Annotated in this window: 57 protein-coding genes and 1 tRNA gene (2 of these 58 cut by a window edge); 30 read left to right on the top strand and 28 right to left on the bottom strand. The window is 64.7% G+C overall.

Annotated features, from left to right (window positions below):
• The 8 genes from K408_RS0111735 to K408_RS0111700 all read left to right on the top strand — a co-directional run.
• Window positions 1-238 carry the 3' portion of an organic hydroperoxide resistance protein gene (locus K408_RS0111735; RefSeq protein WP_024338606.1) on the top strand. Its footprint begins 188 nt before the window's first position, so the window shows 238 of its 426 coding nt (coding positions 189-426); its start codon lies off the left edge, out of view; it ends in the stop codon at window positions 236-238.
• A gap of 170 nt (window positions 239-408) precedes the next feature.
• On the top strand, window positions 409-1629 hold the full coding sequence (locus K408_RS0111730; RefSeq protein WP_035698016.1) for a CaiB/BaiF CoA transferase family protein: 1221 nt from the start codon (window positions 409-411) through the stop codon (window positions 1627-1629).
• A 371-nt stretch (window positions 1630-2000) separates the two neighbouring features.
• Window positions 2001-3317, top strand: a complete 1317-nt coding sequence (gene ugpB / locus K408_RS0111725) for a sn-glycerol-3-phosphate ABC transporter substrate-binding protein UgpB (RefSeq protein WP_024338608.1) — start codon at window positions 2001-2003, stop codon at window positions 3315-3317.
• 49 nt (window positions 3318-3366) lie between these two features.
• Complete coding sequence (gene ugpA / locus K408_RS0111720; RefSeq protein WP_024338609.1) at window positions 3367-4248, top strand: sn-glycerol-3-phosphate ABC transporter permease UgpA; 882 nt, start codon at window positions 3367-3369, stop codon at window positions 4246-4248.
• Window positions 4248-5096, top strand: a complete 849-nt coding sequence (gene ugpE, locus K408_RS0111715) for a sn-glycerol-3-phosphate ABC transporter permease UgpE (protein WP_024338610.1) — start codon at window positions 4248-4250, stop codon at window positions 5094-5096. Before ugpA ends, ugpE begins: the two co-directional genes overlap by 1 nt.
• Before the next feature lie 121 nt (window positions 5097-5217).
• On the top strand, window positions 5218-6306 hold the full coding sequence (locus K408_RS0111710) for a sn-glycerol-3-phosphate import ATP-binding protein UgpC (RefSeq protein WP_024338611.1): 1089 nt from the start codon (window positions 5218-5220) through the stop codon (window positions 6304-6306).
• A 269-nt stretch (window positions 6307-6575) separates the two neighbouring features.
• Window positions 6576-7001: an Hsp20 family protein gene (locus tag K408_RS0111705; protein WP_024338612.1), complete on the top strand. Its 426-nt coding sequence runs from the start codon at window positions 6576-6578 to the stop codon at window positions 6999-7001.
• A 50-nt stretch (window positions 7002-7051) separates the two neighbouring features.
• Window positions 7052-7324: a BQ00720 family protein gene (locus tag K408_RS0111700; RefSeq protein ID WP_011083553.1), complete on the top strand. Its 273-nt coding sequence runs from the start codon at window positions 7052-7054 to the stop codon at window positions 7322-7324.
• 264 nt (window positions 7325-7588) lie between these two features.
• Here K408_RS0111700 and ptsN read toward each other — a convergent pair whose 3' ends face one another.
• The 8 genes from ptsN to K408_RS0111660 all read right to left on the bottom strand — a co-directional run bounded on the left by ptsN (window position 7589) and on the right by K408_RS0111660 (window position 15589).
• Window positions 7589-8050 carry a PTS IIA-like nitrogen regulatory protein PtsN gene (ptsN, locus tag K408_RS0111695; protein WP_008141251.1) on the bottom strand — a complete coding sequence of 154 codons (462 nt, stop codon included), beginning with the start codon at window positions 8048-8050 and terminating at the stop codon, window positions 7589-7591.
• A 229-nt stretch (window positions 8051-8279) separates the two neighbouring features.
• On the bottom strand, window positions 8280-8885 hold the full coding sequence (gene hpf, locus K408_RS0111690) for a ribosome hibernation-promoting factor, HPF/YfiA family (RefSeq protein WP_024338613.1): 606 nt from the start codon (window positions 8883-8885) through the stop codon (window positions 8280-8282).
• A gap of 83 nt (window positions 8886-8968) precedes the next feature.
• Window positions 8969-10606, bottom strand: a complete 1638-nt coding sequence (rpoN, locus tag K408_RS0111685; protein ID WP_024338614.1) for an RNA polymerase factor sigma-54 — start codon at window positions 10604-10606, stop codon at window positions 8969-8971.
• Between the two features lie 89 nt (window positions 10607-10695).
• On the bottom strand, window positions 10696-11691 hold the full coding sequence (lptB, locus tag K408_RS0111680; RefSeq protein ID WP_024338615.1) for an LPS export ABC transporter ATP-binding protein: 996 nt from the start codon (window positions 11689-11691) through the stop codon (window positions 10696-10698).
• 222 nt (window positions 11692-11913) lie between these two features.
• On the bottom strand, window positions 11914-12642 hold the full coding sequence (locus K408_RS0111675) for an LptA/OstA family protein (RefSeq protein WP_028145874.1): 729 nt from the start codon (window positions 12640-12642) through the stop codon (window positions 11914-11916).
• Window positions 12639-13373, bottom strand: coding sequence for an LPS export ABC transporter periplasmic protein LptC (gene lptC, locus K408_RS0111670; RefSeq protein WP_024338617.1), 735 nt, complete (start codon window positions 13371-13373; stop codon window positions 12639-12641). Before lptC ends, K408_RS0111675 begins: the two co-directional genes overlap by 4 nt.
• A gap of 164 nt (window positions 13374-13537) precedes the next feature.
• Window positions 13538-14152, bottom strand: a complete 615-nt coding sequence (locus K408_RS0111665; RefSeq protein ID WP_024338618.1) for a ribonuclease D — start codon at window positions 14150-14152, stop codon at window positions 13538-13540.
• 114 nt (window positions 14153-14266) lie between these two features.
• Window positions 14267-15589: a UbiA family prenyltransferase gene (locus K408_RS0111660; protein WP_024338619.1), complete on the bottom strand. Its 1323-nt coding sequence runs from the start codon at window positions 15587-15589 to the stop codon at window positions 14267-14269.
• Between the two features lie 278 nt (window positions 15590-15867).
• Here K408_RS0111660 and K408_RS0111655 point away from each other — a divergent pair, with 278 nt between their 5' ends.
• The gene (locus tag K408_RS0111655) at window positions 15868-17139 is read left to right on the top strand and encodes an MFS transporter (RefSeq protein ID WP_024338620.1); all 1272 of its coding nucleotides are present in this window, start codon (window positions 15868-15870) and stop codon (window positions 17137-17139) included.
• Between the two features lie 494 nt (window positions 17140-17633).
• Here K408_RS0111655 and K408_RS0111645 read toward each other — a convergent pair.
• Window positions 17634-17720: transfer RNA gene (locus K408_RS0111645), tRNA-Leu, on the bottom strand.
• A gap of 152 nt (window positions 17721-17872) precedes the next feature.
• Between K408_RS0111645 and K408_RS0111640 the strand changes: the two genes are divergently transcribed.
• Window positions 17873-18838 carry a complex I NDUFA9 subunit family protein gene (locus tag K408_RS0111640; RefSeq protein WP_024338622.1) on the top strand — a complete coding sequence of 322 codons (966 nt, stop codon included), beginning with the start codon at window positions 17873-17875 and terminating at the stop codon, window positions 18836-18838.
• A 51-nt stretch (window positions 18839-18889) separates the two neighbouring features.
• Here K408_RS0111640 and K408_RS0111635 read toward each other — a convergent pair whose 3' ends face one another.
• The 3 genes from K408_RS0111635 to K408_RS0111625 form a co-directional block, all read right to left on the bottom strand.
• Window positions 18890-19630: an SDR family oxidoreductase gene (locus tag K408_RS0111635; RefSeq protein WP_024338623.1), complete on the bottom strand. Its 741-nt coding sequence runs from the start codon at window positions 19628-19630 to the stop codon at window positions 18890-18892.
• A 3-nt stretch (window positions 19631-19633) separates the two neighbouring features.
• Window positions 19634-20959: an FAD-binding oxidoreductase gene (locus K408_RS0111630; RefSeq protein ID WP_024338624.1), complete on the bottom strand. Its 1326-nt coding sequence runs from the start codon at window positions 20957-20959 to the stop codon at window positions 19634-19636.
• 185 nt (window positions 20960-21144) lie between these two features.
• Window positions 21145-21951, bottom strand: coding sequence for an undecaprenyl-diphosphate phosphatase (locus K408_RS0111625; protein ID WP_024338625.1), 807 nt, complete (start codon window positions 21949-21951; stop codon window positions 21145-21147).
• 169 nt (window positions 21952-22120) lie between these two features.
• Between K408_RS0111625 and K408_RS0111620 the strand changes: the two genes are divergently transcribed.
• Genes K408_RS0111620 through K408_RS0111610 form a run of 3 tightly spaced genes read left to right on the top strand, consistent with a single transcriptional unit; the run spans window position 22121 to window position 24800 of the window.
• On the top strand, window positions 22121-22813 hold the full coding sequence (locus K408_RS0111620) for a glutathione S-transferase family protein (RefSeq protein ID WP_024338626.1): 693 nt from the start codon (window positions 22121-22123) through the stop codon (window positions 22811-22813).
• Window positions 22762-23955 carry a tRNA epoxyqueuosine(34) reductase QueG gene (gene queG, locus K408_RS0111615; RefSeq protein WP_024338627.1) on the top strand — a complete coding sequence of 398 codons (1194 nt, stop codon included), beginning with the start codon at window positions 22762-22764 and terminating at the stop codon, window positions 23953-23955. Before K408_RS0111620 ends, queG begins: the two co-directional genes overlap by 52 nt.
• Window positions 23956-24002: 47 nt before the next feature.
• Window positions 24003-24800, top strand: coding sequence for an acyl-CoA thioesterase domain-containing protein (locus tag K408_RS0111610; RefSeq protein WP_024338628.1), 798 nt, complete (start codon window positions 24003-24005; stop codon window positions 24798-24800).
• 61 nt (window positions 24801-24861) lie between these two features.
• Here K408_RS0111610 and K408_RS0111605 read toward each other — a convergent pair whose 3' ends face one another.
• Both K408_RS0111605 and K408_RS0111600 read right to left on the bottom strand, forming a co-directional pair.
• Complete coding sequence (locus K408_RS0111605; protein ID WP_024338629.1) at window positions 24862-25329, bottom strand: nuclear transport factor 2 family protein; 468 nt, start codon at window positions 25327-25329, stop codon at window positions 24862-24864.
• Between the two features lie 101 nt (window positions 25330-25430).
• The gene (locus K408_RS0111600; protein WP_024338630.1) at window positions 25431-26219 is read right to left on the bottom strand and encodes an alpha/beta hydrolase; all 789 of its coding nucleotides are present in this window, start codon (window positions 26217-26219) and stop codon (window positions 25431-25433) included.
• Window positions 26220-26469: 250 nt separating this feature from the next.
• Between K408_RS0111600 and infC the strand changes: the two genes are divergently transcribed.
• Window positions 26470-27009, top strand: a complete 540-nt coding sequence (gene infC, locus K408_RS0111595; protein ID WP_080654865.1) for a translation initiation factor IF-3 — start codon at window positions 26470-26472, stop codon at window positions 27007-27009.
• A 202-nt stretch (window positions 27010-27211) separates the two neighbouring features.
• On the opposite strand, the gene K408_RS0111590 is transcribed toward infC, so the two are convergent.
• Window positions 27212-27616 carry a hypothetical protein gene (locus K408_RS0111590; protein WP_024338632.1) on the bottom strand — a complete coding sequence of 135 codons (405 nt, stop codon included), beginning with the start codon at window positions 27614-27616 and terminating at the stop codon, window positions 27212-27214.
• 271 nt (window positions 27617-27887) lie between these two features.
• On the opposite strand from K408_RS0111590, the gene rpmI reads away from it, so the two are divergent.
• From rpmI to K408_RS0111560, 6 genes are all read left to right on the top strand, one after another.
• Window positions 27888-28088, top strand: a complete 201-nt coding sequence (gene rpmI, locus K408_RS0111585) for a 50S ribosomal protein L35 (protein ID WP_008539890.1) — start codon at window positions 27888-27890, stop codon at window positions 28086-28088.
• A gap of 79 nt (window positions 28089-28167) precedes the next feature.
• Window positions 28168-28527 (top strand): 50S ribosomal protein L20, encoded by a 360-nt coding sequence (gene rplT, locus K408_RS0111580; protein ID WP_024338633.1) that lies wholly within the window; start codon window positions 28168-28170, stop codon window positions 28525-28527.
• Window positions 28528-28743: 216 nt separating this feature from the next.
• Window positions 28744-29826: a phenylalanine--tRNA ligase subunit alpha gene (gene pheS / locus K408_RS0111575; protein WP_024338634.1), complete on the top strand. Its 1083-nt coding sequence runs from the start codon at window positions 28744-28746 to the stop codon at window positions 29824-29826.
• 86 nt (window positions 29827-29912) lie between these two features.
• On the top strand, window positions 29913-30383 hold the full coding sequence (locus K408_RS0111570; RefSeq protein ID WP_024338635.1) for an endonuclease domain-containing protein: 471 nt from the start codon (window positions 29913-29915) through the stop codon (window positions 30381-30383).
• Window positions 30380-32788 carry a phenylalanine--tRNA ligase subunit beta gene (pheT, locus tag K408_RS0111565; protein ID WP_024338636.1) on the top strand — a complete coding sequence of 803 codons (2409 nt, stop codon included), beginning with the start codon at window positions 30380-30382 and terminating at the stop codon, window positions 32786-32788. The genes K408_RS0111570 and pheT overlap by 4 nt, the downstream gene beginning before the upstream one ends.
• 55 nt (window positions 32789-32843) lie before the next feature.
• A complete protein-coding gene (locus K408_RS0111560; protein WP_024338637.1) occupies window positions 32844-33614 on the top strand; it encodes a sulfite exporter TauE/SafE family protein in 771 nt (256 codons plus the stop codon).
• Window positions 33615-33623: 9 nt separating this feature from the next.
• On the opposite strand, the gene K408_RS0111555 is transcribed toward K408_RS0111560, so the two are convergent.
• Window positions 33624-35012 carry a flavin monoamine oxidase family protein gene (locus tag K408_RS0111555; RefSeq protein ID WP_024338638.1) on the bottom strand — a complete coding sequence of 463 codons (1389 nt, stop codon included), beginning with the start codon at window positions 35010-35012 and terminating at the stop codon, window positions 33624-33626.
• 192 nt (window positions 35013-35204) lie between these two features.
• On the opposite strand from K408_RS0111555, the gene K408_RS0111550 reads away from it, so the two are divergent.
• The gene (locus K408_RS0111550) at window positions 35205-36182 is read left to right on the top strand and encodes a YiiX/YebB-like N1pC/P60 family cysteine hydrolase (protein ID WP_024338639.1); all 978 of its coding nucleotides are present in this window, start codon (window positions 35205-35207) and stop codon (window positions 36180-36182) included.
• Window positions 36183-36352: 170 nt separating this feature from the next.
• Here the strand turns inward: K408_RS0111550 and K408_RS0111545 are convergent, their stop codons facing one another.
• Complete coding sequence (locus K408_RS0111545) at window positions 36353-36628, bottom strand: metal-sensitive transcriptional regulator (RefSeq protein ID WP_024338640.1); 276 nt, start codon at window positions 36626-36628, stop codon at window positions 36353-36355.
• 62 nt (window positions 36629-36690) lie between these two features.
• Between K408_RS0111545 and K408_RS0111540 the strand changes: the two genes are divergently transcribed.
• The 3 genes from K408_RS0111540 to K408_RS0111530 all read left to right on the top strand — a co-directional run bounded on the left by K408_RS0111540 (window position 36691) and on the right by K408_RS0111530 (window position 40606).
• On the top strand, window positions 36691-39150 hold the full coding sequence (locus K408_RS0111540) for a heavy metal translocating P-type ATPase (protein WP_024338641.1): 2460 nt from the start codon (window positions 36691-36693) through the stop codon (window positions 39148-39150).
• A gap of 128 nt (window positions 39151-39278) precedes the next feature.
• A complete protein-coding gene (gene nikR, locus K408_RS0111535) occupies window positions 39279-39731 on the top strand; it encodes a nickel-responsive transcriptional regulator NikR (protein WP_024338642.1) in 453 nt (150 codons plus the stop codon).
• Window positions 39732-39865: 134 nt separating this feature from the next.
• Window positions 39866-40606 carry a sulfate transporter family protein gene (locus K408_RS0111530; protein ID WP_024338643.1) on the top strand — a complete coding sequence of 247 codons (741 nt, stop codon included), beginning with the start codon at window positions 39866-39868 and terminating at the stop codon, window positions 40604-40606.
• Between the two features lie 22 nt (window positions 40607-40628).
• Here the strand turns inward: K408_RS0111530 and nth are convergent, their stop codons facing one another.
• On the bottom strand, window positions 40629-41381 hold the full coding sequence (nth, locus tag K408_RS0111525; protein ID WP_024338644.1) for an endonuclease III: 753 nt from the start codon (window positions 41379-41381) through the stop codon (window positions 40629-40631).
• Between the two features lie 22 nt (window positions 41382-41403).
• Between nth and K408_RS0111520 the strand changes: the two genes are divergently transcribed.
• Together K408_RS0111520 and K408_RS0111515 are read left to right on the top strand one after the other, a co-directional pair.
• Window positions 41404-41937, top strand: a complete 534-nt coding sequence (locus K408_RS0111520) for a DUF2244 domain-containing protein (RefSeq protein WP_024338645.1) — start codon at window positions 41404-41406, stop codon at window positions 41935-41937.
• 55 nt (window positions 41938-41992) lie between these two features.
• Window positions 41993-42889, top strand: a complete 897-nt coding sequence (locus K408_RS0111515; protein ID WP_024338646.1) for a methylated-DNA--[protein]-cysteine S-methyltransferase — start codon at window positions 41993-41995, stop codon at window positions 42887-42889.
• A gap of 60 nt (window positions 42890-42949) precedes the next feature.
• On the opposite strand, the gene K408_RS0111510 is transcribed toward K408_RS0111515, so the two are convergent.
• The 8 genes from K408_RS0111510 to dnaK form a co-directional block, all read right to left on the bottom strand.
• On the bottom strand, window positions 42950-43573 hold the full coding sequence (locus K408_RS0111510; RefSeq protein WP_024338647.1) for a 2,3-bisphosphoglycerate-dependent phosphoglycerate mutase: 624 nt from the start codon (window positions 43571-43573) through the stop codon (window positions 42950-42952).
• A gap of 82 nt (window positions 43574-43655) precedes the next feature.
• A complete protein-coding gene (gene dapB / locus K408_RS0111505; protein WP_024338648.1) occupies window positions 43656-44471 on the bottom strand; it encodes a 4-hydroxy-tetrahydrodipicolinate reductase in 816 nt (271 codons plus the stop codon).
• 182 nt (window positions 44472-44653) lie between these two features.
• Window positions 44654-44965, bottom strand: a complete 312-nt coding sequence (locus tag K408_RS0111500) for a DUF1330 domain-containing protein (RefSeq protein WP_024338649.1) — start codon at window positions 44963-44965, stop codon at window positions 44654-44656.
• 26 nt (window positions 44966-44991) lie between these two features.
• The gene (pyrF, locus tag K408_RS0111495) at window positions 44992-45702 is read right to left on the bottom strand and encodes an orotidine-5'-phosphate decarboxylase (protein ID WP_024338650.1); all 711 of its coding nucleotides are present in this window, start codon (window positions 45700-45702) and stop codon (window positions 44992-44994) included.
• A 6-nt stretch (window positions 45703-45708) separates the two neighbouring features.
• Window positions 45709-46287 carry an NADPH-dependent FMN reductase gene (locus tag K408_RS0111490; RefSeq protein WP_024338651.1) on the bottom strand — a complete coding sequence of 193 codons (579 nt, stop codon included), beginning with the start codon at window positions 46285-46287 and terminating at the stop codon, window positions 45709-45711.
• Between the two features lie 57 nt (window positions 46288-46344).
• Window positions 46345-46944, bottom strand: coding sequence for a class I SAM-dependent methyltransferase (locus K408_RS0111485; RefSeq protein ID WP_024338652.1), 600 nt, complete (start codon window positions 46942-46944; stop codon window positions 46345-46347).
• Between the two features lie 88 nt (window positions 46945-47032).
• Window positions 47033-48169 (bottom strand): molecular chaperone DnaJ, encoded by a 1137-nt coding sequence (gene dnaJ, locus K408_RS0111480; protein ID WP_024338653.1) that lies wholly within the window; start codon window positions 48167-48169, stop codon window positions 47033-47035.
• A gap of 243 nt (window positions 48170-48412) precedes the next feature.
• Complete coding sequence (gene dnaK, locus K408_RS0111475; RefSeq protein WP_024338654.1) at window positions 48413-50314, bottom strand: molecular chaperone DnaK; 1902 nt, start codon at window positions 50312-50314, stop codon at window positions 48413-48415.
• 393 nt (window positions 50315-50707) lie between these two features.
• Between dnaK and K408_RS0111470 the strand changes: the two genes are divergently transcribed.
• Entirely contained in the window at window positions 50708-51649 is a 942-nt protein-coding gene (locus K408_RS0111470; RefSeq protein ID WP_024338655.1) for a hypothetical protein, read from the top strand.
• Between the two features lie 56 nt (window positions 51650-51705).
• Here the strand turns inward: K408_RS0111470 and grpE are convergent, their stop codons facing one another.
• Both grpE and hrcA read right to left on the bottom strand, forming a co-directional pair.
• The gene (gene grpE / locus K408_RS0111465) at window positions 51706-52323 is read right to left on the bottom strand and encodes a nucleotide exchange factor GrpE (RefSeq protein ID WP_024338656.1); all 618 of its coding nucleotides are present in this window, start codon (window positions 52321-52323) and stop codon (window positions 51706-51708) included.
• A 93-nt stretch (window positions 52324-52416) separates the two neighbouring features.
• Window positions 52417-53505, bottom strand: coding sequence for a heat-inducible transcriptional repressor HrcA (gene hrcA / locus K408_RS0111460; protein WP_024338657.1), 1089 nt, complete (start codon window positions 53503-53505; stop codon window positions 52417-52419).
• A gap of 160 nt (window positions 53506-53665) precedes the next feature.
• Between hrcA and rph the strand changes: the two genes are divergently transcribed.
• The 3 genes in view from rph to hemW are tightly spaced (at most 16 nt apart) and all read left to right on the top strand, a layout consistent with a single transcriptional unit that may run on beyond the window.
• Window positions 53666-54379, top strand: a complete 714-nt coding sequence (rph, locus tag K408_RS0111455; RefSeq protein WP_024338658.1) for a ribonuclease PH — start codon at window positions 53666-53668, stop codon at window positions 54377-54379.
• A gap of 10 nt (window positions 54380-54389) precedes the next feature.
• Window positions 54390-55025, top strand: coding sequence for an RdgB/HAM1 family non-canonical purine NTP pyrophosphatase (rdgB, locus tag K408_RS0111450; RefSeq protein ID WP_024338659.1), 636 nt, complete (start codon window positions 54390-54392; stop codon window positions 55023-55025).
• A 16-nt stretch (window positions 55026-55041) separates the two neighbouring features.
• Window positions 55042-55143, top strand: the 5' end (the start) of a protein-coding gene (hemW, locus tag K408_RS0111445; protein ID WP_051160660.1) for a radical SAM family heme chaperone HemW. It continues 1083 nt past the right edge of the window; only the first 102 of its 1185 coding nucleotides appear in the window; its start codon is at window positions 55042-55044; its stop codon lies off the right edge, out of view.

Here is a 55143-nt window from a genome sequence, read left to right as displayed (position 1 = left end):
AATGAAGTTCGTGGCTTCGCAGGGCGGCCCCAAGGTTCCGGCCGATGCCTCGGTCACCTCTACGGTCGGCATCGGCCCGCGCTCGGAAGGCGGTTTCGGCCTCGACATCGACCTCGCCGTCTCGCTGCCGGGTCTTGCCCGCGCCGAGGCCGAGGCACTGGTTCAGAAGGCGCACCAGGTGTGCCCTTACTCCAATGCCACGCGCGGCAACGTCGACGTTCGCCTGACGGTCGTCTGATCACGAGCGGATCGGCTGGCCCGGGATCCCCCTCGGGCTGGCCGCTTCCGTGATTTGCCACGTCACGGGATGACGCGGCGGCGCATACGGCCCCACGCGCGGCGCCATTGCTGGCGCAAAAAAACCTCGCTAGGCCTGTGATCGAACGCCGACACAGGAGAAGCGAAGGCATGAGTTCTGAAGCCGCGGGTTCTGAAGCCGCCCCAGGTGCCATGAGCGGACTGCGCGTCATCGATCTCACGCGCGTGCTCGGCGGACCGTACTGTACCCAGATCCTCGCTGACCACGGCGCCGACGTGATCAAGGTCGAGCCGCCCGCAGGCGACGAGGTGCGCGACTGGGGCCCTCCCTTCCACGAGGAGGACGCGGCCTATTTCATCGGCATCAACCGCAACAAGCGCTCGATCGGCCTCGACCTCGCCTCCGAGGGCGGCCGTGCCGTGCTGCTGAAGATGCTGGAGACCGCCGACGTCCTGATCGAAAATTTCAAGCCGGGCACGCTGGAGAAGTGGGGCATCGGCAACGAGACCTTGCGCGACAAATTCCCGCGCCTCGTGCATTGCCGGATCTGCGGCTTCGGCGCCGACGGCCCGCGCGGCGGCAATCCGGGCTATGACGCCATCATCCAGGCCATGACCGGCATGATCGCCGCGACCGGCTCGCCCGAGAGCGGTCCGATGCGGATTGGCGTGCCCTTGGTCGACATCGGCACCGGGCTCTATGCGGCGATCGGCATCCTGATGGCGCTGTCGGAACGTCAGCGCTCGGGCAAGGGCCAGTTCCTGGAGACGACGCTGTACGAGACCGGCCTTGCCATCATGCATCCGCACACCGCGAACTATTTCATGCATGGGAAGCCGCCGAGCCTCACCGGCAACGAGCACCCGAACCTTGTGCCTTACGCGATCTTCCCGACCAAGACCGACAACATCTTCATCGGCGTCGGCAATGACGGCACCTTCCGCAAGCTCTGCAAGGAGATCGGCAAGCCGGAGCTGGGCACCGATCCGCGCTTTGCGCGCAACAAGGACCGCATCGCCAACCGGGAGGCGCTGCGTGCCGAGCTTGCCGCGGTGTTCAGCCAGCACGAGGCCGAGCCGCTGTGCGATCGCCTGCTCGCTGCGGGCCTGCCCGCAGGTCCCGTCCAGAAGATCGACCAGGCGTTGACCAATCCGCACACGATCTACCGCGGCGATATTATCGAGAAGGACTGGTACAAGGGCGTTGCCTCGCCGATCCGGCTCGACCGCTCAAAGCCGAGCCTGCGCCGCCTGCCGCCCAAGTTCAGCCAGCACTCCCGGGAGGTGCTGGGCGAGTTCGGCTACTCCAAGGCCGAGATCGACGCGATGGTGGCCAAGGGCACGGTCTGCGGCCCCGAGCGCAAGCGTTGAGATAAGACGAGCTTCAATTGCAATGCACGCCCTCTTCCGCTTGCGGGGGAGGGGTTGGGAGAGGTGTCTCCGCAACGGGATAATCTCCCAGAGGACAGAGCCCTCACCCGCGCCTTCGGCGCGACCGCTCCCGCAAGCGGGAGAGGTTTTCGGGCCCGCGACCTGTTCTTTCGGTGCTCATGATCTGATGCCGCGCTGCGGCGCGGGCACGATAGTGCAGCGCGAACGGGAAAAGCTGCCCGATCCGTCTTCGCCTATTTGACGAGCAGCGCTTGCCGCTTTCGTTTCGGCCGCTTACACAGTCATGTGAACGTCATATGGCGCTGCTAGCGCAAGCGCTTCTTCATTGACGGGCAAGGGAGGTTTTCTTGATGGCTCTTCGACATTTTGGTGCGGCTGCTGCTGTTGCACTCACGGTTGGTTTCGGCGCCTCGCCGGCACTCGCCGTGACCGAAATCCAGTGGTGGCACGCGATGACCGGCGCCAACAACGACGTCATCGTCAAGCTCGCCAACGACTTCAACGCCTCGCAGGGCGATTTCAAGGTGATCCCGACCTACAAGGGCAACTACGCCGACACGATGAACGCCGGCATCGCCGCGTTCCGTGCCGGCAATGCGCCGCACATCATGCAGGTGTTCGAGGTCGGCACCGCCACCATGATGGCCGCGACCGGCGCCGTGAAGCCGGTCTACAAGCTGATGGCCGAGACCGGCGAGAAGTTCGATCCCAAGGCCTATCTGCCCGCGATCACCGGCTATTATTCGACCTCGAAGGGCGAGATGCTGTCCTTTCCCTTCAACTCGTCGTCGACGGTGATGTGGGTCAATCTCGACGCACTGAAGAAGGCCAATGTCGAGATCCCGAAGACCTGGCCCGAAGTGTTCGACGCGGCCAAGAAGCTGAAGGCGGCCGGCCACGCGACGTGCGGCTTCTCCAACTCCTGGGTCACCTGGGTCAATCTCGAGCAGCTCTCCGCCTGGCACAACGTGCCGCTGTCGACCAAAGCCAACGGCCTCGACGGCTTCGATACCGTGCTCTCGTTCAACGGACCGCTCCAGGTCAAGCATCTGGAGAACCTCGTCGAGCTCCAGAAGGACAAGACCTACGACTATGCCGGCCGGACCAACACCGGCGAAGGCCGCTTCACGTCGGGCGAATGCCCCCTCTACCTGACCTCGTCGGCGTTCTTCGGCAACGTCAAGGCGCAGGCCAAGTTCGCCTTCACCGCGGTGCCGATGCCCTACTATCCCGACGTGAAGGGCGCACCGCAGAATTCGATCATCGGCGGCGCCTCGCTCTGGATCATGGGTGGCAAGTCGGCCGAGGAGTACAAGGGTGTAGCGAAGTTCCTGACCTTCCTGTCCGATACGGATCGCCAGGTCTATATCCACAAATCGTCGGGCTATCTGCCGATCACCAAGGCGGCCTATGAGAAGGCCAAGGCGGAAGGCTTCTACAAGGATCAGCCTTATCTCGAGACCCCGCTGCTCGAGCTGACCAACAAGGAGCCGACCGAGAACTCGCGCGGCCTGCGCCTCGGCAACATGGTGCAGCTCCGCGACGTCTGGTCGGAAGAGATCGAGCAGGCCCTGGCCGGCAAGAAGACCGCCAAGCAGGCGCTGGATTCGGCCGTGGAGCGCGGCAACACCATGCTGCGCCAGTTCGAAAAGACCGCCGTCAAGTAAGGCGACAAGCGGCAGGCCGGTCAGCCGGCCTGCCGCTCCCGCGGGCATCATGCAAAAGCAAGCCATTTTCCAGTCGAAGCTATTGCCCTACGCGCTGGTTGCACCGCAGCTCGCGATCGTCCTGGTTTTCTTCTACTGGCCGGCCTTGCAGGCGATGATCCAGTCGTTCCTGCTCCAAGATGCCTTCGGCCTTTCGACCAGCTTCGTCTGGTTCGAAAATTACATCGATCTGTTCAAGGAGCCCGCCTATTTCGAGGCGATCCTGCGCACCTTCTTCTTCTCGTTTGCGATCGCGGTGTCGTCGCTGTCTTTTGCGCTGCTGCTCGCGGTGATGGCGGACAAGCCGCTGCGCGGCTCGATGCTCTACCGCACGCTCCTGATCTGGCCCTATGCGGTGGCTCCGCCGGTCGTCGGCGTGCTCTGGATCTTCATGCTGCATCCCTCGCTCGGCGTGCTCTCGCGCTATCTGCGCGCGCTCGGCGTCGACTGGAATCCGCTGCTCGACGGCGACCAGGCCGCAGCGCTGATCATCCTCGCCGCCGCCTGGAAGCAGATCTCCTACAATTTCCTGTTCTTCCTCGCCGGCCTGCAGAGCATCCCCAAAAGCGTGCTCGAAGCCGCCGCGATCGACGGCGCCCGGCCGATGCGGCGGTTCTGGACCGTGACGTTCCCGCTGCTGTCGCCGACCATCTTCTTCCTCCTGGTCGTGAACATCGTCTACGCCTTCTTCGACACGTTCGGCATCATCGACACCATGACCCGCGGCGGTCCCGGCAAGTCGACGGAGACGCTGGTCTACAAGGTCTATACCGACGGCCTGCTCGGCGGAAACCTCGGCAGCTCGGCTGCGCAATCGGTGATCCTGATGATCATGGTCATCGTGCTGACCGGAATCCAGTTCCGCTTCGTCGAACGCAAGGTGACCTACTGATGGTCGAGGAAGAAGGCTTCCGGCGCTACATCGCCCACATCATCCTCTGGATCGGGATCGCGATCGTCGCCTTCCCGGTCTATCTCGCAATCATCGCGTCGTCCCAGGACAACGCGGTGATCGCGAACGGCCAGATGTCGCTGCTGCCCGGCGGTCATTTCTTCGAGACCTACTACCAGACGATCTTCGTCGGCACGAGCGGCTCGACCCGCGAGCCGGTCGGCAACATGATGCTGAACTCGCTGGTGATGGCGCTCCTGATCGCGATCGGCAAGATCGCGATCTCGATCATCTCGGCCTATGCGATCGTGTATTTCCGCTTTCCGTTCCGGATGGCGATCTTCTGGCTGATCTTCATCACGCTGATGCTGCCGGTCGAGGTGCGCATCTATCCGACCTACAAGATCGTCGCCGATCTGCACATGCTCGACAGCTATGCCGGCCTGTCGCTGCCGCTGATCGCATCCGCCACCGCGACGCTGCTGTTCCGCCAGTTCTTCATGACCGTGCCGGACGAATTGCTGGAGGCCTCGCGCATCGACGGCGCAGGCCCCTTCCGCTTCTTCTGGGATACGCTGCTGCCGCTGTCGCGCACCAACATGGCGGCGCTGTTCGTGATCCTGTTCATCCTCGGCTGGAATCAATATCTCTGGCCGCTGCTGATCACGACGCGCGACGACATGCAGACGATCCAGATCGGCATCCGCAAGATGATCACCACCACCGACGCGCTGACCGAATGGCCGATCGTGATGGCAACCGCCGTGCTGGCCATGCTGCCGCCGGTGTTCGTCGTCGTCGTCATGCAGAAGCTGTTCGTGCGCGGCCTGGTCGAGACTGAAAAGTGAGAGGGGCGAATAGTGAGTAGCGAATGGCGAATCGTACGCCGACGATCGAACGGGCGTTGCATTCCAAGCAGATCAACTACTCGCCACTCACGATCCGCCACTCGCCCGAGCGGAGCTCGCAATGGCTAACGTCACCCTGCGCAACGTCCGCAAGACCTATCCCGGCGGCTTCGAGGCCATCAAGGGCGTCGACGTCGATGTCGGCGACGGACAATTCTGCGTGCTGGTCGGTCCCTCCGGCTGCGGCAAGTCCACGCTCCTGCGCATGGTCGCGGGCCTCGAGACCGTCACCGGCGGCGAGATCGACATCGGCGGCCGTGTCGTCAACGGAATCGAACCCGCCGATCGCGATATCGCGATGGTGTTCCAGAACTACGCGCTCTATCCGCATATGAGCGTCTACAACAACATGGCCTATGGCCTGCGCAACCGCGGCATGGCCGAAGCCGAGATCAAGACCCGCGTCGAGGAAGCCGCGCGCGTGCTCGAGCTCTCCGCGATGCTGGACCGCAAGCCGCGCCAGCTCTCCGGCGGTCAGCGCCAGCGCGTCGCCATGGGTCGCGCCATCGTGCGCCAGCCGAAGGTATTCCTGTTCGACGAGCCGCTCTCCAACCTCGACGCCAAGCTGCGCATCGCGATGCGCGTCGAGATCCGCAGACTGCAGCGCCGACTCAACACCACGTCGATCTACGTCACCCATGACCAGCTCGAGGCGATGACGCTCGCCGACATTCTCGTCGTGATGAACGGGGGGCAGGTCGAGCAGGTCGGTAATCCCCTGGCGATCTACGAAAAGCCGGCGACCACCTTCGTCGCCTCCTTCATCGGCGCACCGCCGATGAACTTGATGTCGACGCGTCCCGAGGAGATCCGGTCGCAGCTGGCGGGCAGCGCGGCGGCCGACGCCGGCGTCCTCGGCATCCGCCCGGAGGATTTCGTCATCACCGACCAGACCCCGGACGGCGGCGTCGCGCTGCCGCTCACCGTGGAAGCGATCGAGCGCGTCGGCGCGGAAACCTTCGTCTACGGCTCCCGTGAGCAGGAGGAGAAGCACGTCGCCGCCACCCCCGGCGAGCTGCCGCCCGGCGAGATCATCGTCCGCATTCCCGGAACCGAAGCCCCCGCGATCGGCGCGAGGATCCGCGTCGCCGCACGACCGGCGAAGCTGCATCTGTTCAGCGGCGACGGGCGCAAGCGGCTCGAGGCCTGAGGGGTTCCGGCCCCCGACAACCCGAGCGCAAAAACAACCCCATGCACAGTAGAAGACGCCATGTTTTCGCTGGGGTATTCGCCCGCAACTTCGTCGTGCCCGGGCTTGTCCCGGGCATGACGTCCGGCAGCACCTGACGGCCGGGCGACCATCCACAGCCCCCCGCTACGTGCTTGAACCCACAGCAGAACGTGCCCATATTGCTGGGCAAGGGGTGCCACTACGGGCCCCGACACACCAAAGTCGCTTCCGCGAGGACTTTGTAAACTATGTCTCGTGTTCCAACGCTCTCCAGTCCCTTCCTGCTGGGCTTCGACGAGATCGAGCGCGTGCTCGACCGCGTCGTCAAAGGCGCCGACGGCTACCCTCCCTACAATATCGAGAGGTGTGACCGCACGGACGGCCAGCCCGAGCGTTTGCGCATCACGCTGGCGGTTGCCGGATTCACCCGCGACCAACTCGATGTAACCATTGAGGAAAACCAGCTCGTGATCCGCGGGCGGCAGCAGGACGACAAGACCCGGCAATACATCCATCGCGGCATCGCCGCGCGCCACTTCCAGCGCACCTTCGTGCTGGCGGAAGGGATGCTGGTGCTGGGTGCGGATCTGAAGAACGGGTTGTTGTCGATCGATCTGGCCCGGCCTGAGCCGGAGAGGATCGTTAAGACAATCGCTATCAATGAGCACGAATAATGGAACGAGTAGCGGACTCGACCGCTTAGTGTTCCAGAGGAGTCGAGACCATGAGTGAAGGTCACGTTGCGTTCGAATACGAAGCCAAGAACGTCTCTCCGGAGACGCTGGCAACTCTGGGCGAAGGCCATATCGCCTATGTGAAGCAGATCCGCTCCGAAGACGTGCCGGGCCTGTTTCCGGAGGCGCCGAAAATCGCGCCGGGCCTCAAGCTGTTCGCGCTTCATGCCGCCGACGGCACGCCGATCATGCTGACCGACAGCCGCGAAGCCGCGGTCGCCAACGCCTGGAGCAACGAGCTGCAAGCCGTCAGCGTGCACTGAGCACGCGCGTCGTACGAAGAGAGTTTTGAGCGGGCATGCCTTCGAGCGAAGGCGTGCCCGTTTTCATTTTGAGTGATGATATGCGCATCATCATTCGGAGCCGACGGGTTCGCGCAAAGCGCGGCCGATGAGGCTTCGAGACGCAATCCAGATCCTCGCGCGGAGGGACTCTGGATTGCTTCGTCGCAAGGCTCCTCGCAATGACGGTGTCGAGAGCTAGGCACGAAAGGCGGATGTTGCCGCAGTTGCGCCTCGCGATGAGGCTCAGGCCGCCGTCGCCGGCGGCAGAGCCAGCACCGAATAGATCGCCTGGGCATCGCGCGAGGCGCGGAGCTTCTTGGCGATGTCCTGGTCGCGCAAGAGGCGGGCGATGCGGGCGAGCGCCTTCAAATGATCGGCGCCGGCGCCTTCGGGCGCGAGCAGCAGGAAGACGAGATCGACCGGCTGGCCGTCCATCGCCTCGAAATCGATCGGGCGATCGAGGCGCGCGAACAGGCCGAAGATCTTTTCCAGCTTGGGCAGCTTGCCGTGCGGAATGGCGACGCCATAGCCGACCGCGGTGGTGCCGAGCTTCTCCCGTTGCAGCAGCACCTCGAACACGGAGCGCTCGTTCTGCCCGGTCAGCTCGGCGGCCTTGGCGGCGAGCTCCTGCAGGGCCTGCTTCTTGCTGTTGACCTTCAATGCCGGGAGAATCGCCTCGGGTGCGACCAGATCGGTAATCGGCATGGAGGGTTTCCGAGGTGAATGAAGCCGTCAGGTTCCGAATTGGCCCGCTTGATAGACCAAGCTGAGCCGGCGTCAATAACATGAAGCAGGAGGCGGACTTAGCCCAAGTCCCGTTAGGTCCTGATGTGGGGGGCTTCTACTCCAACGCAATCCCGGTGCCAACTCCCGCGTGCGGCTTTGCCACGGCCATTGTTAAGGGCCGGAATGGTACGGGTGCCGGTCCCCCGGCCTAACCGTCCGACTTGCCGTCGACCTTGGCTTCCGGCGGATCAATCCAGCCGACATTGCCGTCCGCGCGGCGGTAAATGATGTTCACCCGGCCGGACGAACCATGCTGGAATACCAGGCACGGAGCTCCGCTGAGGTCGAGTTCCATCACTGCCTCGCTGACCGAGAGCCGCTTCAGCGAGGTGGTTTGCTCGGCGATGATGACGGGGCTGTAGCCGGTGACTTCCTCCTCGTCCTCTCCGGGCGCTTCCAGCACATAGCTGGTGGCGTCGAGTGCAGCCATCGCCTCGGAGGCGGCATGGGCCTTGCGGGCGGAGCGGTCCTTGAGGCGGTTCTTGTAGCGACGCAGCCGCCTCTCGATCATCACCAGCGCCTGGTCGGCACTGGCATAGGCATCCGGCGCGTTCGAATCAGCTTCCAGCGTGATTCCGGAATCGAGATGCAGCGCGCAATCGGTGCGAAAGCCGAAGCCGTCCTTGCTGAGCGTGATGTGGCCGGAATAATTGCCGTCGAAATATTTGCGCAGCACCTCTTCGGTGCGCTCGGCAACGCGGCCGCGCAGGGCCTCGCCGACGCTGATGCTCTTTCCCGAAACCCGGAGAGTCATTTGATGCCTCGCTTGGTTTGATTGCCCAGCTTGGATCGATCGCGAAAGGGAGATGAGAGTAGCGCGATTTCGCGCCAGCGCAATCAGGCCGGCTCGGTGTTGCGGGAGCGATCAGACAATGCGGTGGAGAGGACGTTACCAAGAGCGCTCTGCTTGTCGCGGCGGCGTTGCACCGAGGAGGGTATGCGCATGGCTTCGCGGTACTTCGCGACCGTGCGGCGGGCAATATCAATGCCCGAGGCGCGCAAGCGTTCCACGATGGTGTCATCCGACAAGATCGCCGAGGGCTCCTCGGAATCGATCAGCTGCTTGATATGGTGACGCACGGCTTCGGCCGAATGCGCCTCGCCGCCATCGGCCGAGGCGATCGAGGCCGTGAAGAAATATTTCAGCTCGAACGTGCCGCGGTTGGTCGCCATGTACTTGTTGGCGGTCACGCGCGACACCGTGGATTCATGCATCTGGATGGCGTCGGCGACGGCCTTCAGATTGAGCGGCCGCAAGTGAGCCACGCCATGGGTGAAGAAGCCGTCCTGCTGCCGCACGATCTCGGTTGCGACTTTCAGGATGGTGCGGGCGCGTTGGTCGAGCGCGCGCACGAGCCAGGTCGCGTTCTGGAGCGCGTCGGTGAAATAGGACTTGTCGCCATCCTTGCCGATCTTCTTCGACAGCTCGGAATAGTAGGTCTGGTTGACCAGCACACGCGGCAACGTGTCGCTGTTGAGCTCGACATGCCAGCCGCCGTCGGGGCCCGGACGGACATAGACGTCGGGCACCATGGTCTGCAGGCGCGCCGAGCCGAACTTCATGCCGGGCTTGGGATTGAGACGGCGGATTTCGCCGATCATGTCGGCGATGTCCTCGTCGTCGACGCCGCACAGCTTGCGCAAGGACGCAATGTCGCGCTTGGCGAGGAGATCGAGATGCTCGACGAGAGCCTGCATCGCCGGGTCGTAGCGGTCGAGCTCGCGGAGCTGGATCGCCAGGCATTCACTCAAAGAACGCGCGCAGACGCCGGGCGGATCGAATTTCTGCAGCACCGCGAGGACGGCTTCGACGTCCTGTTGCGACGCGCCGAGCCGCTCGGCGGCCTGGCCGAGATCGGGCGGCAGGTAGCCGGCCTCGTCGACGAGGTCGATCAGGTATTGGCCGATCATGCGCTGGGCGGGTGCGGCGAAGGCGACCGACAGCTGCTCGGCGAGATGATCCGACAAGGTTGTCTCGGCCGCGACAAAGGCTTCGAGATTGTAATCTTCGTCACCAGAGGCGCCGCCACCCCATTCGGTATAGGTGGTCGGCGCGGCGTCCTGGGCGGTGCGGGCCGCAGCCTCGGCAGGCTCCTCGGAGAAGACGTTGTCCAGACCGGTATCCAGGGTCTGCTCGATCTCGGCGCGGGTGCCGAGATCCTTGCTCATCCATTCTTCCTGGCCGGGCTCGAAACCGTCGCCGCTGCCGCCGAATCCGTCCTCGCCCGGACCGTCGCCGTGGCCATCCCCCTGGCCACCCTCGGAATCGCCGTAACTTCCGACCTCGGCCGGGGACTCGCCCGCCGGGCCCTCGTCACTGGCCCGTTCCAGCAGCGGATTGCGCTCAAGCTCCTCTTCCACAAAGGTCGTGAGATCGAGATTGGACAATTGCAGCAGCTTGATCGCCTGCATCAGCTGCGGCGTCATGACCAGCGACTGCGACTGCCGGAACTCTAATCTCTGCGTGAGGGCCATGAAGCAAGAACCGATCCCTAAATTGGTCCGATTTTTGCTTATCCTAGTCTGAGCCCGATGTACACGTCTTGACGAAACGCAAAAACGGGCTAGAGGCGGAATTCCTCGCCAAGGTAAAGACGACGAACGTCCGGATCCGCGACGATCTCATCCGGGGTTCCCTCGGTCAAGATTTCCCCGGCATAGACGATATAGGCGCGATCGGTGAGACCGAGCGTCTCGCGGACGTTGTGGTCGGTGATGAGCACGCCGATGCCGCGATTGGTGAGGTGGCGGACCAGATCCTGGATGTCACCGACCGCGATCGGGTCGATGCCGGCGAAGGGCTCGTCGAGCAGCATGTAGTTCGGCCGCGTCGCCAGCGCGCGTGCGATCTCGACGCGGCGCCGCTCACCGCCTGACAGCGCGATCGAAGGCGATTTGCGCAGGCGGGTGATGTTGAACTCGTCGAGCAGCGAATCGAGCTGCTGCTCGCGCTTCTTGCGCGAGGGCTCCACCACTTCGAGCACGGCGCGGATATTCTGCTCGACGGTGAGGCCGCGGAAGATCGAGGCTTCCTGCGGCAGATACCCGATGCCGAGCCGCGCACGCTGATACATCGGCAGCTTGGTGACGTCGTGGCCGTCGAGCTCGATCGCGCCGTGGTCGGCCTTGATCAGCCCGGTGATCATGTAGAACACGGTGGTCTTGCCGGCGCCGTTCGGCCCGAGCAGGCCGACCGCTTCGCCGCGCCGCACATAAATACTGACGCCGCGCACGACCTGACGGCTGCCGAAGGACTTTTTCACGCCATGCACGGCCAGGAAGCCCGGCCGCTTCAGCAGCTGAGGACCGCCGCCATTGGACGCGGCGGCGCTTCTCAGGGGGTGAACAGCCTGCGGGCGCGGCGGCTCGACCTGATAGTCACCCTGGAACGGATCGGGCGCGCGCATCGGCTGATCCCGGGCGATCGGCGGTGCGTCGCGGACAGGACTGGGCACGAGGCCACCGACGCTGTCACCGAGCGCGGTGATGTCCTGGCGCGCAAATCCTGGCCGGCCGCGCTTGGCGGGGCGCCGACGGAACATGCTGAAGAGATCGACCATCCCCGCCTTCTAGCGTTGCGCGTGCTCTTTGCGCGACTTTTGCGCGATCTGCCGCGCCAGCCTGACCAATCCGCTGACGCAACTGGGTGAAGGGATGTCTCATGCCCAGTGAAACACGCCCGAAAAGCGGCGGCCCCGCTTCGAAAGCCCTGCGCGCTAGATACAGTCTCGCCAGCCAAGCTTCAACCTTGGATCGGGCGCACCCGAAGCAAGTGGTTGGACTTACTTTTGTTTACTTGCACCGGGCAATTGCAGAGGCGGCGCCGCGCCGGGTTTGGCACCCTGCCCCGCTGGGCCGCAATCGCTGCCGCCGCCCTGCGGCAGCAGCGCCTGAACCCGGCCGCTGTCGGATTCCACACGCGAGACGCCGGTCGTCATGTCGACCATCAGGCGGTCACCGCGCAGGACGTTCTTGCATTGCGTCAAGACCACGCCTCCGAGCATGGTGATGAGGTTGGTCCTGGTGTCGAACACGGCGGTCTCGCCCGTCACCACCTGATCCTTCTGGGTGACCACGACATTGCCGCGTGCCTCCAGCCGCTTGATCGAGGAGCTGCCTCCGGGTCCCGGCGTCGCCGATTGCATCGGAGCCGATTTCGCGCCCTTCGCCGCGGGCTGCGGCGCGGCCGGCTTTTCGCCACCGCCGGAATCGTAGAACACCACGAGCGTCTTCGAGGTCATCGTGGTGTCCCCCTGCACCACCTTCACATTGCCGGCGAAGGTCGCCTCCTTCTTCTTGTCGCGCATCTCGAGCGAGGCCGCCTCGATCTGGATCGGCTGATCGCGGTTCTGCGAAAAGCCCTGCATCGCATTGGGCACGCCCTGCATCGTGCTCTGCGCGACGGCCGCACCGGTGACGAGCAGCGCGAGGCCGGCGGCGAGCGCGGCTGCGCCAGAGATGCCGCACCGCTTGCCGGCGCCACGCGAAAGAATCCTGGTCATCAAAATCATCTTGAACTGGCGGCCTTGTTCTGAGGCGTACGTGGCTTTGCCGGCGGGGCAGGGTCTGCAGGCGCAGGCTGTGCGGCGGCAGGATCATCCAGCTTTTCCAGATGCATCACCACATTGCCCTCGAAGCGGATGAGTTCGCCGCCTTCGGTGATGCGCAGCCTGTCTGCGGTCAGCGTGCCGTTGGTGAGCTTGACGTCGACACGCTCGTCCGAGGAGACCGTGCCCTTGCCCATGTCGACAAAGGCGGAGTTCAGCCGCGCCTCATAGCCGGCCGAGGTGCGCAGGAAGATGTCCTTGCGCAGCTCGAGCTGCTGCTGCTTGTTGTCGAAGCGGCCGGTGCGGGCATCGAGCAACAGGGTGGATTGGTCCTCCATCAGCACCTTTGCGCGCACATCGGAGAGATCGACATGATCCGGGTCGGTGATGTCCTGGGTCGCGGTCTTGGCCCAGAGCTCGTAGGGCCGCTGGTCCGGCGTGAAGCCGGCCAGATGCGGCGATTCCATCGTGATCTTGGTGCCCGAGACCACCAGGTTCCCGGAATCGAGCGGCAGCTTCGGCATCAGCATGCGGAACGGGTTGAAGATCGACACGCCGACAATGACCGCCATGGACAGCAGCACCGCCCCCGGCACGGCCACGCGCAGGATCCGCACCAGGCGGCTGTGGCGCGCCGCGCTGGCAAACTTCGCCGCGAGCGCGGCGTCGTAGGTCGGATTCTGGGCCGAATTCACCTGGGCTCCTGAGTCAACCTGGGCTCCTGAGATATGCCTCGCCTTGTCCGGTTGAAGGACGTTCCACTCTATCCCGGGCCGGCCAAATATGCAGCCGGCGACAGGCGGTTACGAAAGTGTCCGAAACGGGGCGGCAAGCTCGGGCCAACTGCCGCGCAGGGCCTTCAGGAATGCGCGAAGATGTCCTCTTCCGACCAGCCCTGGAGGTCGAGCAATGCCCGGGTCGGCAGGAAGTCGAAACAGGCCTGGGCGAGCTTGCTGCGGCCTTCCCGGACCAGCATGGTGTCGAGCCGCTCGCGCAAGCCATGCAGATGCAGCACGTCGGAGGCGGCATAGGCGAGCTGCGGCTCGGTCAGGTTGTCGGAACCCCAGTCGCTGGACTGCTGCTGCTTGGAAAGGTCGATGTTGAGGACCTCGCGCACGAGATCCTTGAGACCATGGCGGTCGGTATAGGTGCGGGTCAGGCGGGAGGCGATCTTGGTGCAATAGATCGGCCCGGTCATGACGCCGAAGGTCTGGTAAAGCACCGCGACGTCGAACCGCGCGAAGTGGAAGATCTTGGTCACCGCCGGATCGGCGAGCAGCGCCTTCAGGTTCGGCGCGTCGGTGTGCCCCTTGGGGATCTGCACCACGTCGGCGCTGCCGTCGCCGGGCGAGAGCTGCACCACGCAGAGCCGGTCGCGATGCGGGTTCAGCCCCATGGTCTCGGTGTCGATCGCCACCGCTCCGGTGTAGCGGGACAGGTCGGGCAAGTCGCCGCGGTGCAGGCGTACGGTCATGGCGTGTCAAAACCTCGGATCGATTCGGTGCGCGATATCATAGGCTAATCGGATGGACCGCGATGTAGCCAGTGGCGGCAGGTGACGCAAGCGGCGGCCGTGACTTACGGGCGGTCAGATCGCGGCGAGCATGATGCAGATCATCGCCGCGACCGCGATGCGGCTGGGCCCATCCCGGAACGCGTACAGGATCGGATCGTCCGGCATCTCGCGGCGATGCGCCATCATCAGGGCGCGGCCGAACCAGTACAGCAGCAGCGGGGTGAGCAGCCACAGCATCCAGGGACGGCTGTAGAGCGGCGTCACCGCAGACGAGGAGACATAGAGTGAGAACACCGTCACCGCGTTCATCGCACTCGCCGCCGCCATCGCGGCGATGACGTGCAAATCGGTGATCCTGTAGTCTCGATTGGAGGGATCGGCGAGCCCTGCGCTCTCGCGCATGCTGAGTTCGCTGAAGCGCTTGATCAGCGCCAGCGAGGTGAACACGAACAGCGAGAAGATCAAGAGCCATTCCGACAGCACCACGCCGACACCGACGGCGCCGGCGACGATGCGGAGCGTGTAGAGAGCGGCGAGGGTGACGATGTCGACCAGCATCTTGCGCTTGAGCACGAGCGAATAGGCGATCGTGGTGGCGAGATAGGCGCCGAGCACAGCGAGGAAGAGGGGCGAGATGCAGAGGCTAGCTCCGACCGCAAGCAACCACAACACGGGGATCGCCGCCAGCGCCGACGAGATCGGCAATTCGCCGGCGGCGAGCGCGCGATGGCGCTTGGTCGGATGCTGCCGGTCCGCGGCGAGATCGAGCAGATCGTTCATCAGATAGGCGCCCGACGCGCAGGCCGAGAACGCCAGAAAAGCGAGCAGCGCGTAGCCGAGCGTCTGGAAGTTCAGCTGATGCGCGGTGATGACCGGCACGAATACCAGCGTGTTCTTGGCGTATTGGTAGACGCGCAGCGCCTTCGCCCAGGTCTTGAGGCCGGGCCTCGGGGTGCCGCGACGTTCGATCCGCTCGATCGCGGCGCGGTCGAACGGCAGGCCGCCCGCAGCGAGCTCGGCCGGCGTGACGATGCCGTCAAAGCCGAGATGCGTCGCGATGCCGGCGGCATGACCGGCAAAGCGATCCGCGACGAGATAGATCTTCTCACCTCGCGCCCGCGCCGCCAGCGCCCGGTTCAGCACGTCGGAATCATAGGGCAGATGGGCATAGTCGATCTCGGCCCGCGCCAGGACATCCGTGAGCGCCGCCATGCCGGCGCGTCCGCCGGCGCCGAAGCGGGCCAGCATGCGTCCGGGACTGGAGAACAGCGCCTCCATCAGCAGCTCGGAACGCAGCAGGGCGCCTTCGAGATCGATGACGAGCGTCCGGTCCGCCGCCGGGCTTGCTGCCGGCTCGGACACGCCAGGATCGTAGTGCCGGGCAGGCTGCTCCATCCGAAAACGCTCTGAATTACCGCAACATGACCGGCATTCGGCCGGGGAGCAGGGAAATGGAAGGTCAGGACATTAGCGGAGCATTCGCTAAAGGCGGCTTAATCGGCGGACCAGGGCAGCGGTACGAACCTCGATCGGGCTGCAGGACTGTTGCAGGGATCCCACAACCTTCAGGGATCCCGTATTCCGGCACAATGTGCGCCGTGCGGCCCGTGGAAATCGTGCTTGCTCACCCCATCTGCCAGTTCCCCCTCCCCTTCGCCCTCAACCAGGTGCCAATGACCGAACAGACGCTCGCAGCGCCCGTCGACGATCCACAGCAACGCCAGCGCGGCTTCTCGCGCTACCAGATGCTGCTCATCGCGCTGCTCGCGTTCACGCAGTTCACGATCATTCTCGACTTCATCATCATGTCGCCGCTCGGCGCGATCCTGATGCCCGCACTCGACATCACGGCGGGGCAGTTCGGCGTCGCGGTATCGGCCTACGCGTTCAGTGCGGGACTCTCGGGCATTCTCGCCGCCGGCTTTGCCGATCGCTTCGATCGCAAGCGCCTCTTGCTGTTCTTCTATGTCGGCTTCACGCTCGGAACGGCGCTATGCGCCGCCGCGCAGAACTATCACGTGCTGCTGCTCGGCCGGATCGTGACCGGATTGTTCGGCGGCGTGATCGGCGCGGTCGTGCTGGCCATCATCACCGACCTGTTCCCGCTGCATCAGCGCGGCCGCGTGATGGGTTTCATCCAGACGGCGTTTGCCGCGAGCCAGGTGCTCGGCATTCCCGCCGGGCTGTTTCTCGCCAATTACTGGAACTGGCATGTCTGCTTCGTTGCGATCGTCGCGCTGTCGATCGCGGCAATCGCCATCATCGCCTTTGCCATGGAGCCGGTCGACGCGCATCTGAAGCTGAAGCAGGACAGAAACCCGTTCCACCATCTGGTCGCGACCATCGGTCAGCCGCGCTATACGCTCGCCTTCCTCGTCACGACGCTGCTGGCGACGGGCGGTTACATGCTGATGCCGTTCTCCAGCGCCTATACCGTGCACAATCTCGGCATCGACATCGCGCATCTGCCGACGATCTATCTCGTCTCCGGGCTGTTCAGCATCGTCACGGGACCGCTGGTCGGCCGCGCCAGCGACGCCTTCGGCAAGTATCCGACCTTCGTGTTCGGATGCGCGATGACCGTGGTCATGGTGCTGATCTACACAAACCTCGGCCACGTCTCGCTCGCGACTGCGATTCTAGTCAACGTCCTGATGTTCGTCGGCATCTTCTCGCGCATGATCCCGTCGCAGGCGGTGATGTCCGCGATCCCCGATGCGAGCCAGCGCGGCTCGTTCAGCGCGGTGAGCGCCTCGCTCCAGCAGCTCTCCGGGGGTATCGGCGCGGTGCTCGCCGGCGCAATCATCGCGCAAGCGCCCGATGGCGCGCTGATCCATTTCGACCGGATCGGCTACGTCGTCGTCGCGACGACGATCATCACGCTGGTGGCGATGTATTTCGTGCAGAAGGCCGTGGCGGAGCGGACGGGGAAACTGGTGGTGTAAGGGCACCATGCAGCAGCAGCAGCCCGGCTCGTCGATCAGCCGCCACCGAACTTGGATGGATCGTCATAAGCTGGAGGGTCGTCGTGGTCGGTCCGCAGACCGCCGGGAACGGAGTCGTCGCGATAGATGCGCACACCATTCGGAGTGACGTAGACTGGCACCACGGCCTGGCCCGGCCGAACGACGACATGTTGCGACTTGTGATGCCCTCGTGCGGCGGCCTTCGCGGAAACGCACGGACCGATGAGGAGGCAAAGGCCCAAGACGCTCGATCCCAAGACACTCGATCCCAAGACGCACCATCCAGAGACGCCGCGCATTGCACCTACTCCGATGAATCAGCCGAGCTCCCAACCGGCAGCACGGGTTGCATCAGCTAACGATGGCTGTATCTCCATTGCAAAGAGGGCACCGCCGTCGGCCTAAGGCCCGATACCATCGCAACACTCTGAAAGGGCTTATCTATCTGGATCTGCTTGCGATCCAGGAAAGCATGGTGCCCAGGAAAGGACTCGAACCTTCACGGCCGTTAAGCCACTGGCACCTGAAGCCAGCGCGTCTACCAATTCCACCACCTGGGCATGCCGTTTGGGGCACGGAGGCGGTTACTACGGTTCGGTGACGCCGTTGTCAATTCATGCTTGAGGCCCGGTTCGGGATGCCGATTGCGCATCGCAAACCGGCCCGATACAAGCCTGACAAGACGCACTCTTTCGGCAGGACGGGACCCCTCATGGCATCGAATCTGGACACGCTCGTCACGGTTTTCGGCGGATCGGGGTTTTTGGGCCGCAGCGTCGTCCGCGCCCTGTGCAAGAGGGATTACCGGGTCCGGGTGGCGGTCCGGCGGCCGGAACTCGCCGGGCATCTCCAGCCGCTCGGCCGCGTCGGGCAGATCCACAGCGTACAGGCGAATCTGCGCTATCCGGCCTCGGTCCAGGCCGCGCTGCGTGATTCGCATGTCGCGATCAATCTCGTCGGCGTCCTCACCGAGGGCGGCGCGCAAACCTTCGACGCCGTCCAGGCCAGGGGTGCCGAGACCGTTGCCAAGGCGGCCGCCGCCGCTGGGGCACAGCTGGTGCATGTTTCAGCAATCGGCGCCGATGCCGAATCGCCCTCGCGCTACGCCAGGGCCAAGGCGGCCGGCGAGGCCGCGGCCCTGGCCGCGGTGCCGTCGGCGACGATCTTCCGTCCCTCCGTGATATTCGGCCCCGAGGACCAGTTCACCAACCGCTTTGCCGCGCTTGCCCGGATGTCGCCGGTGCTGCCGCTGATCGGCGGCGAAACGAAGATGCAGCCGGTCTATGTCGGCGACGTCGCCACCGCGATTGCGGACGCCGTCGACGGCAAGACCAAGGCGGGCGGCACCTACGAGCTCGGCGGGCCGGAAGTGCTGACCATGCGCGAGATCATCCAGACCATCCTTGAGATCACCGATCGCGAGCGAATGCTGATCCCGCTGCCGTTCGGCCTCGCCCGGTTCAAGGCGGCCTTCCTGCAATTCGCGCCGGGCGCTTTCAAGCTGACGCCGGACCAGGTCACGCTGCTCGAGCGCGACAATGTCGTCTCGGAGGCGGCGAAGGCGGCCGGCCTGACGCTGGAAGGCCTCGGCATCACCCCGGATTCGCTGGAAGCAATCGCCCCGCAATATCTCTGGCGTTTCCGCGCAGCCGGTCAATTCCAGCGCAAGAGCGCGTAAAGCGTCATTGCTCTGGGCTGGGCAGAGAGCGTACCGTCAGCGCGGCAGCGTTCAGAACTTCAGCTTCTTGAACACCGCTTCCGGCAGCGTCTTGATGATCAGCATCACGAGGCGCCATTTGCCGCTGACATAGACGACGTCGGTCTTTCTCTCGACCGCCTGAAGAATTGCATCGCCCACCACGCTCGCCTCGACGGTGAGCGGGCCGATCAGCTTCATGCCTTCGGTCATCCTGGTGCGGACGAAGCCGGGCTTCACCGTGACCACGTGAACGCCGCCACGGCTGGAGCGGGCGCGCAGGCCGGACAGGAAGGCGGAGAAGCCGGCCTTGGCCGATCCATAGACATAGTTCGAGGCACGGCCGCGATCGCCCGCGACCGAGGACACGCCGACGAGCGTACCGCTCCCGCGTGCCAAGAACTTCTCCGCGAACAGGCCGAGGATCAGCGACGGCCCCTCGTAGTTGGAGCGCATGATCGCGGTGGCGTGGGCGAGATCGCTCTCGGCATTCTGCTGCACGCCGAGCAGGCCGACGATGGAAATCACGACGTCGGGCAGCGCCGAAAGGGACCCGGCAAAGGCGTCGAATGAAGCCGTGTCGAGCACGTCGAACCTGGCGAGACTGACGTCGATATCGTAGCGCGCGCGCAGATCGGCGGCATCCGGCTCGAGCGCGGCGACGTCGCGGCCGGCAAGCACCACATCGTATCCCGCCTTGGCAAAGGCGCGCGCCGCGGCGCGGCCGATGTCGGAGGAGCCACCGAGCACCAATACAGTCTTGCGTGACGTCATGGCCTAGACCTCATCGAAGAGACGTTGCGACAATTTCGAGCGGATATTGCCAGCGGGATCGAGCGATTTGCGAATGGCGTTGAAGCGCGACAGAGCGGGATAGCCCGCCGCGAACGTCGCACGCGACTGGCGCGCATCCTTGGCGAGGTAGAGACGTCCGCCGGCGGCGACGACGAGACGATCGATCTCGTCGAGAAAATTCAGGATGTCGCCCCTCAACGGGAAATCCAGCGCCAGCGTATAGCCGGGCAGCGGAAACGACAGGATGCCGTCGCCCTGGCCGAGCCTCTTCAGCACCGCCAGGAACGAGGCATCGCCGCGTCGCGCGACTCGATCGAGGAGGTCGCCGAGCACATCGCGCGCACCGGTTTCGGGAACGACGCATTGATGCTGCAGGAAGCCGCGCTTGCCATAGATGCGATTCCAGTCCTTGAGACTGTCGAGCGGAAAGAAATAGGGATAGAGCGAAACCACGCGGCCGCCGCCGGCGCGCCGCGCGCCCATGCGGTAGTACAGCTCGTTGAAGGCGCGGATGCTGAAGCGGTTCAGCGTCATCGAGGGCAGGTCGACGGGCACACCAAGGCCGGGATCTTTGCCGACGGGAAATGCGGCGGCGCCGGCAGGGAGTTCGTCCCTTGCCGCCTGCTCGCCGAGATAGATCAGCGAGCGGCCGAGATCACGCCCACGCGCGGCGCAATCAATCCACGCCACCGAATAGGTCGCAGAATCGCTCATCTCGAGCGCGCGCATCGCGGCGTCGAGATCGGATGCCGAAATCACGCGCTCCCGGATCCACCCCGTTTCGACCTGCCGCAGCCGCAACGTCGCTTCGAGGATGATTCCGGTCAGTCCCATGCCGCCGATGGTGGCGAAGAACGCATCGGAATTCTGCTCGCGCGAGGCTTCGATGGTCTCGCCCTGTCCCGTGCGCAGCAGGATGCTATCGACATAGCGGCCGAAGCCGCCTTCGCAATGATGGTTCTTGCCGTGCACGTCGGCCGCGATGGCGCCGCCGATCGACACGAAACGCGTGCCGGGCACGACGAAGGGCAGGAAACCGCGCGGGCCGAAGGTGTCGATCAGGTCCGAGAGCAGCACGCCGGCCTCCAGGCGGATGCGCCCGCTCGCCGGATCGAACGACCTGACCCGGTCGAAGCCCGTCATCGTCACGGTCCTGAGGGCGCCGATCGCGGCATCGCCGTAGGCGCGGCCATTGCCGCGCGCGATGCTGCCGGCCGAGACGGCCTCGCCGACCGCTGCGAACGAACGCGGACGCAGCACTTCGCTATCGACGACCGGGAAACGGCCCCAGCCGCTGACGAGGGTCATGGCTCAGCTCCTGTGTCGGGCGCGCCGCCCGGCTTTGGAAACTGACTACCGATCAAAAGCTTATTTTGGGTTGAGGCGCAGGAGGAGCGTAGCCTGGATGGAGCGCCAGCTTGATCCGGGATCGCGCCCCAAGTGATACCGGCCCCGGGTTACGCTTCACTGCATCCGGACCACCGGCCCGAAATCTACCGTCCCAGCGCCAGCGCGATCAGGCCGAGCGTGCCGACGATGACGCGCCACCAGGCGAACACCACGAAGCCGTGGCGGGTGACATAGGTCAGGAACGTCTTCACCACGATGATGGCGGTGATGAACGACACCACGAAGCCGATCGCGACGATGTTGATGTGGTCCATCGTCATCTCGGCCCGGCTCTTGTAGAAGTCGTAGGCGAAGGCGCCGATCATGGTGGGGATGGCAAGGAAGAACGAGAACTCCGCCGCTGCGCGCTTGTCGGCCCCGAGCAGCATTGCCGCAACGATGCTGGCGCCGGAGCGCGACACGCCAGGGATCATCGCCACGCACTGCGCGATGCCGATATAGAGATACGTCAGCAGAGGAAACTTGGTGGCGTCATGCTCGCGCGGCTTGAGGTCGAGCTTGTCGACCCAGAGCAGGACGGCGCCGCCGACGATCAGCGTGAAGCAGATGACCCACGGATTGAACAGCAGGCTCTTGATGTACTTGCCGGCGACGAGGCCGACGATCACGGCGGGCAGAAACGCCACCAGCACACCGATCACGAAGCGCCGCGCATAGGCATCGCCGGTAAACAGACCGATCGCAACGTCCCACAGCTTCCTGAAATACAAACCGACGATCGCGAGAATCGCGCCGAGCTGGATCAGAACCGTAAACGAATCCCAGAACGCGCCCTCGCCGAGATGAAAGAAGCGCTCCGCCAGCAAGAGGTGACCGGTCGAAGATACGGGAAGGAACTCGGTCACACCCTCTATGATGCCGAGGATCACTGCCCGTATTGCGTCTGACATATTTACGGTCCATTTCGGCTGGAAAAGCGGGGCTCTTCTCGCCCATTCGTTCCCACGCTGCAATCGCAAAATGCGAAATCACGCCCTTGCTTCGCGGTTTTGAGGGACTAGTGTGGCGCCGCACAAACATTGATGGATTCTTAAGCACCATCAAATAGTCAAAGGCTTCATGTTTACGCTGTATCATCATCCGTTCTGTCCGCATTCGCGCTTCGTCCGCTTGATCGCGGGCGAATACGGGTTCGACCTGAAGCTGATCGAAGAGCGCAGCTGGGAACGGCGCGAGGCATTTCTGCTGCTCAATGCGGCCGGCACCACGCCTGTCGTGGTGGATGACGAGCAGCCGCCGATCCCGGGCGCGGCGATCATCGCCGAATATGTCGACGAGGCCTATGGCGCCGAGATGGGGCCAAAGCGCCTGATGCCGGAAACGCTTGCCGGGCGCGTCGAGGTGCGCCGGCTGATGGCCTGGTTCAATGAAAAATTCTTCGAGGAGGTCTCGCACCCGCTCGTCACCGAGCGCATCTACAAGCGCTTCATGAGCGAGGAGAACGGCGGCGGCCCGCCTTCGGCCGACGTGATGCGCGCAGCAAAAGCCAATGTGCGCTATCATCTGGCCTATATCGGCTGGCTGGCACAGACCCGCAATTTCCTCGCCGGCGACCGGCTCACCTACGCGGATCTCGCCGCCGCGGCCCATCTTTCGGCGATCGACTATCTGGGCGACGTGCCATGGAGCGAGGACGACGCAGCAAAGGCGTGGTACGCGCGGGTGAAGTCCCGCCCGTCGTTCCGTCCGCTGCTGAGCGAATGGCTGGCGGGCGTGCCGGCGTCGCGGACCTACGTGGACCTGGATTTCTGAGCTCCGATCCGACTGAACTGAAGACCGCGCTTGGCCGCGAAGCGCGCGCGCTCGGCTTCGACTGCATCGGCGTCACCGCGCCGGGCACGATCGAGAGCGCCGGGAACTACTTCCTCGAATTCATCGCATCGGGCGGCCATGGCGACATGGACTGGCTCGCAGCCCAGCCCGAGCGCCGCGTCGATCCGCGCGGGCTGTGGAGCGACGTGCGCAGCGTGATCATGCTCGGCGTCAATTACGGCCCCGACCGGGATCCGCTGGCGGTTCTGAGGCAGCGCACGCGCGCTGCGATCTCGGTCTATGCGCAGGGCGACGACTATCACGACCTGATCAAGAAGCGGCTGAAGGCGCTGGCGCGCTGGCTGGTCGCGACCGCCCCCAGCGAGGTGAAGGTATTCGTCGACACCGCCGCCGTGATGGAGAAGCCGCTCGCCCAGGCCGCGCATCTGGGCTGGCAGGGCAAGCACACCAATCTGGTCTCGCGCGAGTTCGGCTCGTGGCTTTTTCTCGGCGCGATCTACACCACGCTCGAGCTGCCGCGCGACGATGCGGAGATCGATCATTGCGGCTCCTGCCGGGCCTGCCTCGACATCTGCCCGACGGCGGCATTCCCCGCGCCATACAAGCTCGATGCGCGGCGCTGCATCTCTTATCTCACCATAGAGAACAAGGGGCCGATCCCGCGCGAATTCCGCAAAGCGATCGGCAATCGCATCTATGGCTGCGATGATTGTCTTGCCGCATGTCCCTGGAACAAGTTCGCACGGGAGGGGCGCGAGGAGAAGCTCGCGGCCCGGGACGAGTTGCGCGCGCCTGCGCTCGCCGAACTGGCACGGCTCGACGATGCGGCGTTTCGCGCGCTGTTCACGAAATCACCGGTCAAGCGCATCGGCCGCGACCGGTTCTTGCGCAACGTGCTGATTGCGATCGGCAACTCGGGTGACGTGTCCCTGGCGGACGAGGCGCGACGATTGCTGGACGATGAGAATCCGCTGGTGCGCGGGGCTGCGGTGTGGGCGCTGCGGCAGCTGGTCGCGCGGGAGGAGTTCGAGGTGCTGAGGCTGCACGCTCTCGAACTCGAGCACGACGAGAGCGTTCGCGAGGAGTGGCAAGCAGAAAGCACTGCCGGCTCCTCGCCATGAGGATCGTGGACCTTGATTTCCCCATCCATTCCCGCAATCTCGCACGCATGACAAACATGCCTTTCTTCACCCGCGACGGCGACACATTCCATCCGACGGAAGTCGCCAATGGTCCCTGGGATCCGACATCGCTGCATGGGCGCGTCATCATCGGGCTGCTCGGCTTCGTCATCGAAGAGCGCCATTCCGGTCCTGAATTCGTGCCGGCGCGGCTCACCGTCGACATGTTTCGGCTGCCGACCATCGATAAGCCGATCGAAGTGACGACGCGCCTGGTCCGCGACGGACTGCGAATACGCGTGGTGGAAGCGGAATTCTTTTCCGGCGGGGTCGGCATGGCGCGCGCCTCGTGCCAGTTGCTGCGCAAGACACAAAATCCCGAAGGCAATGTCTGGTCGCCGCCGAACTGGGACGCGCCGAAGCCGGCCGAGATTCCCAAGCCAACCGATCCCAGGCTCGGCATGAACGGCAAATGGGCAACGCGCCCCATCATCGGCCATATGGGCTCGCTCGGACCTCGCCGGCTCTGGATGAGCGAGGTGCGCGAGCTCGTTGCGGGCGTGCCGATGACCCCGTTCGTCCATGTCGCAACCGGCGCCGATTTCGCCAGCCCGTTTGCGAATGCGGGCGACAAGGGGCTCGGCTACATCAACAGCGACGTCACGATCTATCTGCACCGCCTGCCGGTCACTGAATGGATCGGCTTCGAGGTCGTGAACCACCACGCCACCGATGGCGTCGCGATCGGCGAATGCTGGCTCTATGACGAACAGGGCCCGATCGGCACGGCCACGGTCGCCGCGCTGGCGCAGCGCAAGCCGATGGCAAATCCGTCGAAGCGATAACTCACCGTCGTCATTCCGGGGTACGCGTAGCGTGAGCCCCGGAATGACGAGTGGAGAGACCCTAACCCAGATGCCGCTGCATCTCCGGGCGCGCCTTCAGTTCGGCGCCTTGCTTGGCCACGATCTTCGCAATCCGTTCCGGTGCGAATTTCAAGTCGACGAACGCCGGCGCGGTGTTGGCGACCTCGTGATAGCTCGCAATCTTTCCGTCGCGCAGCGTCATGATCGCCACGCCCTCGAACATCGCGCGCGCGCCGTTCGCCTCCGGCAGGGTTGACTTGTAGCTGAACGTGTAGCGCGCATAGAGCGTGGTGCCGTCGGTGACGGGGTGGTGCATGTCCCAGCGGAAGTCGGTCGCCGTGCGGTAGAACCAGTCGTCGATCATCGCGGCGATCTTCTCGCGGCCTTCGAAGGCGCCGTAGAAGACGTCGTGATAGACGCCGTCCTCGGTGAAGAGTTCGGCAAAGGCGCGGCCGTTGCGCTGCTCGACCGCATCGCAGAAGGCGCGCAGCAGGGCGGTGGTGGTCATTAGCTTGCCTCCCAGTGCTTCTTTTTGTGTTTTTGTGCCCTCTCCCCTTTTGGGAGAGGGCAGCTCCGCTCGTCGAAACACATTCGCTCGGGAGGTTTATCTCACCCGATCTCCGCCACCGCCGCAAGGATGCGCGCGATATCCTGCGGGCGGGAGAGGCGGTGATCGCCGTCCTGAATCATGGTCAGTACGACGTCGTCAGCGGGCAGACGGTGCGTCAATGCGAAAGCGTGCTGCCAGGGCACGTCCGGATCCCTTGCGCCTTGCAGGATGCGGACAGGGCAACCGAGATCGATGGCGCTACCGAGCACGAGGTGGTTGCGGCCCTCCTCGATCAGGTTCCGCGTGATCGGATAGGGCGAGCCGTCGTCGTATTCCGACGGCCGCAGCCAGACGCCCTTGGTCTCGATCTCCTTCTTCACCGCCGGCGGAAAAGTCTTCCACATCAGTTCCTCGGTGAAGTCGGGCGCAGGCGCGATCAGCACGAGCCCGGCCAGCGACGCCTTGGCAGGACGTTTCTTGATTTCGCGCGCGAGCAGCAGCGCCATCCAGCCGCCCATGGAGGAGCCGATCAGGACCTGCGGGCCCTCGCAGAAGCGCTCGAACACCGCAACGCTATCTTCGAGCCAGCGTCCAATGGTTCCATCGACGAAGTCGCCGCCGGATTCGCCGTGGCCCGAATAGTCGAACCGGACCATGGCGCGGCCGTGATCCCTGGCCCAGGCATCCAGCGCCAAGGCCTTGCTACCCTGCATGTCCGACTTGAAGCCGCCGAGCCAGAACAGTCCGGGCCCCTGTCCACGCCGACTGCGCACGGCGATCCTGCGTGTGCACGGGCCCTCGCCCACATCGATGAAGTCGAGCACGGCATCTGGAATTATATCCGTCATGGAACGTTTACTCTGGCTATGCGGTTTGAACTGAACCGGGCGTGCCGCCACGACGCAGCCCGATGCCGACATTGGCCGTTTGGGACGCTTGCGGAACAGAAGCAAGGTGTCTATGTCGTCAGCGTGCCCAGGCGTGGCCAAAATGCCTCGCATTTGAGGGTTTTTCGCGCCTCGCATGAGCGACTTGCTTGCCGGCAAACGCATCTTCCTTCAAGATAGCCGCTTCCTTCACAACTTTGGAGAACCACCCATTCGCCGTCCTAATAAAGCTCCGCCCGCTGCCAGCAAAGACGGGCCGCGCATCAATGATGATATCCGCAATGCGCAGATCCAGCTGATCGACCAGACCGGTGAGAACAAGGGCACGGTCGAGACCGTCCTCGCCATCCGGATGGCTCAGGAAGTCGGCATGGATCTGGTCGAGATTTCGCCGAATGCCAGCCCTCCCGTCTGCAAGATCATGGACTACGGGAAGTACAAGTATTCCGCTCAAAAGAAAGCCGCGGAAGCCCGCAAGCGGCAGAAGACCGTCGAGATCAAGGAGATCAAGCTCCGCCCGATGATCGACGACCACGATTACGACGTGAAGATGCGCGCGATGCAGCGATTCTTCGAAGAGGGCGACAAGGTCAAGATCACGTTGCGCTATCGCGGCCGCGAAATGGCGCACCAGGAGATCGGCACCAAGCTGCTGGACAAGATCAAGACCGACGTCGCCGAGCTCGCCAAGGTCGAGCAGGACGCGCGGTTTGAAGGCCGCCAGGTCGTCATGGTGCTCGCGCCGCGCTGACGCCGGTGTGTTGGGACTGAGAGTTCAACGGCCCGTCCGGATCTCCGGCGGGCCGTTTTGTTGTTCACCTCTCCCGCTCCCGAGAGAGGTCGCGCCCAAGGCGTGGGGGAAGGTTCTTACCCCTCCGGGCTCTCGCTTGCGAGACACCCTCTGCCCAGCCATCCTCGCAAGCGGAGGAGGGAGCGCACCAGCTTCCTGGCGACTACGTGCGCGTTGCCTGCCAGGTGCCACTGCACTGGTCGCCGGAAATGACGCCTTTCCACGATCCCGTGCCGTTCATGCCACCGAGGCGGCCGCCGCCGCTGGCATGGGAGGCGCCGACCGAGACCTGGACGGCGACGGCGCCGGAACGATTGACCCTGCCCGAGACGCGGCCGCCGCCGGCGGACGAGACGCGGCTGCCGGTTACCGTGAAGGGGACGCTGTAGCCCGAGCTGCAATTTCCCCGCGTGGTGGCGAAGGTGACGTTCCAGATGCCGTCATAGCCGCGGACACGGGCATCGGCGGTCGACGGCAGCGCGGCCGCGGCAAGCACGGCGAGCAGCGCCAGGCGACGCGGGCGGCCAAGGGTCGGCAAAGAGGAGATCGATTGCGGGAAATGGGCCATTTTGGTCCTGCTCCGGGTGCGACTGGGGGCATGAGGTGGCGACAGCCGATAGTCTCCGGGCCTGTTCCGCGGGTTCATCGTTGCCATTTCGCCGATCCTCTGTCATAAGCCCAGCCTTCATCGCCCGGCTGATTAAGGGCTGCCGTGGCGGTGTCTCGTGCGGGGTTTCGCGCTCGTTCGCAAAACCTAAGCACAATCAACGCTCTAACGAGCATTTTTGACGGTCCAGCCGCCTTCGCGGGCGGATCCCTGTGGCCATTAGGAGAGCCAAATGCCCAAGCTGAAGACCAAATCGGGCGCTAAAAAGCGCTTCAAGGTGACTGCCACCGGCAAAGTGATGCACGCCCAGCGCGGCAAGCGTCACGGCATGATCAAGCGGACGAAGAAGCAGATCCGTCAGCTCCGCGGCACCCGCGTGCTGTTCAAGACCGACGGCGACAACGTCAAGAAGTACTTCTTGCCGAACGCCTGATCGCGTCCACGATCACTGCCACTCTGCCGCGCATCCCGCGGCAATCCGATAACCAAAGTCATCTCTGAAGGATTTCGTCATGTCTCGCGTCAAACGCGGTGTGACCGCCCACGCCAAGCACAAGAAAGTCTACAAGGCCGCCAAGGGTTTCTACGGCCGCCGCAAGAACACCATCCGCGCCGCCAAGCCGGCCGTCGAGAAGGCGATGCAATATGCCTTCCGTGACCGCAAGCGCAAGAAGCGGACGTTCCGCGCGCTCTGGATCCAGCGCATCAACGCGGCAGTCCGTCCGTTCGGCCTGACCTACAGCCGATTTATCGACGGCATGGCCAAGTCCGGGATCACCGTGGACCGCAAGGTGCTGTCGGATCTCGCGGTTCGCGAGCCCGCCGCGTTCCAGGCGATCGCCGAGAAGGCCAAGGCCGCGTTGGCGGCGTAAGCCGTCCTCCACTGTGCTCTGCGCAGCATTCGGCTTGTGATGGCCCGGGCAGAGGTGCATCTCGCGCCTTAAAGCCCCGGCCGTCATTTCTTGCGCAAACACACTTCTCCGACGTGGATGCCCGGCGAATCTAACGCGAAGACGCGCTTCGCGCTTTTGGGCCGGGCGTGACGGGCTAGGATCATCGGCTCAGCATCCTGGCCAAAAGGGATTGCCATGACCGATCTTGTCCAACTTCAAGCCCAGATCATCGCCGACATCGCCGCGGCCGCCGACGAGGCGGCGTTGGAAGCCGTGCGCGTCGCAGCCCTCGGCAAGAAGGGTTCGATCTCCGCACTGCTCGCCACGCTCGGCAAGATGTCGCCGGACGAGCGCAAGACGCAGGGCGCCGCGATCAACCAGGCCAAGGACGAGGTCACCACGGCGCTCGCCGCGCGCCGCGACGTGCTGAAGTCGGCCGCGCTCGACGCGCGGCTCGCCGCCGAGACTGTCGACGTCACCCTGCCCCTGCGTGATGCGCCGGCCGAGGCCGGCCGTATCCATCCTCTGAGCCAGGTCTGGGACGAGCTGACCACGATCTTCGCGGACATGGGATTCTCTGTCGCCGAAGGCCCGGATATCGAGACCGACGACTACAACTTCACCAAGCTGAATTTCCCGGAAGGCCATCCGGCGCGCGAGATGCACGACACGTTCTTCTTCCATCCGAAGGAGGACGGCTCGCGCATGCTGCTGCGAACCCACACCTCGCCGGTGCAGGTGCGCACCATGCTCAGCCAGAAGCCGCCGATCCGCGTGATCTGCCCGGGCCGCACCTACCGCATCGATTCGGACGCGACCCACACGCCGCAATTCCACCAGGTCGAAGGCCTCGTCATCGACAAGAGCTCGCATCTCGGCCACCTCAAATGGATCCTGCACGAGTTCTGCAAGGCGTTCTTCGAGGTCGACCACATCAACATGCGCTTCCGGCCGTCGTTCTTCCCGTTCACCGAGCCGTCGCTGGAAGTCGACATCCAGTGCCGCCGCGACAAGGGCGAGATCCGCTTCGGCGAGGGCGAGGACTGGCTCGAGATTCTCGGCTGCGGCATGGTGCATCCGAACGTGCTGCGCGCCTGCGGCATCGATCCGGACGAGTACCAGGGCTTTGCCTGGGGCATGGGCATCGACCGCATCGCCATGCTGAAATACGGCATCGCCGACCTGCGCCAGCTGTTCGACAGCGACGTCCGCTGGCTGGGCCACTATGGCTTCAGGCCGCTCGAAGTGCCGACGCTTGCCGGAGGGCTGAGCTCGTGAGGGCGGTGATCCAATGTGAGATTGCGCAGACTCTCTCCGTTCCCTCCCCCCTTGTGGGGGAGGGTCAGGGAGGGGGGTAGCCGCGGATGCCGCACGCAGTTGTGAGCGAGCGTCAACGCAGCAAGGCGAAGCAGCTTCGCCGAGCGATGACGCACGATGAAACACTGCTGTGGCGCTACCTGAAAGCCAATCGCATGGATGGTGTCGGCATCCGGCGGCAAACGCCGATCGGAAACTACATCGCTGACTTTGTGTGCTTCTCCTCTAAGCTCATCATTGAGCTCGACGGAGAATCCCACGATTTCGAGGAGCGTCAGAAGAAGGATGAGCGTCGCGACGCCTTCTTCGCCGCCGAGGGTTTTCAGGTTCTGCGCTTCACCAACGATCAGGTGATGACGAACCTCGAGGGAGTTGTTGAGGCAATCCGCCAGGCAGCTTCCGCCGGCGCCCGCGGCTCACCCCCCTCCCTTACCCTCCCCCACAAGGGGGGAGAGTACACTGACATCGACCAAGATCAATTCTTAGACACAGACAAGAGCCGAGGCGCACAGCCATGAAATTCACCCTCTCCTGGCTGAAAGACCATCTCGACACCGACGAGCCCCTGGAAAAGCTCGCCGACAAGCTCACCATGATCGGTCTCGAGGTGGAGAACATCGAGGACAAGGCGAAGGCGCTGAAGCCTTTCACCATTGCGAGAGTGATCTCGGCCGAACAGCATCCGAATGCGGATCGCCTGCGGGTCTGCATGGTCGACACCGGCGACGGCGGCGCGCCGGTGCAGGTGGTGTGCGGTGCGCCGAATGCGCGCGCAGGCCTCGTCAGCGTGTTCTCGCCGCCCGGCACCTACATTCCCGGCAAGGATATCACGCTCGGTGTCGGCACCATCCGCGGCGTCGAGAGCCGCGGCATGCTGTGCTCGGCGGCCGAATTGCAGGTCTCCAATGACCATGACGGCATCATGGAATTGCCGGCGGATGCACCGATCGGGGCCGGCTATGCCGAATGGGCGGCGCTCGGCGATCCCGTGGTCGAGATCAACCTGACGCCGAACCGGCAGGACTGCACCGGCGTGCACGGCATCGCGCGCGACCTCGCCGCCGCCGACATGGGCAAGTTCAAGGACCCCACGATCAAGCCGATCAAGGGCGAATTCCCCTGCCCGGTGAAGGTGACGGTCGAGGATGCCACCTTGTGTCCCGGCTTCGCGCTGCGCCTCGTGCGCGGCGTCAAGAACGGACCGTCGCCGGAATGGCTGCAGAAGCGGCTGACCGCGATCGGGCTGCGCCCGATCAACGCGCTGGTCGACATCACCAACTTCATGACCTTCGACCGCGCGCGGCCGCTGCATGTGTTCGACGCCAAGAAGGTGAAGGGCAATCTCGTCGTGCGCCGGGCCCGCGAGGGCGAGAGCCTGCTCGCGCTTGACGGCCGCACCTACAATCTCGATCCCTCGATCTGCGTGATTGCCGACGAGCATGGCGTCGAGTCGCTCGCCGGCATCATGGGCGGCGAGGCCTCGGGCTGCGACGAAGACACCACCGACGTGCTGATCGAATCGGCGCTGTGGAACGAGATCAACATCGCGCAGACCGGCCGCAAGCTCGGCATCAATTCCGACGCGCGCTACCGTTTCGAGCGGGGCGTCGATCCGGCCTTCATGGTGCCGGGGATCGAGCTCGCGACCAAGCTGGTGATGGAGATGTGCGGCGGCGCGCCGTCCGAGACCGTTGTGGTCGGCAAGGCCTTTGGCGACGATCGCCTGATCGAATTCCCGATCACCGAGGTCAAGCGCCTGTCGGGCATCGAGGTGCCGCAGGCCGAGATGAAGCGCATCCTGACCCATCTCGGTTTCATGATGGCGGGCCCCGGCCCGGTGGTGAAGGTCGCGGTTCCGTCCTGGCGTTCCGACGTGCACGGCAAGGCCGACATCGTCGAGGAGATCGTCCGCATCTTCGGCGTCGACAAGGTGCCGATGACGCCGTTCGAGCGCGGCGATGACGCACGCAAGCCGGTGCTGACCCCGCTCCAGCTTCGCACCCGCCGCGCGCGGCGCGCGCTCGCAAGCCGCGGCATGGTCGAGGCGGTGACGTGGTCGTTCATCGCCAAGCCCGCCGCCGAGCTGTTCGGCGGCGGCCAGCGCGCGCTCGAAGTGGCCAACCCGATCGCCTCGGATCTCTCCGACATGCGTCCGACCCTGCTCGCCGGCCTGATCGCGGCGGCACAGGCCAATGCCGATCGCGGTTTTGGCGATGTCGCCCTGTTCGAGGTCGGCCAGCTGTTCAAGGGCGATCGCCCGCAGGACCAGTTCATGGCGGCGAGCGGCGTCCGCCGCGGCCTTGCGTCGTCCGAAGGTCTGGGACGGCATTGGTCGGGTTCGGCGCAGGCTGACGTGTTCGATGCCAAGGCCGACGCGCTGGCGGTGCTGGCCGCCAGCGGTGCGCCGATGCAGGCGCTTCAGATCGTGGCCGGCGGTCCTGGCTGGCTGCACCCGGGCCGCTCCGGCACGATCCAGATCGGACCGCAGAACGTGCTGGGCTATTTCGGCGAGATGCATCCGCGCGCGCTGGAGACGCTGGGTGCCGACGGGCCGCTGATGGTGTTCGAGGTGATCCTCGACCGCATTCCAGAGGCGAAGAAGAAGCCGACCCGCGCCAAGCCCTTGATCGAGCTGTCGGCATTCCAGCCTGTATCACGCGACTTTGCCTTCATCGTCGACCGCAGCGTGAAGGCAGGCGACATCGTGCGCGCGGCGCAGGGCATCGACAAGAAGCTGATCACCGGCGTGAATGTCTTCGACGTCTACGAGGGCAAGGGCATCGATGATGGCAAGAAGTCGATTGCGATCGCGGTCACGCTGCAGCCGCGTGAGAAAACCCTCACCGACCAGGAGATCGAGGCCGTCGGCGCCAAGATCGTGGCCGAGGTCACGAAGAAGACGGGCGGCACTCTGAGAGCATGACATCGGAAAGCGTGAAGCGGTCTTCGGACAGCATCATGCTCCAGAATGACAGAGCATGAGTCTCGCCGACTTTCTCCCGAAGGATGTCAGCTTCGCCATCGCGATGGCGCTTTGCGCCGTCGCCTTCGTTTCGGGCACCGCGCGCGGCTTCTCCGGCTTCGGCTCGGCGCTGATCTTCATGCCGCTGGCGAGCAGCATCGCCGCCCCGCGGCTCGTTGCCGCCCTGCTGCTCGTGATCGATTTTGTCGCGGCGGCGCCGCTGCTGCCCGACGCCTGGCGCAAGGCGGACCGCAAGGCCACGGCGGTGATCGTGCTCGGCGCGCTGATCGGCGTACCCGTCGGCACCTATTTCCTCAGCGTGCTCGAGCCCGTCACCACGCGCTGGATCATCTCCTGTTTCGTCGCAGCGCTCTTGCTCCTACTGCTGTCGGGCTGGCGCTATCGCGGCAAGGACCACGCCTGGCTCTCGGTCGGCATCGGCGGCCTCTCCGGCTTCTGCAGCGGGCTCGCACAGACCGGCGGCCCGCCGATCGTCGGCTATTGGCTCGGCCGCCCCATCCCACCGATCGTCGCGCGCGCCAACATCGTGCTGTTCTTCGGCGCGTCGGATTTCTTTTCCATGGTCAGCTATGCGGCCACCGGTCTGATCAGCCGTGAGTCTCTGGTGCTCTCCCTGATCGTCGGCCCGGTCTATGCGCTTGGCGTCGCCTTCGGCGCCTCGCTGTTCGGCCGCGCCAGCGAGAAAGTGTTTCGCGGCATTTGCTACGCCCTGATCGCCATGGCTGTGATTGCCGGGCTGCCGGTGCTGGACGGGATCTTGCGGTAAACCACCGCCTCACCGTCGAGGCGCTCTGCGCTTCTTCGTCGACTGGGTCGGCACATCGGCGGGCTCGCTCTTCAGCGCGCCGATCTTCCGCAAGGCCGCCTCAGCGGCGCGCTCGCCGCTTTCCCAGGCGCCATCCACCGTGCCCCACAAGGTCTCGTGGGTGGCTTCGCCGGCGAGAAACACGTTGCCAACAGGCTCGCTCAGGATCTTTCGCGAGAGCTGGCCGCCGGGCGATGCTGCCGACATCGCACCCATGACATAGGGCGAGGCATTCCAGCGCGTGGCGCTGGTCTTCTGCACCGCGGCCGCGGCCTCGCTGCCGAACAGCTTCGTGATCCACTCCTTCGAGAAGGCAACCATCGCGCTCTCGCCCTGCTGGGAGAGATCGCGGCCGAACGAGCCGCCGACATCGATCGAGCACAGCGACGAGCCGCCGATATTCGCAAACAGCAGCGCCGTGCGCGTCGAATTGCTTTGCTCGACGAGGATATCGTCGCGCGAGAGGCCGAGCGGATTGCCCGGCAATTGCAGCACGATGCGATCGTAGCTGCCGAGGCCCAGCTTGGATGCAGCGTCCAGCGTGCGCTTCGGGATGTCGGGCGCGAACCTGATCGCACCCGATGTCAGCACGTTGGTGGAGACTGTGACGATGGCGGCGCGCGCGCCGATCTTGCCGGCTTGTGTCTCCACGCTGACGTCGCGGCTGCTCCACGCGATGCGGCTCGCCGGCGTTGCCAGCGCCACCGGCACCTGCTCGCCAAGCTTCGTGATCAGCGTGCCGAGACCCTGGCGGCAGGCGATCGCGGCGTTGCGGTCCTGCGCGCGGCCCTTGTCGATCGCGGACAGTTCCTTGAGGTCCTTGCCGGCGAAGCTCGCGCCCAGCATGAACTCGGCCGCGCCGGCCCAGTCGCCGAGATCCTTCGGCAGCACCGATGCGCAGGACGTATCGAGCTTGGCGCGCGCGGCCTCATCGATGGCGCGGTTGGCGCGCACCAGCGCCGCCAGGAACTGCTCGGTCTCGCCCGCGCGCGCGTTGCGGCGGCCGATACGCATCTTCTGGCCCGATGGCGCCGGCAGCACGTCGAGCCCAACGCTGCGAGCCAGCCGGATCATCGGATTGGTATCGGGGTTGTACATCCAGCGCGCACCGCGCTCGAACGGCGTGTCGAACGTCGTGCTGTCGGTGACGCAGCGGCCGCCGACTTGGGATGCCGCTTCCAACACCACGACCTTGCGGCCCGTCGCCATGATACGCCGCGCTGCGGCAATTCCCGCAGCCCCCGCCCCGATCACGACAATGTCGGCCTCCCGCGGCAGGGGCGCTGCGGTGGCGCGCAGGACCGGCAGCGCGGCAAAACCCGCTGACGCGACAAGGAAACCGCGGCGCGTGATTGTCATGTCATGGTTTCCGGAGACTTGCGGCGAACGGGAACAGCCAGCGAACCTTGCCGCATCTGATGTTGCACGGCAACCATCATGGTGAATCAATCGTGCTTGACCTCACGGAGTGATGAACCGAATTGCAACACGTTTCGACCATGATAGAGATGGGAAAAAGACGGCCGGAAAAGGCCGTGGGGGGAGTTTGACATGGGGACGGTCCTGGATTCGGTCGGCAAGCTGATTGCCACGTACCTCTCGAAGGAGGTGCCGGGCTATGAGCCGTTCACGCCGAGCGACCCCGAGCATCTGCGCGGCGTCATCGAGCCCGGCGACGTTCTGCTGGTCGAGGGCAACAACCGCATCTCCGGCATCATCAAGTATCTGACGCAGTCGACCTGGTCGCATGCCGCGCTCTATGTCGGCCCTGTCGCGGGCGCGGAGGAGCCGGACGGCGAGCCGCATGTGCTGATCGAGGCCAATATCGGCGAAGGCGTCACCTCCGCGCCGCTGTCGAAATACTTCCCCTACCACACCCGCGTCTGCCGCCCGGTCGGCCTGTCCTATGAAGACCGCACCACGGTCTGCCGCTATGCGATCAACCGCATCGGCTTCGGCTACGACACCAAGAACATCGTCGACCTGATGCGCTACCTGTTCCCGCTGCCGGTACCGCAACGCTGGCGGCGGCGCATGATCGCCATTGGCTCGGGCGACCCGACCAAAATCATCTGCTCGGCGCTGATCGCGCAGGCCTTCGACGCCGTGCGCTATCCGATCCTGCCGAAGATCACCAAGGCCGGCAGCCGCTCCGCCCGCCGCGAGATCCTGCACATCCGCGATTCGTCGCTGTACATGCCCCGCGACTTCGACATCTCGCCCTATTTCGAAGTCGTCAAACCCACCATCGTGCACGGGTTCGACTACACCGCCCTGCACTGGGCCGACAAGCAGAAGCCGCTCGAGGAGGTAGCGGGCTCGTTCAGTGTGTTTCCAGAAACGTTCGTGGCGCCGCCGCTCGTTCCTGAAGCGAGTGACGAAGAGGCGTCGGCTCAAATTCCCGCTGAAGAAGTGAGCGCGCGGCTTGCGGAGACGGGCACCACGTTTTCCGCGCATTTCGTGCAACTGAGCGAACACGCGACCTACCGCGCACGGCGCCGCGGAGACGTATGCGAGGTCGCGGCATAACACTGCTGTCGTCCCTGCGAACGCAGGGGCGACAGGCGTGAGTGGGGCGCGAGCCATCCACAACACTCGTCATTGCGAGCGCAGAGAAGCAATCCAGGCTGTCACCACGGTGGCAGTCCGGCTTGCTTCGTCGCAAGAGCTCCTCGCAATGACGGTGGAGAGATCGTGCGCTACCGCTCCGCCCGTCCGATCACCGCCATCAACTCCGCGATCTTCTCGCGCTGGTCGGCCTTGTCGCCGCTCGCGATGGCGTGCTCGACGCAATGGGCGACGTGATCCTTCAGGATTTCCTCCTCGACCCGACGCAGCGCGGCGCGCACCGCCGAGATCTGCGTGACGATGTCGATGCAATAGCGGTCTTCCTCTACCATTTTCGACAGGCCACGAACCTGGCCCTCGATCCGGCCGAGACGTTTTCCGACAGATGCCTTGATGTCCTTGCGCATGCGGTTTATATACCCCTACCGGGTATGGGTTGCAAGACCGAAACTGAGATCGGAGCAGCGCGATGACAAGCAGCGAGCATGAGCATCAACATCACGTGGACGGACATTCCGGCTGCGGTTGTTCCGCCAAGGCCGCACCAGCCACGCCGAAGCCAGCGTCCTCGTGTTGTGGCGGGCACGGGGACCATGCCGGCCATGCCCATCATCACGCGCATGTCTCCGGTGATGACGCGGCGAAGGTCCTCGATCCCGTTTGCGGCATGACGGTAGATCCTGCGACATCCAAGCACCGGTTCGAGCATCACGGTGAGACCTTCCATTTCTGCTCGGCCGGATGCCGCACCAAGTTTGCCGCCGATCCCGCCAAATACCTTGCGAAGGAGAGGGCGCCCGAGCCGGAGATGCCCGCGGGCACGATCTATACCTGCCCGATGCATCCCGAGATCCGCCAGGTCGGCCCTGGCAGCTGCCCGATCTGCGGCATGGCACTGGAGCCGGAAGTCGCAAGCCTGGAGACCGGCCCCAATCCGGAACTCGCCGACATGACGCGGCGGTTCTGGATCGGCGGCCTGCTGTCGCTGCCGCCGGTGGTGCTGGAGATGGGCGGCCATCTGGCGGGCCCCCACAGCTGGATCGATCCGACGCTGTCGAACTGGATCCAGCTCGTGTTCGCAACGCCGGTGGTCCTGTGGGCCGGCTGGCCGTTCTTCGTCCGCGGCTGGCAGTCGCTGCTGACGCGCAACCTCAACATGTTCACGCTGATCGCGATGGGCACGGGTGTCGCTTACGTCTACAGCCTCATAGGCACCCTCGCGCCGCAAATCTTCCCCGCCACGTTCCGCGGCCATGAAGGCGCGGTCGCGGTCTATTTCGAGGCCGCTGCTGTCATCACCGTGCTGGTGCTGCTGGGCCAGGTGCTCGAGCTGCGCGCCCGCGATGCGACGTCGGGTGCGATCAAGGCGCTGCTCCAGCTTGCGCCGAAGACCGCCCGGCGTGTGGACGCAGATGGCAGCGAGCATGAGGTCGAGATCGACACGCTCCATGCCGGTGAGTCCTTGCGCGTTCGTCCCGGAGAGAAGGTGCCGGTCGATGGCACCATCCTGGAGGGACGCTCTTCGCTCGATGAATCCCTGGTCACGGGCGAGTCCATGCCTGTCACCAAGGAGACCGGCGCCAGGGTCATCGCCGGCACGCTGAATCAATCGGGCAGCTTCATCATGCGTGCCGACAAGGTCGGACGCGAGACGCTGCTGTCGCAGATCGTGCAGATGGTTGCGGACGCGCAGCGCTCGCGTGCGCCGATCCAGCGGTTGGCCGACCAGGTTTCCGGCTGGTTCGTGCCGACGGTCATCGTCGTCGCGCTCGCTGCTTTCGGCGCCTGGGCCTGGTTCGGACCGGAGCCGCGGCTGGCTTTCGGCCTCGTCGCCGCGGTCAGCGTGCTGATCATCGCCTGCCCGTGCGCGCTCGGCCTTGCCACTCCCATGTCGATCATGGTCGGCGTCGGCCGAGGCGCGCAAGGCGGCGTGCTGATCAAGAATGCCGAGGCGCTGGAGAGGATGGAGAAGATCGATACGCTCGTGGTCGACAAGACCGGCACGCTGACCGAGGGCAAGCCCAAGGTGGTCGCGACCGTGCCGGCGGCCGGCTTCGCGGAAGACGACATTCTTCGGCTCGCCGCCAGCGTCGAGCGCGCCAGCGAGCATCCCCTGGCGGACGCCATCGTGCGCGCGGCGAAGGAGAAGCAGATCAGCATTGGCCAAGTCGAGCAATTCGATTCGCCGACGGGCAAAGGCGCGACCGGAAAGGTCGACGGCAAGACCATCGTGCTCGGCAATGCAAAATACCTGACCTCGATCGGCATCGATACCAAATCGCTCGACGCCGAGGCCGAACGGCTGCGTGGTGACGGCGCGACCGTGATCAATATGGCTGTGGATGGCCGGCTTGCCGGCCTGTTCGCGATCGCCGACCCGGTCAAGGCCTCGACTCCGGAGGCGCTGAAGGCGCTCGCGGCCGAAGGCATCAAGGTCATCATGCTGACTGGCGACAACCGCACCACGGCACAAGCCGTGGCCCGCCGGCTCGGCATTGCCGAGGTCGAAGCCGAGGTGCTGCCGGATCAGAAGAGCGCTGTGGTCACGAAGCTGCAGAAGGCCGGGCGCAGCGTCGCGATGGCCGGCGACGGCGTCAACGACGCACCGGCGCTGGCCGCCGCCGAGGTCGGCATCGCCATGGGCACCGGCACCGACGTGGCGATGGAGAGCGCCGGCGTCACCCTGCTCAAGGGTGACCTCACCGGCATCGTGCGCGCGCGAAAACTGTCGCAGGCGACGATGAGCAACATCCGCCAGAACCTGTTCTTCGCCTTCATCTACAACGCCGCAGGCATTCCGATCGCAGCCGGCGTGCTCTATCCCGCCTTTGGCCTGCTGCTCTCCCCGATCATCGCCGCCGCGGCGATGGCGTTGTCCTCGGTGAGCGTCGTCGGCAATGCGCTGCGGCTTCGTACGACGCGGCTGTAGGGACACCGTAGCCCGGACGGAGCGAAGCGCATCCGGGTGCATGCCCACACATCGGCCCGTCCCGGATTGCGCTCCGCTCCATCCGGGCTACGGTTCACCGGACCGGCGAGACGTATGAGGAGCATCTGATGCAGCGAATTACGATCACCATCGAGGACGATCTGTTGGCGGAGATCGACGCCGCGGCGGAGGCGCGCGGCTATCAGAATCGCTCCGAGATCATCCGCGATCTCGCCCGCGCCGGGCTTCAGCAATCCAGCGAAGACACGGCACAGACCGGCCCCTGCGTCGCCGGCCTCGTCTATGTCTACGACCATGCCGCCCGCGATCTCTCAAAACGCCTGGTGCAGGAATTCCATGGCCATCACGACCTCGCGCTGGCGACGCTGCATGTCCATCTCGACGACAACAATTGCATGGAGATGACGGCGCTGAAGGGGTCGGCGGACGAGGTCAGGCATTTCGCCGACCATATCATCGCCGAGCGCGGCGTGCGCTACGGCCGGGTGGTGATGATTCCAACCGGGGAAGGGAAGCCGACGAAGGGGCGGAAACACGGGCACGGCCATCGGCATGAGTAGGCTGGATTGACCCTCCCCTGGAGGGTGAGGGTCAGCAGGAGATGGCGCCACCTTTGCCGCGGCCCACTCCTCCCTTGCCGAGACGACATCGGGTGTCTACCTCTCGCGAAGTGTTGACCTCAGAGGGTGCCCCCATGCTGGATGCCGCCGTCAAGGCGCTGTCGCAAATGATCTCTCCGCCGATGCGCTCGATCCTGTGGCGATCGATCGGGCTGGCGCTGGTGTTGATCACCGTGCTGGCGATTGGCTTGCAACGGCTCCTCAGCTGGTTTGCGACCCATGGCGCGGTCTGGCTGGAGGGCCTGCTTGGGGCGGGCTGGCATTCTTCGATCGAAATCCTCTCGTGGATCGTCTCGATCGCGGCGGGCTTCGGCGTCGTGTTCGGCGGCGTCTTCCTGATGCCCGCGATCACCTCGCTGGTAGCGAGCCTGTTCGTCGACGATGTCGCCGACATCGTCGAGCGTGAGCATTACCCCGCTGAGCGGCCGGGCGTGGCCCTGCCGTTCAGCCAGGCGATCCTCGAAGGCATCAAAACCGCCTTTTTGACGATCCTGATCTATCTCGTAGCGCTGCCTCTGGTGCTGTTCGCGGGCGCGGGTTTTCTGATCTTCTTCCTCGCCGCCGCCTGGCTGCTCGGCCGCGAATATTTCGAACTGGCGGCCATGCGCTTCCGTCCGCCGGAGGAGGCCAAGGCGATGCGGCGCGACAACGCCGCGACGATCTTCACGGCCGGCCTGTTCATCGCCGCCTTCGTCTCGATCCCGATCGTCAATCTGGCGACGCCGATCTTCGGGATGGCCTTGATGGTCCACATGCACAAGCGCCTGTCAGGCCCGCGGCCCGAGCTGATCGAGCCGGCGCGGCAGGTGCGGTGACGGCGCCCGGCTCGACGCTGTCTCACACCGTCTTCTCCGGCCACCGACAGAGATCGTTGATCAGGCATACCTCGCAGCGCGGCTTGCGGGCGAGGCAAGTATAGCGGCCGTGCAGGATCAACCAATGATGGGCATGCAGCATGAACTCGGCCGGGATCACCTTTTCGAGTCCGAGCTCGACCTCGAGCGGCGTCCTGCCCGGCGCAAGTCCGGTCCGATTCCCGACGCGGAAGACGTGCGTGTCGACCGCCATGGTGTGCTCCCCAAAAGCCATGTTGAGCACGACGTTGGCCGTCTTGCGTCCTGCACCAGGCAGCGACTCGATTTCCGCGCGCGTGCGCGGCACTTGGCCACCGAACTCGCTGAGCAGCTTTGCCGACAGCGCAATCACGTTCTTGGCCTTGGTGCGGTAGAGGCCGATCGTCTTGATATACTCGCGCAGCCGCTCCTCGCCGAGATCGACCATCTTCTGCGGGGTGTCGGCGACTTCGAACAAGGCGCGCGTGGCCTTGTTGACGCCGGCATCGGTCGCTTGAGCCGACAGCACCACGGCGACCAGGAGCGTGAACGGATTAACGTGTTCGAGCTCGCCCTTCGGCTCCGGATTGGCCTTGCGGAAACGGCTGAAGGCCTCATGGACCTCAGCCGGGGTCCAACGCCTTATCGCCTTCAGCGTCTTCCTGGCGGGGGCGTTGGGCTTCGCGACCACCGCTTTTGCCTTTTTCTTCGGCACGGCCGCTTTGCGCGTGACCGGCTTGCGGGTGATTTTCGCCATGATCGGGATATACTGATGGATGATGAACACAGGCAACGAAATTGAGCGCAGCGCTTCTGGGGATCCGCGTGACGTGCAAATATTCTCGGCGCTGCTGACGCCGCACCGCTCGCTGAACCGCACCGGCTTTCTCGCCGTGATGCTGTTCCTGAGCGTCGTCAGTTTCGTCACCGGCCTCGCTTTTTTGATGATGGGTGCGTGGCCGGTGTTCGGCTTCTTCGGCCTTGATGTTCTCGTGATCTGGTGGGCCTTCAAGGCCAATTTCCGCGCCGCGCGGGCCCGCGAGGAAATCGTGGTGACCCCTTCCGAATTGCGGGTTCGCCGTGTCAGCCACCGCGGCCAAGTCGCCGAATGGACGTTCAATCCGCTCTGGGTCCGGCTCGACCAGGAGGTCGACGAGGAATACGGCATCGAGCATCTCTATCTGGTTTCGCGCGGTCACCAGATCCAGATCGCCCGTTTTCTTGGTCCTGAGGAAAAAGCAAGCTTTTACAAAAGCTTGGTTGAGGCTCTGAATGCCGCGAGGCGTGGACCGACCTATAATCCGATCACCTGAATCCCGGTCGGAAATCGGGTGGCTCCAAACCCTTCGCTCTCCTACATTCCCGGTCATGATGACCCTTGCGATACATGACCAGCGCTTGGCCAGGCCGGGCACACAGAACGCCGCGTTGCGCGATTACGATTCGGTGCGGCGGGCGATCGCCTTCATCTCGGCGAACTGGCGCGCCCAGCCGACCATCGAGGCGATGGCGGATGCGGCCGGGGTCACGCCGGACGAGCTGCACCATCTGTTCCGCCGCTGGGCTTCGATCACGCCGAAGGCGTTCATGCAAGCGCTCACGCTCGATCATGCCAAGAACCTGCTCAGGGACTCCGCCAGCATTCTTGACGCGGCGCTCGATTCCGGGCTGTCCGGGCCGGGCCGGCTGCACGATCTCTTCGTCACCCACGAAGCGATGTCGCCGGGCGAATGGAAGAACGGCGGTGCCGGTTTGACGCTACGCTACGGCTTCCATCCATCGCCGTTCGGCACCGCGATCGTGATCGCCACGGATCGCGGGTTGTCCGGACTTGCCTTCGCCGATCACGGCGAGGAGAAGATCGCGCTCGCCGACATGACGCGGCGGTGGCCCAACGCCACCTATGTGGAAGATCACGACGGCACCGCGCAGCTCGCAACGCGCATCTTCGACCCAAAGCTGTGGCGGCCGGATCAGCCGCTGCGCGTTGTCCTGATCGGCACCGATTTCGAGGTGCGGGTGTGGGAGACGCTTCTGAAAATTCCGATGGGACGCGCCGTGTCCTATTCCGACATCGCCTGCAACATCAAGAGCCCGAAGGCCTCACGCGCGGTCGGCGCCGCGGTCGGCAAGAACCCGGTCTCGTTCGTCGTCCCCTGTCATCGCGCACTTGGCAAGAGCGGCACGCTCACCGGCTACCATTGGGGCATCACCCGCAAGCAGGCGATGCTGGGTTGGGAAGCCGGGCAGCTGGGGATGCAGTGAAGGACCACAGTCATTCCGGGGCAGTGCGTCAACACTGAACCCGGAATGACGCAACCAGGATTACCCCGCCAGATCCAGCTTCGAGGCGACCGTCGAATCCGCATTGAGCCGATAGATGATCGGCACGCCGGTGGCGAGCTCGCGCTTCAGGATGCCTTCGGGCGAAAGCTTCTCCAGCACCATGATCAGCGCGCGCAGGGAATTGCCGTGGGCGGCGACGAGCGTGCGCTTGCCATTGAGCACGCCGGGCAGGATCTCCTGCACGTAGTACGGCAGCGCGCGCGCGAGCGTATCCTTCAGGCTTTCGCCGCCGGGCGGCGGCACGTCGTAGGAGCGGCGCCAGATCAGCACCTGCTCCTCGCCCCATTTCTTGCGCGCATCGTCCTTGTTCAGGCCGGAGAGATCGCCGTAATCGCGTTCGTTGAGCGCGAGGTTCTTGGTGATCGGCAGTCCCTTCTGCCCGAGCTCGTCGAGGATGAGATCAAGCGTGTGCTGCGCGCGCGTCAGGACCGAGGTGAAGGCGACGTCGAACACGAGACCCTGCGCCTTCAGCTTGCGGCCGGCTTCCTTGGCTTCGTTCACGCCGAGCTCGGTGAGGTCGGGGTCCTTCCAACCCGTGAACAGGTTCTTCAGATTCCATTCGCTCTGGCCGTGGCGCACGAGCACGAGAAGACGTTCGCTCATCAACTGCTTTCCGTTTGGTTTCATGTTCTGAGCATGACCTTGTCGGAAACCGCGTCACGCTTTTCCGGGTCATGCTCGGTGTTCAGATGTCGGACAGGCCGAGCACGTCGGCCATGGAATAGTGCCCCGGCTGCTTGCCGTGCGCCCACAGCGCCGCCTTCAGCGCCCCATGGGCGAACAGCATGCGATCCTCGGCCTGATGCGACAGCGTCAGGCGCTCGAACGGACCGAGGAAAGTGACGCTGTGATCGCCAGCCACGGTGCCGCCGCGCAAGGAGGCGAAACCGATATTGCCCGGCCTGCGGGCACCGGTGATGCCGTCACGCCCACGCTCGGAATGGTCGTCGAGCGTGACGCCGCGGCCGCTGGCTGCGGCCTGGCCGAGCATCAGCGCCGTGCCCGAGGGCGCGTCGACCTTCATGCGGTGATGTGTTTCGACGATCTCGATGTCGAAGTTCTGATCGAGCGCCTTGGCGACGCGCTTGACCACCGCAGCGAGCAGGTTGACACCGAGGCTCATATTGCCGGATTGCACCACCACCGCGCGGTTCGTGACGCTCTTGATCACCGCATTGTCGGAGCCGGACAGCCCGGTCGTGCCGATGACATGCACGATGCCGCGCTCGGCCGCGATCGCGACATTGGCGATCGTCGCCGCCGGTATGGTGAAGTCGAGGATGCCGTCGGCCTCCCTGGACATGGCCCAGAGATCGGCGGACAGCTTGATGCCGTTGGCCGGCAGGCCTGCGAGCACGCCGGCATCCTTGCCGAGCAGCTCCGAGCCCGGCGCTTCCAGCGCACCGGCCAGCACCGCGCCCTTGCTCTCGGCAATCGCCCGCACCAGCGCCCGGCCCATCCGGCCGCCGGCCCCAGCAACAATCAAGCGCATGTCGGACATGGTGTGATCCTCTTCGGAGCCGTTGTAGCGGGGGCAGGCAGTTCCGGCAACCGAGGGGAATCAAACGCAAATGGTCATTCCGGGGCGATGCGCAGCATCGAACCCGAAATCTGGAGAGTCCCCGGTGCGCGATGCGCACCTGAAGTCTGGTCCTTCGGACCATCCCGAAATGACAGGATGCCTCAGCCGTCCTGCGGCTGCGGGCCGTCATAGCCCTCGATGATGATGAGGTCGGCGATCGAGTGCGGCTGGCGCACCTTGATGTTGGCCTGGTATTCCGGCGAGTTGTAGCAGGCCAGCGCGGTCTCGTAGTCCGGGAATTCGATCACGACGTTACGGGTGCGGCTGGCGCCTTCGACGGTGGTGAACTTGCCGGCGCGGACAACGAAACGGCCGCCCCATTTCTTGAAGATCGGACCGTTGGCGACCGCGTAGGGCTTGTAGCCTTCGTCATTGCTCACGTCGACACGCCCGATCCAGTAGCCCTTTGCCATCGTTCTTCTCCCTGTTGTGTTGGAGGTTAGCCGAGCGCCTCGGCGATCTCTTCTTGGATAGCTTCAGCGGCCGCCTTTGGGTCCGCCGCTTCCACCACCGGGCGCCCGACGACGAGATAATCCGCCCCCGCAGTGATCGCACGGCCCGGTGTCATGATGCGCTTCTGGTCGCCGCTGGCTGCGCCGGCCGGACGAATGCCGGGGGTGACGAGGCTCATCTGGTGACCGACGATCTTGCGCAGGCTCCCGACCTCCTCTGGCGAGGACACCAGGCCGTCGACGCCGAGCACCTGAGCCTGCTGCGCGCGTGCCTCGACCAGCTCCGACACGCTGAGCCGATAGCCGGCCGCATGCAAATCGTCGTCGTTGTAGGACGTCAGCACCGTGACGGCGAGGATCTTCAGGGCGGCGCCGCCGCGGCCTTCGACGGCGCCCTTCATGGTCTGCGGATAGGCGTGCACGGTGACGAAGGTGGCGCCCAGCTTGGCCACGCTCTCCACGCCGCGTGTCACCGTATTGCCGATGTCGTGCATCTTGAGATCGGCAAACACCTTCTTGCCCCTGTCGGCGAGCTTGCCGATCAGCGGCAGGCCGCCGGCATAAGCGAGCTGATAGCCGATCTTGTAGAACGAGACGCTGTCGCCGAGCTTCGCTATCATCGCCTCCGCGGCATCAACGCTCGGCAGATCGAGCGCAACGATCAGGCGGTCCTTGGGGACGATCTCGGCTGGCCTCATGTCACCTCACATCATGCGTTGGGAAACGTCGATCAATTGTCGCACAAGCTCCTTCAGCGCGGCGATATCGTTCTCGTTCTTCAGCCTGTCCATATCGTCATAGGCCTGGTCGGCAAAGGCGAGCGTGAGCTGGCTGGCAATCACGTTGGCTTGGCAGGAGGAGAGGATCAGCCGCAAGGCCTGGAGCGCGCGGGCTGCTCCAAGCCGGCTCTGTGACGCGCCGGCGAGCGCGAAGACGCGGTTGCGGAACACCTCGCCGCGCGCCTCGTGCAGCTCGTGCACGCGGCTGACCCAGTCGATCGCATTCTTGAGTAGCGGCGGCACCGAGGCGTTGTATTCCGGCGTGACGAACAGCACCCCATGATGGGCGCCGATCATGCGCTTGAGATTGATGGCGTGCTTGGGCACGCCGGATTTGGCTTGAAGATCGCCGTCATAGATCGGCAGCGGAAAATCGGCGAGCGAAATGCGGGTGACGTCGACGCCGGCCTGAGCGAATTCATAGGCGGCAACGGCTGCAAGCTTCGCATTGTGCGAGCCGGTGCGCAGCGAGCCGGGAATGATCAGGATCTTGGGAGCCGACATCCAATCCCACGCGTTCGGCGAAACGAGCCCGCCGTGCAAGGAAGGCCGCCGGCGGAATTAGTCCTTGCGATACACCCAGACGCGCGCGGGCGGAAGGTTCATCCAGATCCGTTCCGACGCCTCTGTGGACACGCCGGGCAGCGATTTCGGGATGGGCGGCACCACCGCATAAGTAAATTGGATGAACGGCGCACCGGGCGCGAGCGCCGCGAAGGCGTCGCGGATGAGCCGCAACCGCGTCAGCATCGGCTTTGTGACGAGCGGCAGGCCCGAAACGACCGCGCCAGCCGGCGCACTCAAGACGTTCCAGAGCGTGTCGCGCAGGCGGTAGGCGTCGCCCTGCACAACCTTGGCCTGCGGGTAGCGGTCGCGCAGCAGCGCGCAAAAGCCGGGATTGTATTCGACGAGGACGAGACGCTTCTGGTCCACGCCGCGCTCGATCAGCGCGGAGGTGATGGCGCCGGTACCGGGTCCGAGCTCGACGACCGGTGCGTCGGAGTCGACATCGACGTAGTGAGCCATGGTCCGCGCCAGCAGCTTGCCTGACGGCATCACTGCGCCCATGTGCAGCGGCTTTTCGATCCACGACCTGAGAAAGCGCACCTCGTCATCAAGACGAGGCTTCTTCAACGCACGCGCGGACGATGGCAATGGCATGTCGGGACCGGACGGGACCGCGGGACCGCGGCGTGTCAGAAAATGGTCATAAAGACGTATAGGCCGAAGGCGGCACGGTCAAGACGAGTCAGTTTGCCCGATTACCGAAGAAATCCTTGACCTTGGCGAAGAAGCCCTCGGATTCCGGCTGCGTATTGCCGGAGGAGAGTTTCTCGAATTCGGCCAGCAATTCCTGCTGCTTCTTGGTGAGGTTCTGCGGGGTCTCGACCACGACCTGAACGTACATGTCGCCCATCTGGCGCGAGCGCAGCACCGGCATGCCCTTTGATGCGATGCGGAATCGGCGACCCGATTGGGTTCCTGGCGGCACCTTGACCTTCGTCTTGCTCTTCTCGATCGTCGGCACCTCGAATTCGCCGCCGAGAGCGGCGGTCACCATCGAGATCGGCACACGGCAATGCAGATCGGCGCCGTCGCGCTGGAAGAACTGGTGCTGGGCCAGCGAGAGGAAGATGTAGAGATCGCCGGGCGGTCCGCCGCGGACGCCGGCCTCGCCCTCGCCGGCGAGCCTGATCCGCGTGCCGTCCTCGACGCCCTGGGGAATGTTGACCGACAGCGTACGCTCGCGCGTGACGCGTCCCTGGCCCGCGCAGGACGGGCAGGCATCCTCGATCATCTGGCCGCGCCCCTGGCAACCGGGACACGTACGCTCCAGCGTGAAGAAGCCCTGCGACTGCCGCACGCGGCCCGCGCCGCCGCAGGTCGAGCAAGTCTTCGGCTTGGTGCCGGCCTTGGCACCGGTGCCTGAACAAGCCTCGCAGGTGACCGAGACTGGAATCTCGATCTGCGCAGTCTTGCCGCCAAAGGCTTCCTCGAGCGTGATTTCCATGTTGTAGCGCAGGTCGGCCCCGCGCTCGCGGCCGCCGCGGCCGCGCTGTCCGGCCATGCCGAACAGGTCTTCGAAAATGTCGGAGAAAGAGGAGGCGAAGCCCGCGCCGAAACCTGCAGCGCCGCCAAAACCGCCGCCCTGCTCGAACGCGGCATGGCCGTAGCGGTCATAGGCGGCGCGCTTGTCCTTGTCCTTCAGGACCTCGTAGGCCTCGTTGATTTCCTTGAACTTGACCTCGCTGGTCTCATCCCCCGGATTGCGGTCGGGATGGAATTTCATCGCCAGCTTGCGGAACGACGATTTCAGCTTGCCTTCATCGGCATCGCGTTCGACTTCCAGGGTCTCGTAATAGCAGCGCTTGGTGGACGTGGACATGTTGAGCTCGGTCTATCCAATCGCGATTTCAAGTCGGAGCGAAACGACGTCGCCACGCGGCTATATGGGCAGCCTCCTGCCTTGCGGCAGAGGACAGCATGGCGGCGTCCAGCATTACGATGGGGAATTGATCGGTCGCAACGGGCACTCGTCCCGAGCCCGACACGGTGGCCTCCCCCGCGAGGGAGGAGGCCGATAGCGCGTGTGGGGTCCAAGCCGCCCGCATGATCACCCTCTCGGGGCTTAAGCGGACTTCTTGTTGTTCTTGTCGTCGTCGACTTCGGTGAATTCCGCGTCGACGACGTCGTCCTGGGCCGCATCCTTCTTGGCGTCGGCTTCGGCCTGCTGCTTGTACATGGCCTCGCCGAGCTTCATCGAAGCCTGGGCCAGCGTCTGGGTCTTGGCCTTGATCGCCTCGGCGTCGTCGCCCTTCAGCGCTTCCTTGAGATCGCTGACGGCGTCCTCGATGGCGCGGCGCTCGCTCTCGGCGACCTTCGAACCGTGCTCGGCAAGCGCCTTCTCGGTCGAATGCACCAGGCCATCGGCCTCGTTCTTGGCGGTCACGGCCTCGCGGCGCTTCTTGTCCGCCTCGGCATTGGCCTCGGCGTCCTTGACCATCTTCTCGATGTCGGCTTCCGACAGACCACCGGAGGCCTGGATGCGGATCTGCTGCTCCTTGCCCGTGGCCTTGTCCTTGGCCGAGACGTTGACGATGCCGTTGGCGTCGATGTCGAAGGTCACCTCGATCTGCGGCATGCCGCGCGGGGCCGGCGGAATGCCCATCAGATCGAACTGGCCGAGCATCTTGTTGTCGGCCGCCATCTCACGCTCGCCCTGGAAGACGCGGATGGTGACGGCATTCTGATTGTCTTCAGCCGTCGAGAACACCTGGCTCTTCTTGGTCGGGATCGTGGTGTTGCGGTCGATGATGCGGGTGAACACGCCGCCCAGCGTCTCGATGCCCAGCGACAGCGGGGTCACGTCGAGCAGCAGAACGTCCTTGACGTCGCCCTGGAGCACGCCGGCCTGGATCGCAGCGCCGATCGCCACGACCTCGTCCGGGTTGACACCCTTGTGCGGCTCCTTGCCGAACAGCTGCTTCACGACCTCCTGGACCTTCGGCATGCGCGACATGCCGCCGACCAGAACGACCTCGCCGATCTCACCGGCGGTGACGCCGGCATCCTTCAGCGCTTTGCGGCAGGGCTCGACGGTCTTCTGGATGAGGTCATCGACCAGCGCCTCGAACTTGGCGCGGGTGAGCTTCATCGTCAGATGCTTCGGGCCGGTCTGGTCCGCGGTGATGAAGGGCAGGTTGATCTCGGTCTGCGTCGTCGAGGACAGCTCGATCTTGGCCTTTTCAGCGGCTTCCTTCAGACGCTGCAAGGCGAGCTTGTCGTTGCGCAGGTTGATGCCCTGCTCCTTCTGGAATTCATCGGCGAGATAGCCCACGAGGCGCATGTCGAAATCTTCGCCGCCGAGGAAGGTGTCGCCGTTGGTCGACTTCACCTCGAACACGCCGTCGCCGATCTCGAGGATGGAGATATCGAAGGTGCCGCCGCCGAGGTCATAGACGGCGATCGTGCCGGCCTTGGTCTTGTCCAGGCCATAGGCGAGCGCAGCCGCGGTCGGCTCGTTGATGATGCGCAGCACTTCGAGGCCCGCGATCTTGCCGGCGTCTTTCGTCGCCTGGCGCTGGGCGTCGTTGAAGTAGGCGGGAACGGTGATGACGGCCTGGTCGACCTTCTGGCCGAGATGGGCCTCCGCGGTCTCCTTCATCTTCTGCAGGATGAACGCCGAGACCTGCGAGGGCGAGTAGGTCTGGCCGTCGGCCTCGACCCAGGCATCGCCGTTGGAAGCCTTCACGATCTTGTACGGGACGAGCTTCTTGTCCTTCTCGACCATCGGGTCGTCGTAGCGGCGGCCGATGAGGCGCTTCACGGCGAAGAAGGTGCGCTCGGGATTGGTGACGGCCTGGCGCTTGGCCGGCTGGCCGACGAGGCGCTCACCGTCATCGGTGACGGCGACGATCGACGGCGTCGTGCGCATGCCTTCGGAATTCTCGATGACTTTGGCGTTCTTGCCATCCATCACGGCGACGCACGAATTCGTGGTGCCGAGGTCGATCCCAATGACCTTTCCCATGGTCCTGATATCCTTCTTTTTGCGGCAGGTTGGCTGGGCCCAGAAGGCACCCGAACCGAAACCCCCTAAGATCAAACATCCGCGATATTGCGATGATTGAGGCTCATATAGGAGGGGGGTAGGGGCCCGCAAGGACCGAACCTACGTTTGTGCCGCGAAAACATCGGGTTTTGGAAGATGATATCCGGGCTCCACCGCCCTTGCGGGTGAGGAATTATTAACAGGTTCGCCCTTCGGCAAGCCCCCGCTACCGCAACCGGCCCGCCCTGTCGCGGCGAGGCCAAACCCGCTAAAAGGCGGACCGGCCGGAGAACCGGTGCAGCTGCTTCGCGCGACAAAGCGGCCCGGTAGCCGACCATCGAACGGCCTCAATGTGAACCAATCAGAGTGCCCATGAAGCTGATCCGCCCCCTCGCCGCGCTCGCCCTCCTCGCCGCAACAGCGTTTCCGGCCTTCGCCGCCGACGCCGTCTTCCCGCCCGGCTTGCGTCTCGGCATGGTGCCGTTGATCGGGCTCAGCACGGCCAAGAGCTTTCCGGGCTTCGAGAGCGAGGACGGCAGCGTCAAAGTGCTGATCACCGAGTTGCCGCCGGCGGCCTATGGCGAGGTCGCGAGCGCCTTCAACTCCGGTCCCGCCGGCGTCAATGGCGTCAAGCAGGACAAGATCGAAACGCCCGCGGGCCTGGCCTATTTCACCACCGAGAGTGGTAAGGCCGGCGATACTCCGGTGAAGCGCTATTCGATGATCGTGCCGGGCGCCGGGTTCTCCGGTTATGTCGCGGTGCAAATTCCGGAGAATGCGACCAAGATCTACACGGATGAAGCGGTGCGGCAGATGTTCGCGAGCACCGTCACCCGCAGGCAGGTCTCGGCGGAAGAGCAGATCGCGCTGATGCCGTTCAAGATCACCGATCTGGCCGACTTCAAGGATATCCGGACGCTCGCGCCGGGCTCGAGCATCATCCTGGCCGACGGCGATGAGAGCATCGGTTACGAGTCGAAGCCGTTCATGATTCTAGGCGTGATCGGCGCGACCCCGCAGCAGCCCGACGACCGCGCCCGCTTCGCGCAGGAGGCGGCACTGCAGATTCCCGGCGTGCGCGAATCGCGCATCACCATGTCCGAGCCGATCCGCATCAACGGCCAGCAGGGCTTCGAGACCCGGATCGACGGCGTCAGCGGCAAGGACAAGATCCCCGTGACCGTGGTGCAGTGGATCCGCTTCTCGAGCGGCGGCGCCTCGCTGCGCATCATCGCCAGCGCCCCGCGCGAGCAGTGGCTGCCCGCCTTCACCCGATTCCGCGCCGTGCGCGACGGGATTCAGCCGAAAGGATAACCCTTCGGGACGCGCGCCGCGCTAACGCGCGGCTCCTCACCATCGGGATCCGAGACTCAGTTCGGCGCGCCGCTCGACTCATTGTTGTTGGCCGCGGGCGCCGCCTTCGCGCCGCCCTTGGCAACGCCGACCAGCGCCGGGCGCAGCACGCGCTCGCCGATCGTGTAGCCGGCCTGCATGATCTGCACGACGGTGCCCGACGGCACCGAGGCATCAGGCACTTCGAACATCGCCTGATGGAAATTCGGATCGAACTTCTGCCCCTGGGGATCGAGTTTCTTGACACCGTGCTTCTCGAGCGCGCTGTGCAGCGAGCGCTCGGTGAGCTCGACGCCTTCGATCAGCCCCTTCAGGCCGGCATCGGCATTGGCGCGCGCCTCCGCCGGGACGGCATCGAGCGCGCGCTGGAGATTGTCGGCGATGTCGAGCACGTCGCGGGCAAAGCCGGTGATGCCGTAGAGGCGGGCGTCGGCGACTTCCTTGCTGGTGCGCTTGCGCAGATTTTCCATCTCGGCCAGCGTCCGCAGCATGCGGTCGCGCGCTTCAGCCGCTTCCTTCTGCAACGTCTCGACCGAACCGGGCTCGGGATCGTCCGGCATGATGTAGGGTTTCGACACCACGGGCTCGCCGGTCGCTGCAGTCGTGTCTTGAGGTTGCCGGTCTTGCTCGGTCATCGGCTCTAATCTCGAACTGTTTCAGGGATGTTGGCCCGGATATCGTGCCTAAACTCGCGAAAATCAAGCGCCCGTGATCGGCGGAAACGCCGGTCAGCCCCCCAGAAGGCGGCTGACGATCCGTGCGGCGTAGTCCACGGTCGGGATCACGCGGGCATAATTCAGTCGCGTCGGGCCAATCACGCCGAGGACGCCGACGATGTGGCCGGCGGCATCCCGATAGGGCGAGATGATGGTGGACGATCCCGACAGCGAGAACAGCTTGTTCTCGCTGCCGATGAAGATGCGCACACCCTCAGCGGTTTCGGCCCGGCCGAGCAGGTCGATGACGCCGCGCTTGGTCTCGAGATCGTCGAACAGCAGGCGCACCCGCTCCAGGTCCTCCAGCGCGTGCAGATCTTCGAGCAGATTGGCATGGCCGCGGACGATGAGCTGGCGATCCTCGTTCTCGCCGCCGGACCAGCTGGCGATGCCGGCCGAGATCACTTTTTGCGTCAGCTGATCCAGCTCGGCGCGCGCCGCGCCGAGAGCAGTCTCGAGCTCGAGCCGCGCCTCGGCCAGCGTGCGGCCGCGGATGCGGGAATTGAGGAAATTGCCGGCCTCGGCGAGTGCCGAGGAGGGAACTCCGGGCGGCAGCGTCAGCACGCGGTTTTCGACCTGGCCGTCCTCGCCGACGAGGATCACCAGCGCCTTCTCCGGTTCCAGGCGGACGAACTCGATATGCTTCAGCCGCGCATTGGATTTTGGCGTCAACACGACGGCTGCGGCGCGGGTCAGGCCCGACAGCCGCATCAGGGCCTGGTCCAGCGCCGCCTCGACCGACTGCGCCTCGCCGACGGAGGAGAGCTGGCTCTGGATCGACTGCCGCTCGGCCTCGTTGAGGTCGCCGACCTGCATCAGGGCGTCGACGAAGAAGCGCAGCCCCAATTCCGTCGGCAGCCGGCCGGCGGAGGTGTGGGGCGCATAGATCAGGCCGAGCTGTTCCAGATCGGCCATGACGTTGCGGACCGAGGCCGGCGACAGCGGCATGGCGATCAGGCGGGAAATATTGCGCGAGCCCACCGGCTCGCCGGTCGCGAGATAGCTTTCGACAATTTGACGAAAGATGTCGCGGGAACGCTCGTTGAGCTGGGCAAGGCCTGCGCGCGGCGCGATCAGATGGATCGGATCGTGATGGGCCACAGACGGCAACTCCTCTCAGGTGCTCGTAATTTGTCCATCCGGACCGCTTCTGACAAGCGCGGCGTTTGCGGCCTCCAGGGGTGAAAAAGCCTTGCCGCCCATCCCTGCCGCACCTACAAGCACCGCCAGCAGCCTTTCCCGCGAGTTTTGGAGGATTCCCATGCGGCCAAGCCGCCGTGCGCCCGACGAACTGCGCCCCGTGACGCTGGAGCGGGGCGTGGTCAAATATGCGGAAGGTTCCTGCCTGGTGAAGTTCGGCGACACCCATGTGCTGGTCACCGCCACGCTGGAGGACCGCCTGCCGCCGTGGCTGAAAGGCCAGGGGCGCGGCTGGGTCACCGCCGAATACGGCATGCTGCCGCGCGCGACCTCGGAGCGCACCCGCCGCGAGGCCTCCGCCGGCAAGCAAAGCGGCCGCACGGTCGAGATCCAGCGCCTGATCGGCCGCTCGCTTCGCACCATCATCAATCTCGAAGCGCTCGGCGAGCGCCAGGTCACGGTCGATTGCGACGTGCTTCAGGCCGACGGCGGCACCCGCACGGCCTCGATCACCGGCGCATGGGTCGCGCTTGCCGACTGCATCAACTGGATGAAGGCGCGCAACATGGTCAAGGCCAACGTGCTGCGCGACAACGTCGCCGCGATCTCCTGCGGCATCTACAACGGCACGCCGGTGCTCGATCTCGACTATGCCGAGGATTCGGAAGCCGAGACGGACGCCAATTTCGTGATGACGGGCGATGGCCGCATCATCGAGGTGCAGGGTACCGCGGAACGCGAACCGTTCACGGAAGCCGAGCTCCTGGCGCTCATGGCGCTGGCCCGCAAGGGCGTCGCGCGTCTGGTGGACTTGCAGAAACTGGCTGTGGCGTAGTCAATAGGCCATGCACCGCCGAATCACGGACAAGCTCGTCATCGCGACCCACAATCCCGGCAAGCTCGCCGAGATGAAGGAGCTGCTTGCGCCGTACGGTATCGCGGCGGTATCGGCCGGCGAGCTCGGCCTGACCGAGCCCGAAGAGACCGGCAACGATTTCCGCAGCAACGCCGCGATCAAGGCGATCGCGGCGGCGCAGGCAACCAAGCTTCCCGCCTTCGCCGATGATTCCGGCATCGTCGTCGACGCGCTCGACGGCGCGCCCGGAATCTACAGCGCGCGCTGGGCCGGCCCCTCCAAGGATTTCAACGCGGCGATGGCGCAGATCGAGCGCCTGTTGCAGGAGCGCGGCGCCACCACGCCGGACAAGCGCACGGCGCACTTCGTTTCCGCGCTCTGCGTCGCCTGGCCCGACGACCACCTCGAAGAGGTCGAGGCCCGCGTCGACGGAACGCTGATCTGGCCGCCGCGCGGAAATGCCGGATTTGGTTATGACCCGATGTTTCTGCCCGATGGTCACACGCGCACCTTTGGCGAGATGACCAGCATCGAAAAGCACGGCCTGCCGCCGCTCGGTCTCGGCCTTTCGCACCGCGCCCGCGCCTTCGTCAAACTGGCGGAGATCTGCCTTGAGCCGCGCTAGAGCGTTTTCGAGCGAAGTGGATACCGGTTCGCGCCAGGAAAACGCGTCGAAACAAGGATCCGAGGCCTTCGGCGTCTACGTGCACTGGCCGTTCTGCCTGTCGAAGTGCCCCTATTGC

This window comes from Bradyrhizobium sp. in8p8 (genome assembly GCF_000426845.1).
GTDB classification, from domain to species: Bacteria; Pseudomonadota; Alphaproteobacteria; order Rhizobiales; family Xanthobacteraceae; genus Bradyrhizobium; species Bradyrhizobium japonicum_C.
The sequence above is the reverse complement of the archived record's forward strand: the minus strand, read 5'-3'. Positions and strand labels throughout refer to the sequence as shown.

Excerpts from the sequence above, each read along its gene's own strand:
- K408_RS0111730 (WP_035698016.1), top strand. The coding sequence starts at position 409 with ATGAGTTCTGAAGCCGCGGGTTCTGAAGCCGCCCCAGGTGCCATGAGC.
- ugpB (WP_024338608.1), top strand. The coding sequence starts at position 2,001 with ATGGCTCTTCGACATTTTGGTGCGGCTGCTGCTGTTGCACTCACGGTT.
- ugpA (WP_024338609.1), top strand. The coding sequence starts at position 3,367 with ATGCAAAAGCAAGCCATTTTCCAGTCGAAGCTATTGCCCTACGCGCTG.
- ugpE (WP_024338610.1), top strand. The coding sequence starts at position 4,248 with ATGGTCGAGGAAGAAGGCTTCCGGCGCTACATCGCCCACATCATCCTC.
- K408_RS0111710 (WP_024338611.1), top strand. The coding sequence starts at position 5,218 with ATGGCTAACGTCACCCTGCGCAACGTCCGCAAGACCTATCCCGGCGGC.
- K408_RS0111705 (WP_024338612.1), top strand. The coding sequence starts at position 6,576 with ATGTCTCGTGTTCCAACGCTCTCCAGTCCCTTCCTGCTGGGCTTCGAC.
- K408_RS0111700 (WP_011083553.1), top strand. The coding sequence starts at position 7,052 with ATGAGTGAAGGTCACGTTGCGTTCGAATACGAAGCCAAGAACGTCTCT.
- ptsN (WP_008141251.1), bottom strand. The coding sequence starts at position 8,050 with ATGCCGATTACCGATCTGGTCGCACCCGAGGCGATTCTCCCGGCATTG.
- hpf (WP_024338613.1), bottom strand. The coding sequence starts at position 8,885 with ATGACTCTCCGGGTTTCGGGAAAGAGCATCAGCGTCGGCGAGGCCCTG.
- rpoN (WP_024338614.1), bottom strand. The coding sequence starts at position 10,606 with ATGGCCCTCACGCAGAGATTAGAGTTCCGGCAGTCGCAGTCGCTGGTC.
- lptB (WP_024338615.1), bottom strand. The coding sequence starts at position 11,691 with ATGGTCGATCTCTTCAGCATGTTCCGTCGGCGCCCCGCCAAGCGCGGC.
- K408_RS0111675 (WP_028145874.1), bottom strand. The coding sequence starts at position 12,642 with ATGATTTTGATGACCAGGATTCTTTCGCGTGGCGCCGGCAAGCGGTGC.
- K408_RS0111665 (WP_024338618.1), bottom strand. The coding sequence starts at position 14,152 with ATGACCGTACGCCTGCACCGCGGCGACTTGCCCGACCTGTCCCGCTAC.
- K408_RS0111660 (WP_024338619.1), bottom strand. The coding sequence starts at position 15,589 with ATGGAGCAGCCTGCCCGGCACTACGATCCTGGCGTGTCCGAGCCGGCA.
- K408_RS0111655 (WP_024338620.1), top strand. The coding sequence starts at position 15,868 with ATGACCGAACAGACGCTCGCAGCGCCCGTCGACGATCCACAGCAACGC.
- K408_RS0111640 (WP_024338622.1), top strand. The coding sequence starts at position 17,873 with ATGGCATCGAATCTGGACACGCTCGTCACGGTTTTCGGCGGATCGGGG.
- K408_RS0111635 (WP_024338623.1), bottom strand. The coding sequence starts at position 19,630 with ATGACGTCACGCAAGACTGTATTGGTGCTCGGTGGCTCCTCCGACATC.
- K408_RS0111630 (WP_024338624.1), bottom strand. The coding sequence starts at position 20,959 with ATGACCCTCGTCAGCGGCTGGGGCCGTTTCCCGGTCGTCGATAGCGAA.
- K408_RS0111625 (WP_024338625.1), bottom strand. The coding sequence starts at position 21,951 with ATGTCAGACGCAATACGGGCAGTGATCCTCGGCATCATAGAGGGTGTG.
- K408_RS0111620 (WP_024338626.1), top strand. The coding sequence starts at position 22,121 with ATGTTTACGCTGTATCATCATCCGTTCTGTCCGCATTCGCGCTTCGTC.
- queG (WP_024338627.1), top strand. The coding sequence starts at position 22,762 with ATGGCTGGCGGGCGTGCCGGCGTCGCGGACCTACGTGGACCTGGATTT.
- K408_RS0111610 (WP_024338628.1), top strand. The coding sequence starts at position 24,003 with ATGACAAACATGCCTTTCTTCACCCGCGACGGCGACACATTCCATCCG.
- K408_RS0111605 (WP_024338629.1), bottom strand. The coding sequence starts at position 25,329 with ATGACCACCACCGCCCTGCTGCGCGCCTTCTGCGATGCGGTCGAGCAG.
- K408_RS0111600 (WP_024338630.1), bottom strand. The coding sequence starts at position 26,219 with ATGACGGATATAATTCCAGATGCCGTGCTCGACTTCATCGATGTGGGC.
- K408_RS0111590 (WP_024338632.1), bottom strand. The coding sequence starts at position 27,616 with ATGGCCCATTTCCCGCAATCGATCTCCTCTTTGCCGACCCTTGGCCGC.
- rpmI (WP_008539890.1), top strand. The coding sequence starts at position 27,888 with ATGCCCAAGCTGAAGACCAAATCGGGCGCTAAAAAGCGCTTCAAGGTG.
- rplT (WP_024338633.1), top strand. The coding sequence starts at position 28,168 with ATGTCTCGCGTCAAACGCGGTGTGACCGCCCACGCCAAGCACAAGAAA.
- pheS (WP_024338634.1), top strand. The coding sequence starts at position 28,744 with ATGACCGATCTTGTCCAACTTCAAGCCCAGATCATCGCCGACATCGCC.
- K408_RS0111570 (WP_024338635.1), top strand. The coding sequence starts at position 29,913 with ATGCCGCACGCAGTTGTGAGCGAGCGTCAACGCAGCAAGGCGAAGCAG.
- pheT (WP_024338636.1), top strand. The coding sequence starts at position 30,380 with ATGAAATTCACCCTCTCCTGGCTGAAAGACCATCTCGACACCGACGAG.
- K408_RS0111560 (WP_024338637.1), top strand. The coding sequence starts at position 32,844 with ATGAGTCTCGCCGACTTTCTCCCGAAGGATGTCAGCTTCGCCATCGCG.
- K408_RS0111555 (WP_024338638.1), bottom strand. The coding sequence starts at position 35,012 with ATGACAATCACGCGCCGCGGTTTCCTTGTCGCGTCAGCGGGTTTTGCC.
- K408_RS0111550 (WP_024338639.1), top strand. The coding sequence starts at position 35,205 with ATGGGGACGGTCCTGGATTCGGTCGGCAAGCTGATTGCCACGTACCTC.
- K408_RS0111545 (WP_024338640.1), bottom strand. The coding sequence starts at position 36,628 with ATGCGCAAGGACATCAAGGCATCTGTCGGAAAACGTCTCGGCCGGATC.
- K408_RS0111540 (WP_024338641.1), top strand. The coding sequence starts at position 36,691 with ATGACAAGCAGCGAGCATGAGCATCAACATCACGTGGACGGACATTCC.
- nikR (WP_024338642.1), top strand. The coding sequence starts at position 39,279 with ATGCAGCGAATTACGATCACCATCGAGGACGATCTGTTGGCGGAGATC.
- K408_RS0111530 (WP_024338643.1), top strand. The coding sequence starts at position 39,866 with ATGCTGGATGCCGCCGTCAAGGCGCTGTCGCAAATGATCTCTCCGCCG.
- nth (WP_024338644.1), bottom strand. The coding sequence starts at position 41,381 with ATGGCGAAAATCACCCGCAAGCCGGTCACGCGCAAAGCGGCCGTGCCG.
- K408_RS0111520 (WP_024338645.1), top strand. The coding sequence starts at position 41,404 with ATGAACACAGGCAACGAAATTGAGCGCAGCGCTTCTGGGGATCCGCGT.
- K408_RS0111515 (WP_024338646.1), top strand. The coding sequence starts at position 41,993 with ATGATGACCCTTGCGATACATGACCAGCGCTTGGCCAGGCCGGGCACA.
- K408_RS0111510 (WP_024338647.1), bottom strand. The coding sequence starts at position 43,573 with ATGAGCGAACGTCTTCTCGTGCTCGTGCGCCACGGCCAGAGCGAATGG.
- dapB (WP_024338648.1), bottom strand. The coding sequence starts at position 44,471 with ATGTCCGACATGCGCTTGATTGTTGCTGGGGCCGGCGGCCGGATGGGC.
- K408_RS0111500 (WP_024338649.1), bottom strand. The coding sequence starts at position 44,965 with ATGGCAAAGGGCTACTGGATCGGGCGTGTCGACGTGAGCAATGACGAA.
- pyrF (WP_024338650.1), bottom strand. The coding sequence starts at position 45,702 with ATGAGGCCAGCCGAGATCGTCCCCAAGGACCGCCTGATCGTTGCGCTC.
- K408_RS0111490 (WP_024338651.1), bottom strand. The coding sequence starts at position 46,287 with ATGTCGGCTCCCAAGATCCTGATCATTCCCGGCTCGCTGCGCACCGGC.
- K408_RS0111485 (WP_024338652.1), bottom strand. The coding sequence starts at position 46,944 with ATGCCATTGCCATCGTCCGCGCGTGCGTTGAAGAAGCCTCGTCTTGAT.
- dnaJ (WP_024338653.1), bottom strand. The coding sequence starts at position 48,169 with ATGTCCACGTCCACCAAGCGCTGCTATTACGAGACCCTGGAAGTCGAA.
- dnaK (WP_024338654.1), bottom strand. The coding sequence starts at position 50,314 with ATGGGAAAGGTCATTGGGATCGACCTCGGCACCACGAATTCGTGCGTC.
- K408_RS0111470 (WP_024338655.1), top strand. The coding sequence starts at position 50,708 with ATGAAGCTGATCCGCCCCCTCGCCGCGCTCGCCCTCCTCGCCGCAACA.
- grpE (WP_024338656.1), bottom strand. The coding sequence starts at position 52,323 with ATGACCGAGCAAGACCGGCAACCTCAAGACACGACTGCAGCGACCGGC.
- rph (WP_024338658.1), top strand. The coding sequence starts at position 53,666 with ATGCGGCCAAGCCGCCGTGCGCCCGACGAACTGCGCCCCGTGACGCTG.
- rdgB (WP_024338659.1), top strand. The coding sequence starts at position 54,390 with ATGCACCGCCGAATCACGGACAAGCTCGTCATCGCGACCCACAATCCC.